Genomic DNA, 53034 nt, shown 5'->3' with positions numbered 1-53034 from the left:
TGACCGCCCGCTGCGTTGCGCTCCGCTTACGGTACATCGCACCGCTGCGCGAAGCGCGCCTGACGGGCGGGCAAGCAAACCCGGTCAAATGAGTCATTATCAGCGCCCCTTGGTATCAGAGCTTCACTGCGTATTTCCGTTCCAGCGCGATCGTCCAGCGGGCGATCGGGTAGCAATAGGCGAAGAAGACGATGAGCGCGAAGCCGTAGAAGGGCACCAGCAACTCGGGATGGTTGTCCTCGGCTTCGATCGCCTGGCGCGAGAGGTTGATCATCTCCTCGACGCCCAGCAGCGAGCAGAGCGGCGTGGCCATGGTCAGGATGGCGTACCAGTTCATCCAGGGCGGGATCATGCGCTTGTAGCATTGCGGCAGGATGATCTCGAAGAGGGTCTGGCGCCGGGTGAAGGCCAGGGATTCCGCGGCTTCCCACTGCCCGGAGGGCACCGACTGCACCGCCCCGCGCAGGACCTCGGCCAGGTTGGCCATGATCGGCAGCGACAGTCCGATGACCGCCTTGATCCAGGCGGGAAAGCTGAAGATCCCCCCGAAGATCTCGATCTCGAAGGGAAAGGCCAGCAGGACGATGAACAGCAGGACGAGCCAGGGCGAATTGCGGAACAGCTGGGTGAAGAAGAAGGACGGCCAGCGAATCCAGCCGATCGGCGAGATCTGCATCATGCCCAGGATGACGCCGAAGACCGTGCCGATCGCCATGGAGAAGAAGCTGATCAGGATGTTGAACAGAAAGCCTTCGGTGACGACGAAGGGGATCCACTTCACCAAGGCGGCGAAGGCGTCGGCCTGGCTGTAGCGGCCCTGCGCGTAGGCCAGGGCCGGCCAGAGTCCCAGGATCAGGGCGAGGCCCAGAAAATGGCGCCAGTCCAGGCCGGCGAGGAACCGCGAGACCAGAAGCGGGTCATGGCGCGTCCGGCCGGCCGGATCGAAGGGCTTCATGACCGCCAGGTCGCCGGTGGCGGCGGCGCCGAGGCCCGGGATCGGGCGGCCGATCATGCGCCGGCCCCGTAGCCCGGGATCTTCATCGCCGACTCCCAGCGGTGCATGCCGTAGACGAGGATGCCCACGAGGCCGATGTAGACGACGAAGAGCAGCAGCATGGTCGGGTACTGCGCGCTCGGATAGTCGTTCCAGATCGATACGCACTGGTACAGCAGCTCAGGCACGGCGATGGCGAAGGCCTGGGTCGTGGTCTTCACCAGGTTGACCAGGTTGTTGTTGAGCGCCGGCAGGGAGACCCGGAAGGCCAGGGGCAGCACGACCTCGGCGTAGGTCTGCAGGCGCGTGAAGCCCAGGGAGGTGGCCGCTTCCTGGGTCGACTCCGGCACCGCCTCGATCCCGGCGCGGAAGATCTCGACGTTGAAGGCCCCGGCGAAGAAGGACAGGGAGATCACGGCCCAGCCGACGTTCGAGATGATCGGGTATTCCAGCCAGCCGTCAGGCGAGTAGGTCGGCGTGAACTGGCCGAGCGCGAAGTAGAAGAACAGCAGCTGCACGAAGGGCGGGGTGTTGCGGAAGAACTGGATGTAGCCCTGGACCAGGGTCCGCAGCCAGCGGAGCGGCGAGCCCTGGGCCCAGGCGCCCACGATCCCGATGACCACCGAGAAGACGATGCAGGCGAGCGACAGGATCAGGGTGTAGTAGAGCCCCTCGAGGATGCGGCTCCACTGGCGCGCATCGTAGAAGAAGATGAAGTTCCAGCGCGGATGGTCCTCCGCAAGCTGGACGAAGAATTCGCGGAAGAGATCGAGCATGGGTCCCCCGAGAGGCCGCCCTCCGCCGCTGCCTCAGCGTGAGGGCAGGCCGCTGCCCTGAAAGGGGCGCCCCGCGCAGGGCGCCCCTCGTCGCGCGGTCGTGCTATTCCGCAAGCCAGTCGGCGAGGCGCTCTTTCTGTGCCTCCAGGAAGGCGGTCCCCTGGATTCCCCACTTCTTCTCGAGCTCGATCAGCCGGCCGGACTGGAGCCAGTTGTACTGCATGCCGGACATGAAGCGGCCGAAGACGCAGTCCTTCTCCGCGAGCGGAACGGCCAGGCCCCAGGGGTTGTCGTCCTCGGAGGCCAGCGGCATCTCGAACTCGTCCCAGTTGCCGGAGGCGAGATCGGACATGATGGAGGAGTCGTCGTAGACCCAGGCGATGCACTTCTTGTCGCGCAGCGCCTGCTTGGCCTCGGCGTTGCCGACGAAGGCCACGACCTCGGCGTCGTAGCGCTCCTCCACGATCTGGTTGTAGAAGGCGCCCTGCTTGCCGCAGACCGGCTTGCCGCGGAGGTCTTCCCACGTCTTCAGGCCCAGCGCCTTGGGCGACATGACGTTGGTGCCCGAGGTGTAGTAGTTGGGCTGCACGATGCCGACGATCTCGCGCCGGTCCTTGCGGTCGGACATGGTGGCGATCATCAGGTCGATCTTGCCCTGCTCCAGGAATTGCATGCGGTTCGACGACTGCACCGGGACCAGCTCCAGCTCGACGCCCATGGCATCGGCGACGTCCTGGGCCATGTCCGCTTCCATGCCCACCAGGTTGCCGTTCTCGTCCCGGAAGCCCCAGGGCTTGTAGTCGGCCTTGACGCCGACCACGATCTTCCCGCGCTCCATCACCTTCTTCCAGGTGTCGTTGCTGCATTGCGCAGCCTGCACCGCGGTCGTGGCGACCGCGGTCAGGGCCCCGGCGACAAGGCCTGCTTTGATTGCCTTCTTCATCTCGCGACTCCTCCCACATTCGATGCGGCAGGTTGATCCTGCCGGTTCTTGCCGACTCCTGGCCCTCTTGCTCCGGAGCGCCATCAAGTCGGCGGATTGTTGCGCCCCGCATCGCGCGGCCTCGTCGGCCCCGCGAGTCGATTGCGACCGGCGCTGCCCTATACCAAAGACCTTACTTTGGACCGTCACTCGAAACCAGAACCTCTGTGCCCGCAGGCGGCGCAGGCCGGGCGCCGGCGGACGTGTCTCAATCCCGATTCCCGACAGCGCTCTCCGGCTAGGCGCGGCCGCGGCGGCGGTCTAGAGTGCGGCCCATGGAAGCGAGTTCCTTGGAGCTGCCGGAGATCGAGCCGGGCTGGGTCTGGCTGGCCGGGGCCGGGCCGGGCGATCCCGGGCTGCTGACCCTGCAGGCGTTGCAGGGCCTGCGCAGCGCCGAGGTCGTGGTCTACGACGCCCTGGTCGGCGAGGAGATCCTGCGCCTGGCCGGGCCGGCAGCGGAGCTGGAGTACGCCGGCAAGCGCGGCGGCAAGCCCTCGCCCAAGCAGGCGGACATCTCGCGCCGCCTGATCCAGCTGGCCCGCGAGGGCCGCCGGGTGCTGCGCCTCAAGGGCGGCGATCCCTTCGTCTTCGGCCGCGGCGCCGAGGAGGCCCTGGCCCTGGTCGCGGCCGGGGTGCCCTTCCGGATCGTGCCGGGCATCTCCAGCGGCCTCGGCGGCCTGGCCAGTGCCGGCATCCCGCTGACACACCGGGACACCAACTCGGCGGTGACCTTCCTGACCGGCCACAACGTCGGCGGCGAGGTCCCCGACGACTTGGACTGGGACGCCATCGCCCGGGGCTCGCCGGCGATCGTGATCTACATGGCCCTCAAGCACCTCGAGGCCATCGCCGGGCGCCTGCTCGCCGGCGGCCGAGATCCGCAGGAGCCAGTCGCCATCGTCAGCCGGGCGACCCTGCCCGGTCAGGCGGTGCTGGAGACGACCCTGGGCGCCTGCTACGCTGAGGCCCTGGCCGCCGGCCTGACCCCGCCCTGCCTGGTCGTGGTCGGCGAGGTGGTCCGCCTGCGTGCCGGGCTCGACTGGCTCGGCGCCCTGGCCGGCCGGGTCCTCGACGCCGATCCCCTGGGCCGCGCCCGGCGCGACGCCGGCTAGTCGGCTTGAGCGAGTCCAGTGTCCTTGCCGAAGGTCATGCTTCGACAGGCTCAGCATGAGGAGACGCACGTGCAGTTGCTGACCCTCACCCGCGCATACGCGCCGCGCTTCGCGCCCTGTCGAAGGGCAAGGGTGGCGGCTCGCAGGGTCCCATAAACTTGCTAAACCGCTTTCCTGCAAGTCCATGCCCCGCGGCCTGCTGATCGCGGCGCCGGCCTCCGGCAGCGGCAAGACCCTGGTCACCCTGGCGCTGCTGCGGCACTTCCGCGAGGCCGGACTGGCGGTCGGCTCGGTCAAGGTCGGCCCCGACTACATCGACCCGGCCTTCCACCGGGCGGCCTCCGGGCGGCCCTGCTTCAACCTGGATGCCTGGGCGATGCGGCCGGCGACCCTGGCCGCGACCCTGGCGCGGGCCTCGGCGGAGGTCGAGCTGATTCTGGGCGAGGGGGTCATGGGCCTCTTCGACGGGGCCGGGCCGCAGGGCCTGGGCTCGACCGCCGCCCTGGCGGCCGCGACCGGCTGGCCGGTGGTCCTGGTGGTCGAGGCCCGCGGCATGGGCGCTTCGGCCGCCGCCCTGGTCGAGGGCTTCCTCGCCCACCGCCCGGCCTCCGGGACTACCGCCGCCATCGCCGGCCTGGTCTTCAACCGGGTCGGCGGGGCCGGCCACGCCGAGCTGCTGCGCGCCGCCTGCGCCGGCCTGCCGGTCCCGGTCCTGGGCTGCCTGCGCCGCCGCGACGGCTTGGTCCTGCCCGAGCGCCACCTCGGTCTGGTCCAGGCCGCCGAGCATCCCGACCTGGAGGCCTTCCTGAAGGCGGCCGCGGCGGCGGTCGCCGAGGACCTCGACCTCGAGGCCCTGGCCGCTCTCGCTCGGCCGGCCGGCATCGACTCCGCCGGCGCGGCCGGGCCGCCCCTGCCGCCCCTCGGCCAGCGCATCGCGGTTGCCCGGGACCCGGCCTTCGCCTTCGCCTATCCGGCGCTGCTGGAGGCCTGGCGCGCGGCCGGCGCCGAGCTGAGCTTCTTCTCGCCGCTGGCCGACGAGGCGCCGGACCCGGCCGCCGAGGCCGTCTACCTCCCCGGCGGCTATCCGGAGCTGCAAGCCGGGCGCCTCGCCGGCAACGCCCGCTTCCTCGCGGGATTGCGGGCCGCGGCGGCGCGGGGCTGCGCGGTCTACGGCGAGTGCGGCGGCTACATGGTGCTGGGCCGAAGGCTGGTCGACGCCCAAGGGGAAGGCCATGCCATGGCCGGGCTGCTGCCGGTCGAGACCAGCTTCGCCGCGCCGCGCCTCTCCCTGGGCTACCGCGCGGCCAGCCTGGCCGCGGCCACGCCCCTCGGCCGGGCCGGCGCCGCCTTCCGCGGCCACGAATTCCACTACGCGACCCGGAGCGGCGGCGAAGGAGAGGCGCCGCCGCTGTTCCATTGCCGGGACGCCCTGGGCCGCGACCTCGGCCCGCTGGGCGCCCGCGCGGGCCGGGTCTTCGGGTCTTTCCTCCACCTGATCGACCGGGCCTGATCCGCCCCAAACGAAGTCCCGGCCGGGGTTAGGGATGGCTTGTCACGGTCTTGATACGACCCTTGCGAGTATATCTCGGTTAAACCTTCCTTAACCAAAACCAAAAATACTTCGTTAACCACGACCGCGCCGCGCGGTCGCCGTCGCCTGGCGCGACCGGACACGAGGAGGAGCAGACATGGGTAGGGGATACAGCGGGCAGGCGCGCGTGCTCGCCATCGCCAACCAGAAGGGTGGCGTCGGCAAGACCACGACCGCGATCAACCTGGGCACGGCGCTGACCGCCTGCGGCCACCGCGTCCTCATCATCGACCTGGACCCCCAGGCCAACGCGACCACCGGCCTGGGCATCGAGCGCGGCAAGCGCCAGACCGTCTACGAAGTCCTGATCGGGCGCACCCCGGTCGAGCAGGTCGTGGTCGAGACCGTGGTCCCCGGCTTGGCCCTGGTGCCCTCCTCGATCGCACTCTCGGCCGCCGAGGTCGAGCTCTCGGCGATGTCGCGCAGCCAGTACTGCCTGCGCGACAACCTGCGCGGCCTGCTCGGCAGCTACGACGACATCATCATCGACTGCCCGCCGGCCCTCGGCTTCCTCACCGTGAACGCCCTGGTCGCGGCCGACTCGGTCCTGGTGCCCCTGCAGAGCGAGTTCTACGCCCTGGAGGGCCTGAGCCACCTGATCCGCACCATCGACCTGATCCGCGCCAAGCTCAACGCCAGCCTGGAGCTGCAGGGCATCGTGCTGACCATGTACGACGCCCGCAACAAGCTCTCCAGCCTGGTCGAGGCCGATGCCCGCCAGCACCTGGGCGACGTGGTCTACGAGACCATCATCCCGCGCAACGTCCGCCTTTCCGAGGCGCCCTCCCACGGCAAGCCGGTGCTGCTCTACGACGACGCCTGCGTCGGCTCGCGCGCCTACCTGCACCTGGCCCAGGAGATGCTGACCCGCGACCGCCGCGTGGTCCCGGTCGCGAGCTGAGCCGCCGATCGGCCGCCGGGCCGGTCGCCCGAAGCGAAACGGAAAAAGAGGACGGCGCGGTCCGGGTCTGGACCGCGCCGTTCTGCTTTTCGGAGAAGGTGGGCCGGAGTCAATCCTCCGTGCGGCGCAGGAAGGAGGGGATGTTCATGATCTCACGCAGGGCCTCGTCGGACTCCTCCTCGGGTTTCGGCTTGGCCCGATCCTCGCCGCCGTGCGAGTCCGATAGCGCCTCCAGGGCGGCGCGCGCCCGTTCGCGGGCCCGCCGGTCGAGCTCGGCCTGAAAGGCGTCCTCCGAATCCTCCGTGATCGCCGCCGCCGGGCCGTCCTCGGCCGGGCCGCCGAGAGCCGGGCCCGGGGCGCGGTCGGTCGTCTCCGATCCGAAGAGCGCTTCCAGGTCCTTGCCCTCGGCAGCGGGCTCCGGGGTCGGCTCGTCCAGCACGAAGGGGTCGTCGCTGGCCAGACTGAAGGCCAGGTCCTCCAGCAGGGCATCGGTCGAGGTGTCGCCCGGATTCGGGGCCGTCGGTTCGGCCACCGGCGGAATCTTGAGCGTCGGCTCCGACGGACCCGGGTCGGCGGTCTTGCGGTTGCGGATCAGGACCTCGTCGATCAGGGCGTCGAGGTCGACCTCGTCGTCCACTGCGGCCTGCGCGGGGGCCGGCTCGCGCTCCTGGGCCGATGGCGTCATCTCGACGTCGGGTGCTGCCACCGCTTCGGGCTCAGGTGCGGTCGCGGGCTTGAGCGCCGATTGGGGCTCGAGCGCCGATTGGGGCACGGACAGGGCTTCGGGCTCGGACTTGGGTAGGGGCGCGGACTTGGGTTGAGGCTCAGACTGGCCCCCGGACGGGGGCGCCGGCGCCCCGGCGGCGTTCTCCGCCTCGGTCGCCTTCTTGCTCTCCATGGCCTGTTCGGCGCGCCGAAGGATGTCCTCCAAGGTCAGGCGACCCTCGTTCGCCGCGGTCTTGGTCGCTGGCTGGGCGTCCGGAACCTCTGGGGTCTCGAGGGCGGGGGGCTCGACCCGGGCGGCCGCCTCGGGACTCCCCGCACCCGCGGTTTCCGGTTCGGGGCCCGCCGTCGCGGTGGCGACCGTGGCCTCCGCCTTCACCTCGACCGGGTCCCCGGCCGCCGCGGCTGCCGGCTGCATCCCGGCCTCGGCCGGCTCGGGCGCTTCGCGCGGCCGCGCCTCGGCCTGCAGCTCTACGGCCTCCGACTTCGGGCTGGGGGCCTCGGCGGCCGGTTGCGGCGGATCCGATGCCTGTGGCGGGGCCGTCACCTTGGGGGCCGGCGTCGTTTCCCCGGCGGGCGTGGCGGCCACCCGGGGCGGGTCGGCGTCGGCGGTCGCCGGCTCTGCCTTCGGCGCCGGGGGCGCGGCCGTGTCGGCCTTGGGGGCTGCCGGCGCCGCCGGCGCGGCGGCCCGCTTCGCCTCGGCGGCCTGGGTCGCGTCCTTCGGCCCGGGCGCCGGCTCGGGCGCCTTCTGCTGGGCCGGGGCCGCTGCGGCGGGCGCCGCGGAGACCGCTTTTGCACCGGCTCCGGCTTCGGCCTGAGGCGCCTTGGGCAGGATGCCGGTCGCCAGGACCGAAACCCGGATCTTGCCCTCCAGGCCTTCGTCGAAGGCCGAGCCGACGATGATGTTGGCCTTGGCATGGGCCACGGCGCGGACGGTCTCCACCGCCTCGTCGAGCTCGAAGAGGGTCAGGTCGCGGCCGCCGGTGACATTGATCAGCACGCCTCGGGCGCCGTCGACGGAGCTGTCCTCCAGCAGCGGATTGGCCATGGCCGCTTCCGCGGCGTCGATCGCGCGCCGCGGCCCGTCGGCCTCGCCGGCGCCCATGATCGCCTTGCCGGTCTGGGTCATGACGCTGCGGAAGTCCGCGAAGTCGAGGTTGATCAGCCCCGGCTTGACCATCAGGTCGGTGACCCCCCGGACCCCGGCGAAGAGGACGTTGTCCGCCCTGTGGAAGGCGTCGGCGACCGAGGTCTTCTCGGTGGCGATCTTGAAGAGGTTCTGGTTCGGGATCACGATCAGGGTGTCGACGTGCCGCTCCAGGGCCTCGATCCCTTGCTCGGCCACCTCCATGCGCAGCTCGCCCTCGAAGCGGAAGGGCTTGGTCACCACCGCGACGGTCAGGACGCCCTTTTTGCGGATCGCCTCGGCGACCACCGGCGCGGCGCCGGTGCCGGTGCCGCCGCCCATGCCGGCGGCGATGAACACCAGGCTGGCCCCCGAGGTCACCGACAGGACCTCCTCGAGGGACTCCTCGGCGGCGGCGCGGCCGACCTCGGGGCGTCCGCCGGCGCCCAGGCCTCCGGTCAGTTCGCGGCCGAGCTGGAGGCGATGGCTGCAGATCGAGCCCTCCAGCGCCTGGGCGTCGGTGTTGGCGACGTAGAGCTCGACGCCTTCCAGCTGGCCCTCGATCATGTTGTGAACGGCGTTGCCGCCGGCCCCGCCGAGGCCGAGGACGATGATCCTGGGGCGGAGCGCGCGGAGCTCGCTGCCGGGCTCAGAGGCCTGGGCGGCGGCCTGCGGGTCGGCGGTCCCCTGCGCGGTCTCGCCGGCGCCCACCACCTTGAAACCGCCGCGTGGATCCGCGCCGGTGTCGTTTCCCATCTGGTCAACCCTCCGCGTTGCGGCCGCCTTCAAGCACGGCCGTGATCTTAGCGATTCTTGAAGGAATTGGTTGCGACATAGTTAACAGCGTCTTGCCGCGCAACCCTATGGTTTGTACCGGGGTTTACTTGATTCTAACAGAAATTAATTTCACAGAGCCTTTATAGGGTTAACCCGGCCTTAAGTCAGCTTAAGTATAACCGCTTGGTAGGGTTAACGAGAGCCGAGGTTTACTCGCTATGCACCGCCCGCCAACGCTATCCTGGGCCCGGGAGACCGGGGAGTCGCAGTCCGGGGACCGGGAGCCGGACTGCCTTCGTTCGCTTCGGCGGCAGATGGCACGGATCAGGCGCTTCCAGAGGCTTCGCGGCGTCGCGTTGATCTGCCTGGTAGGCCTGGCGAGCGGCTACCTGGGCGCGCGCTTCGACTCGATCCGGGCGCTCGCCGACAGCGGCGCGCAGATCGAAGACGGCGCCATCACCGCGCCCGGCTACGTCATGGTACTCGAGGAAGGCCGGGAAGCCGCGGCTGCGCCGCCGGCCCGAAGCGGCGCGGAGGCGGCCGAGGTCTCGCTCGGCTGCGAGCGGGACGGCCCCCAAGGGATGCCCGGCTGCGGCGGCGCGGCGCCGGCTTGGCGCGGCAGCCTGGCCGCGGCCGAGGCGGCCCCGGCCGCGCCTTCCGAGCCCCTGGCCCTCTCGATGATCGCCGCTCCCGAGATCGTGGCCCCTCAGATCGCGGCCCCTGCCGAGGGCGCGGCGGGCGCGGCCCTGCCCGTGATTCGGGCGCCGCTGGGGCCGATCAAGGAGCCGGTCGGCCAGGCCCGGGCCGCGGCGCGGGTCCACAACGCGGACGCGGTCTCGAACCAGCTCGCGGCCGGGACCTGCGACGCCGGGCCGGAGACCGTCGCCGTCAAGGCCTTCCAGTCCGGGTCCATGACCGCCAACTTCATCGTCATCGGCAGCTACACCGACCCGATGAACGCGCTCAAGGCCTATGCCCGGGTCGAGGACCGCTGGCAGGCGCAGATCGTGCACACCGAGGTCGCCGGCCGGCTCTACCGACGCGTGCTCCTGGGCCCCTTCGGCCGCGAGGCCCTGGCCGAGGTGCGCCAGGAGCTCGCCGACCGCGGCGTCGAGGACACCTGGGCCTTCTCGACCAGCTGCACGGCGGCCGGCTAAAGCAACCTTCGATACCGCGGATTCACCCCTCACCCAGCTCCGGCTAAGGCCCGGCCATAGGCCGTGCCAAGCCTCCACATCCCTCTCCCGAGGGAGAGGGAGGGGCCCGGCGCGATAGCGACGGGAGGGTGAGGGGGAGACGCTTCGGCCGGCTTGCGCGGTTGTCGGACCACCGACCCGCTCACCCCCCGACGATGTTGTGCGCCGGGCCGTAGGGGAAGCCGGTGATGTTCTCGGCGCCGTCCTCGGTCACCACCAGGATGTCGTGCTCGCGGTAGCCGCCGGCGCCCGGCGCGCCCTCCGGCAGCATGATCATCGGCTCCATGGAGACCACCATCCCTGGCGCCAGCACCGTCTCCACGTCCTCGCGCAGCTCGAGCGCCGCCTCGCGGCCGTAGTAGTGGCAGAGCACGCCGAAGGAATGGCCGTAGCCGAAGGTCCGGTACTCGAGGAGCTCGTGCTCGGCGTAGATCTCGTTCAGGCGGCGCGCGATGGCGCCGCAGCTGACGCCCGGCCGGATCAGCCGGCAGCCCTCCTCGTGGACCCGGCAGTTGACCTCCCAGAGCCGCAGAGAGGCGTCGTCGCAGCTCCCGGCGAAGAGCGTGCGCTCCAGGGCCGTGTAGTAGCCGGCGATCATCGGAAAGCAGTTCAGCGAGAGGATGTCGCCGCCGGCGATGCGGCGGCTGGTCACCGGGTTGTGGGCGCCGTCGGTGTTGATTCCAGACTGGAACCAGGTCCAGGTGTCGCGCAGCTCGGCGTCGGGAAAGCGCCGGGCGATCTCGCGGACCATGGCGCCGGTCGCCGCCAAGGCGACCTCGTGCTCCGGCACCCCGGGCGCGATCGCCTCGACGCAGGCCGCGCCGCCGATGTCGGCGATCGCGGCGCCCTGGCGGATCAGGGCGATTTCCTCGGCCGACTTGACCATGCGCAGGCGCATGCAGTCCTCGCCCAGGTCGGCGAAGCGGCTGCCGGGCAGGGCGGCCGCCAGCTTGTCGCGCATCTGCAGGCTCAGGTGGTCGAACTCCAGGCCGACGGCCGCGCCGTCGGGGATCAGGCGCTGGACCGCGCGGTAGAAGTTGTCCCGCTGCCAGTCGCTGTAGGTCAGGTTGGCGCCATGGCTGCGGCGCCAGGGCTGGCCGGCGTCGATGTTGGCGGCGATCAGGGTCGACTCGGCCGCGTCGACCACCAGGCCGTAAGGCCGCCCGAAGGCGCAGTAGAGGAAGTCGCTGTAGTAGTTGACATTGTGGTAGGACGTGAAGAGGGCGTGGCCGATCCCCCTCTCGGCCATGAGTCCGCGCAGCCCGGCGAGCCGGGCATCCATCTCCGCTGCGGAAAAGGTGCCGGGCGACCTCTCGCCGTTCCTGATCTCGATGACCTGCGGGCGTTCCATGGCGGCCTCCCCTGTCTGCGTCCTCCGTCTCGAGACTTCCCTAGAGCACGATGATAAGAGGTCGACTCGACCTCATATCTGAATCGTGCTCTCAACCGCTCAAGGAAAGCTGGATTCAGATTTGAAGCCGGTTCTGCTTCAAATCATCCCGATTTAGCACGGCCGCGCGGCCCGGCATGCGCGTGCCTGCGACCCGGGCGCTTCCGCCGACGCCACCCGGCCGGCCTTTTCTTGCCCGCCGCTTTCCTGCAAGGATAGGCGATCGTATCGGGGGGCTTTTCGGATGGCAGGACGCCTGCAGGACAAGGTGGCGATCGTGACCGGCGCCGGGTCTTCGGGGCCGGGCTGGGGCAACGGCAAGGCGACCGCGGTGCTCATGGCCCGCGAGGGCGCCAAGGTCTTCTGCACCGACATCGATACCCCGGCCCTGGCCGAGACCCTGAACCTGATCCTGGGCGAAGGCGGCGAGGCCGCGGCGCAGGTCGCCGACGTCTCGATCGCGGCGCACGTCGCGGCCATCGTCCAGTCCTGCCTTGACCGCTTCGGCCGGGTCGACATCCTGCACAACAACGTCGGCATCGTCGAAGTCGGCGGTCCGGTCGAGATCTCCGAGGCCGACTGGGACCGGGTCGTCGAGGTGAACCTCAAGTCGATGTTCCTGACCTGCAAGCAGGTGCTGCCGATCATGGTCAAGCAGGGCGGCGGCGCGATCGTCAACATCTCCTCGATCGCCGGGATCCGCTGGACCGGCGTGCCCTACGTCTCCTATTCGGCGACCAAGGCGGCGGTCCTGGGCTTCACCCGCTCGGTCGCGCTGGAGTACGCGAAGCGGGGCATCCGCGCGAACACGATCCTGCCCGGCCTGTTGAACACGCCGATGATCGTCGAGCCCCTGAAGGGCGCCTACGGCCAGGGCGACGTCCAGAAGATGGTCGAGGTGCGCGACGCCCAGTGCCCCATGGGCCACATGGGCGACGCCTGGGACGTCGCCTACGCCGCGCTCTTCCTGGCCAGCGACGAGGCCAAGTACATCACCGGCGCCGAGCTGGTGGTCGACGGCGGCATCACCGCCAAGATGGCCTGAGGCCCCGGCCGAGCCGGGGTCTGTTGCGGGAAAAAGGGGCCTGAAAAGATACGGTCCCCGCTGTTTTGCCCTGACCGCACGGGGGGCGGACGATCTTGAGCGGGCAGCACAGCAGGGACCGTGGCTGGCGGCAGTAACCTCTAAATCCGCGCTCACCCTCTCCAGGCTAGGAAAAACTTCCGCTTTGAGCTCCGGTCGACTAAACCCACACCGTCGCGGCGAACCGCGTCCTCGGGAGAAGCGCCTTCGTCTTCGGGCTTTGGCGGCTAACCCCAGACAAAGGCGACGTTGTGGGTCGCTCTCCCGGATCTCGACTGCATCAGCACTTCCGACGCGAACCGAGGTCCGAGGACAATATGCTCAGAAAGCCGGCGGCATAGGTGTGTCAAAAAAGGGTCTGTTCCGTGCTGGATTCCGCCCTTTTTGTCACGGGTCTACCCGGCATGGTTGCGCCTGCGCAGCAGCCGGAAGGCGGCCGGCGCCAGGACCACGATGGTAAAGATTCGGAAGATGTGATGGGTCGCGACGAAGGCAGCGTCCGAGCCCAAAGCCAGGGCGATGAGGCTCATCTCCGCCAGGCCGCCCGGCGAATAGGCCAGGACCAGGGCCCCGAAGTCGAGGCCGGTGAGCGCCGCCAGGGCGCCGGCGAAGGCCAGGGTCGTGACCAGGTGGATCGCCGTGCCGCCCAGGGCGGCGGCGACCGCGCGCTGGACGAAGGCACGGCCGATCCCGGCGAAGCGGCAGCCGATCGCGCTGCCGACGATGACCTGGGCAGCGGCGATCAGCTCGCTCGGCGGCCCCGCCGCGGTGACGCCGGCGAGGTGGACGATGGCCGAGAGCACCATCGGGCCGACCACCGGGGCGGCCGGGATCCCGAGGGCGCGGGCGCCGAGGTAGCCCAGCGCCCCGCAGGCGACCAGGATCACCAGGTCGGCCCCGCCGATCGCGGTGAGCGAATCGCCGGCCGCCGGCTTGAGGGCCGGGTCGTAGCCGGCCAGCAGCTGGAAGGCGAAGGGCAGGCAGAGGATCACGATCAGCAGTCGGGCGGAATGGATCAGCGAGATCGCCCGCTCGTCGCCGCCCATGGCCCCGCCGACCAGGGTCATCTCGGCCAGGCCGCCGGGCATTGCCGCGAAGTAGGCGGTGACCGGATCGAAGCGGGCCAGGTGCTTGAAGGCCTGCAGGCAGAGCGCGCCGGAGACGCCGGCGTAGACCACCAAGCAGGCCAGCGAGACCGCCCACTCCAGGAGCCGATCCAGGATCTCCGGCGAGAAGGCGCTGCCCAGCATGACGCCGAGGACCGTGACCATGACCGCGCGCAGGCCGAGCCACATGGCGACCGGCAGGCCCAGGGCGGCGGCCAGGGTGGTCGCCAGCATGGCGCCGATCATCCAGGCCAGGGGCAGCTCCGCCGCCTGGGCCGCCGCGCCGCCCAGGCTGCCGATGGCGAGGGCGAGGGCGACCCGGCCGGGCGTCGCGCCGATCTTGCCCGGCGTCGGCGCGGCGCCGGCGGTCATGCCAGGTAGCGACCGAGCCTGACCGCCGTGTTGCCGGGCCGGACGCGGCGCGTCGGCATGATCAAGACGCAGTTGTCGTAGGGCGTGCGGACCGGGCGGCCGTCGTCCTCGGCGATCACCGTGCCGGCCCGGGGGATGACCTCGAGGCCCCTGTAGGCCTCGGCGAAGCGGAAGTCGTCGCTCTCGATGGTCACCGCCTCGGTGATCCGGATGACCTTCTGCGGCGCCGGCGCTTGGCGGTAGCCGTAGTCGGCCAGCAGGCCGGGCTCGACGGTCCCGGCCACGGTCAGGAAGCGCAGGGTCGTCTCCATGGCGACCTCGGCGGCGGCCGCCTCGTAGTGCTGGCCGCACTCGACCAGCAACGCGTTCTTGCGGCTCTCGGGGTCGCTGAACCTGGCGTAGTCGCGCAGCCGCCGGCCGGCCTTGTGCCCGGCGTCGCAGACCACGGTCGCCGGATAGCCGACCTCCTGGGCGAGGGCCAGGCCCTTGTCCGTCGGGCCGGCCAGCATCAGGGGCACGCAGGGGTGCTGCATCGAGTGCAGGTCGAGCAGCAGGTCGACGGAGTCGATCAGCGGGCGCAGCCGGCGCGCCCGGCGCAGCTCGGCGCTGTCGCGGTCGGAGTCCAGCGCCGCCTCGGCCCAGACCCGGTTGAAGTCCTCGTCGACGAAGCGGAAGGCGTCGGGGCGCTCCAGATCGAGCCTTTGGAAGGCCTCGACGTTGGCGAAGCCCAGGGTCAGCCAGCCGGCCTTGGGCCGCAGGCCGTCCCGCAGCAGGCGGTCGACCGCGATCGCGCCGCAGATCTCGTTGCCGTGGACCACGGCGGAGACCATGACGTGCGGGCCGGGCTGTCCCGAATCGAAGCTCTGGAAGTACTCGAAGCCGGTCTGGCTGTCGCGCCACTCGGCGATGTCCGGCGGGCTCAGCTGGACCGGATAGGGCGTGCGCCCGGCGCCGGGCTCGTCCTTGACCTTCATGCCCGGGTCGTCCGTTCGATCAGGCGCTCCATGAAGCGCTCGCAGAGGGCGACCTGCGCCAGGTCGATGAACTCGTCCGGCTTGTGGGCCTGGGCGATGTTGCCCGGGCCGCAGACCACGACCGGGATGCCGCTCTCCTGGAACAGCCCGGCCTCGGTGCCGTAGGGCACCTTGCCCGTGGTGTTGGCACCGGTCAGGGCCTTGGCCAGGGCCACGACCTCGGCGTCCTCCGGCGTCTGCAGACCGGGGAAGCTGGAGCGCGGCTCCCAGTCGAAGCCGGTCTCCGGCGCGACCGCCTTCATCGCCGGCTCGATCTCCTCGTGGGCGAAGCGCTTGACCTCGGCGAGCAGGGCCTCGGCGTCGTCCTCCGGCAGGCTGCGGAACTCGAAGACGAAGGAGCAGTCCTTGGGCACGATGTTGAGCGCCGTGCCGCCCCGGACGACGCCGGTGTGGATCGTGGTGTAGGGTACCGTATAGCCCGGATCGAAAGGCCCCTCGGCGGCCTTGGCGCGGGCCATGTCCTCGAGCTTGACGATCACCCGGGCCGCCGCCTGGACCGCGTTCACCCCTTGCGGCGCCAGGGAGGAGTGGCATTCCAGGCCGCGCACGCGGCAGACCAGCGACAGCATGCCCTTGTGCGCGGTGACGACCTTCATGTCGGTCGGCTCGCCGACGATGCAGGCCTTGGGCCGCACCGGCTTCCGGGCCAGCGCCTTCAAGAGCCGCGGCACGCCGATGCAGCCGACCTCCTCGTCGAAGGAGAAGCAGTAGTGGATCGGCGTCTTGAGCCCCGCCTCGAGGAAGCGCGGCGCGTAGGCCAGGGCGACCGCGATGAAGGACTTCATGTCCGAGGTGCCGCGGCCGTAGAGCCGGCCGTCCTTCTCGGTCACCGCGAAGGGGTCGCTCGACCAGTCCTGGCCCTCGACCGGGACCACGTCGGTATGCCCGGAAAGCGCGATGCCGCCTTTGTCGTCCGGTCCCAGGGTCGCGTAGAGGTTGGCCTTGCGCTCGTCGTCGTCGTAGGTCAGCTCGCAGTCCACGCCCAGGTCGCCCAGGTAGTCCTGCACGAAGTCGATCAGCTCCAGGTTGGACTTGTGGCTGGTCGTGTCGAAAGCGATGAGCTTCTCGATCAAGGCGCGGCTTTCCGGCCGGATTGCGGCCGTGGTCGCGGGTTCGTCAGCGGTTTCCGCGCTGGACACGAGGGCGTCTCCTTCGGGGGTCTCGTCGCAGGCCGGCAAGGATGGCAGAGCTTCCGGGAGAAGGCCAGTCCCCTGCCGACCGAGTCAGATCATGCCTGCCCTGCCGCCTCGGCAGGGCTGCCGGCGATCTGCGGCGAGGAGTCCAGGAAGGCGCGCACCTCGGCGGAGATCCAGTCGCGGAAGGCGACGACCTTCGGCAGCTCGGCCTTGTGGGGCGGGGCGACCAGGGAATAGACGAAGCGCGTCGGAAAGACCGGGCCGAAGGGGCAGACCAGGCGGCGGGCCTTGATCTCGTCGGCGACCAGGGAGCGGCGCAGCAGGGCCACCCCTTCGCCGGCGACCGCCGCGCTCAGCAGGAAGTTGCCGTGGCTGAAGCCGGGTCCGCGCGTCGGGTCGACGTCCTCGACGCCCGCCTCGCGCAGCCAGAGGCGCCAGTCCGGGTCATCGGGCGTACCCTGGACCACGTCGTGCAGCAGGGTGTGATGCGCGAGGTCCTCGGGCCGGCGCAGGGGATTCGGGCCGTCCAGGAGCTTGGGCGAGCAGACCGGAAAGATCTCGTCGCCCATCAGGACGTCGACCTGCAGCTCGGGATAGCTGCCCAGCCCGTAGCGGAGGCCCATGTCGAAGTCGTCCTGCTCGAAGTCGACCAGGGCATCGCCGGCGGTCACCAGGATATCGATCTCGGGGTGCAGGCGGCGGAAACCGGACAGCCGCGGCAGCAGCCAGGTCGAGGCGAAGGACATCAGGACCGAGATCTTCAGCGCGCTGCCCTCCTCGCGCTCGTGCAGGCGTTGGGTGGCGCCGGCAATTGCGTCGAAGGCGTCGCGCAGGGGCGGCAGGTAGGCCTGCCCGGCCTCGGTGAGCGCGAGGCGCCGGTTGAGGCGCCGGAACAGCTGGATCCCCAGGATCTCCTCCAGCCCCTTGACCTGGTGGCTGATCGCGGCCTGGGTCACGTGCAGCTCCTGGGCCGCCTTGGTGAAGGAGAGGTGCCGGGCGGCGGCCTCGAAGGCGCGCAGGGCGTTGAGCGGCGGCAAGCGTCGAGCCATGGCTCAAAGGATAAGAAAATCTAATAGAAGTGGCAAGATATCGTCGTTTGTCCCACGCGCCGAAAACATTCAAATATCTGCGTGAACAAAGCGAGAAATCCCCGTCTGCCAGCGGGCAGCTATCGGATAAGGAGTATTGATCATGTCCGGCTTCGCCTCTGACCCCCGCGGAACCTATCTGCTGCGCCAGTCCGGCCTGCCGTCGGATTTCCTGCACCGGCTGACGGGCCTCCCGATCCGGATCATGGACCGCCTCCTGACCTGGCAGGACCGGGCGGCCGAGCGGGCCCATCTCGCCAGCCTCGACGACCACCGCCTGAAGGACATCGGGATCACCCGCGCCCAGGCCAACTTCGAAGCCCGGAAGCCCTTCTGGCGCGCCTAGCGATCCCGGCTCGTCTTCCCCAAAACTCAGCCGTGCCGGCGGGCGACGCTGCCGCGCCCCCGGCACGGCCGCTTTCTGAGCGGCCATGACCCGCTTGGAGGGCCCGCCACGACGGCGAGGATAGGTGGCCGGTTCCGCCTGTCAAAGGAGCCGCGAGGCCAAGGCTCAGAATTCGCGGCGCAGCTCCAGGCCGATGGTCTGGTCGCGCAGGTCGTCTTCGGGCCGGCTGGGCTCGCCGCCCTGGCTGCGGTTCAGCAGCACCGGGTTCATCTTCCAGGAATCCGAAACCTTGTCGGAGAGATCGACGCGGCGGTTCTTGTCCTTGTCGGCCTCCGCCTCCTCGGCGTCCTGGTCCGGCAGGGAGGAGCCTTCCTTTTCGGCCATTGCCCTCGCTTCCGCTTCCTTGGCCGCGGCTTCGATCTCGCCCGCGGTCTTGGCGCTCTTCGTCGTCTCGAGGTTGTCGAGGAACTCGGGGTCGAGCTCGAGCGACAGTCCTTTGTCCTGCGCCGCGCGGAAACTGCCGGGACCGGCGCCGTCGGCCAAGGCCGGCGACACCAGCAGGACCGAAAGGCCTGCGGCCAGGACCGAAGAACTCAGCTTGCCAAGAGCTAGGGCCATTTCGCCTCCTCTCCGCCGGCCGGCGGCCCGGAATGGAGCCTGGGCGGCGGATATCGGGAAAACCCTGCCGCATCGCCGTCGCCTTGTCCAGGGAGTCACGGCCCCCGCGCCGGCCGGGCCGGTCAGTGCTGGAACTGCTCCATGAGGATGCGTTCCTCGAGGTTGTGGCCGGGGTCGAAGAGCAGGGTGAGCGAGACCGCGCGGTCCTCGCGGACCTCGACCCGGGCGACCTCGCGGACCTCTGTGTAGTCGGCGGTCGCGCTGACCGGGCGCTTCCCGGCCTCCAGGACCTCGAAGGCGACCACCGCCTTGTGCGGCAGCAGGGCGCCGGGCCAGCGCCGCGGCCGGAAGGCGCTGATCGGGGTCAGCGCCAGCAGCGGCGCACCGATCGGCACGATGGGTCCGTGGGCCGAGAGGTTGTAGGCGGTGCTGCCGGCCGGGGTCGCCAGCAGCGCGCCGTCGCAGACCAGCTCCTCAAGCCGGACCACGCCGTCGATGCTGATCCGCAGCTTGGCGGCCTGGCGCTCCTCGCGCAGCAGCGAGACCTCGTTGATCGCCAGGGCCTCGACCCGTTTCCCGGCCAGGGTGTCGGCCTGCATCCGCAGGGGATGGAGCGAGACGGCTTCGGCCCGGGCCAGGCGCTCGCGCAGGCCATCCTCGTGGTACTCGTTCATCAGGAAGCCGACCGAGCCGCAGTTCATCCCGTAGATCGGCGTGCCGCGGTCGATGAAGCCGTGCAGGGTCTCCAGCATTAGGCCGTCGCCGCCCAGCGCGACCACGACCTCGGCCTGCTCCGGCGGCACCGTCTCGTAGTGCTCGGCGAGCCGGGTCACGGCGGCCTTGGCCTCGGCGGTGTCGGCGGCGACCAGCGCGAAGGCGGGCTTTGACATGGGCAGGGGACCCCCTCGGACTCGCGGCTGCGGCCGCCTGGGAGGACGGCCGACACCGGAGTATAGCCGGGTCGGGCGCGGCGCTGCCAGCCCGCGGCGATCCGCCTTGCAATTGCTCCGGCCTTGCCCCAACTTCGGCCCGTCCTTGGAGGAGGAGGAGACGACCATGGTCTTGCGGCAGGCGGCTTTGCTGTTTTCCTTGCTGCTGGTGCTTGCGGGCTGGAGCGGCGCGCTCCGGGCCGATGATCGCCACGCAGGCTACTACTACCCCGAGCCGCAGACCCAGGAGACCTACGAGGCCCGGGCGGAGACCCTGGAGGAGACCAGCCGCGCCGTGCGGATCGGCTTCGCCACCGGGCTCGCCAACCAGCTGCGCGCCCGGCCGCACGCCCCGACCATGGCGGTCTTCGCCAAGGGTGCGGACGCCCAGAAGCTGATCCTGGTCGCCCTGCAGGACGGCCGGATCGAGACCCTCTACCGGGCCCGCGCCGTCTTCGCCGACCTCACCGCGATCGCCCGGGTCATGCCGCTCTTCGCCGAGTACGGCGTGCAGGACGTCTTCACCTTCTTCGACCTGGCCAAGATGCTCGGCTTCACCCAGATCACCATCTCCGACGGCGACGACTTCGCCCACCAGGTCTTCATCGAGTAGAGAAACCCAACCGATGTCATCACCGGGCTCGACCCGGTGATCCACTTGGCTGTTCGGATCGGGGAACTCAGCCGCCGGTGACGCTCATGTGGCGGCCGACCGCGGGCTTGCGGCGGCGGCGGTCGATGACGAAGTCGTGGCCCTTGGGCTTGCGGGCGATGGCCTCGTGGATCGCGGCCTCGACCAGGGCGTCGTCCTCGCTGGCGCGCAGCGGCGCGCGCAGGTCGGCGGCGTCCTCCTGGCCCAGGCACATATAGAGCGTCCCGGTGCAGGTCAGGCGCACCCGGTTGCAGCTCTCGCAGAAGTTATGGGTCATCGGCGTGATGAAGCCGATCCGCCCGCCGGTCTCCGCGCAGCGGCTGTAGCGCGCCGGCCCGCCGGTGCGGTAGTCGATCTCGTCCAGGGTCCACTTCTCCTGGAGGATGCCACGGACCATGGACAGCGGCAGGTACTGGTCGACCCGGGTCTCGCCGCCGATGTCGCCCATGGGCATGACCTCGATGAAGGTCAGGTCGTAGCCCTCGTCGCCGCACCAGGCGACAAGGCGGTGGAACTCGTCGTCGTTGACGCCCTTGAGGGCCACGGTGTTGATCTTGACCGCCAGGCCGGCCGCCTTGGCCGCGGCCAGGCCCTCCTGGACCTTGTCCAGCTTGCCCCAGCGGGTGATGGCCTGGAACTTGTGCGGGTCCAGGGTGTCGAGCGAGACGTTGATCCGGCGCACGCCCAGGTCGGCCAGCTCGGCGGCGTGCTTGGTCAGCTGGCTGCCGTTGGTGGTCACGGTCAGTTCGTCCAGGGCGCCCGACTCCAGGTGCCGGGACAGCCGGCGGAACAGCCACATGATGTTGCGGCGGACCAGGGGCTCGCCGCCGGTCATGCGCAGCTTGCGTACGCCCTGGCGCACGAAGGCGCTGCACAGGCGGTCGAGCTCCTCCAGCGTCAGGATCTCGGCCTTGGGCAGGAAGGTCATGTCCTCGGCCATGCAGTAGACGCAGCGGAAGTCGCAGCGGTCCGTCACCGAGACCCTGAGGTAGGTGATCGCACGCCCGAAGGGATCGATCATCTGTGACGTATCCGGCATCTGCCCGCTGGCCTCCCCGACCTGCTCCCCATGGCCGCTTTCGCGTATTCTTCTCGATCCCTTACTTAGGTGCAAGGACCCTGCGTTTCGACCCCAGGATTGCTGCGGAATTGCGGGCCGCCTGTGCCGGGCCAGCCCGGCCCGAGGGGGCCCTTGGCAGGACCGCCGGCACCGACTAGCCTCCCGCCATGACCAGGGAGCCGCCGAAACCCGCGCCGCCTTCGGCCCTGGACCGCCCTGCCGCCCGCTGGATCGCGGTCGCCGTCGCCCTGGCCGGTGCCGCGGCCCTGGCGACGATCCACCGCGACGACCTCTTTCCGACCGAGGAGGCCGCGGTCCCCGCCGCCGACGATCCCTTCCAGATTTGCCTGTCCCAGCGCCGCGCCGACATCGACAAGATGCGGGCCGACGGCGTGATCGACGAGACCCAGGCCAAGCTCTTCCTCGGCCGCGCCGAGGCCCTCTGCCGGGACCAGGCCGGCGGCAACGCCCCGCCGCCGCCCGCGCAGTAGCCAGTGCTCACTTGCACACTTTCGAGAGCCACCCCCACCCCAACCCTCCCCCATCAAGGGAGAGGGAGATTCTTCGGTCGCCGACACTTAAGCCCTCCCCCTTGATGGGGGAGGGTGGGGTGGGGGTGAGATCACGAGCTAGGAAACCAAGTTCTAGGGACTTCTTCCCGTATCCCGTGCGGCAGCGGTGACCCTCGAGGCAAAGCCGGCTAGGCTCGTCCCATGATCGCGCCGTCCACCCGCCTGGTCCTGGTCTTCGCCTGCCTGGGGCACGCCTGGTTCCACGTCCTGGTCGCGCTCTACCTGATCCTGGTCCTCCTGATCGAGCCGGTCTGGCAGCGTCCCTACGACGAGCTGATCGCGCTCTGGACCCCGGGGGCCCTGCTGCTCGGCCTGGCGGCGCCGGCGGCGGGCTGGCTCGGCGACCGCTGGGGCGAGGTCCGGGTGATGATCGTCTTCTTCATCGGCAGCGGGGCCGCCACCATCGCCTGCGGCCTCGCCCCGGGGCCGCTTCCCTTGCTGGCGGGGCTGTCCCTGCTCGGTCTCTTCGGGGCGATCTACCATCCGGTCGGCACCGCCTGGGTGGTCAAGCACGCGACCGCCCGGGGCCGGGCCATCGCGGTGCTGGGCATCTGCGGCAGCCTGGGCGCCGCGGTCTCTTCCCTGGTCGCGGGCGGCCTGGCCGATCTCTTCGACTGGCGCCTGGCCTTCGTCATCCCGGGCGCCGCCACCCTGGCGACCGGGCTGGCGCTGCTGGCGGCCTATCTGACCGGCCGCGTGGCCGACCGCGAAGGCGATGCCCTGGCCCAGCGCGAACCGGAGCGCGGCGCGGTCCGCCAGGCCTTCGCCGTGCTCGCCGTGACCATGTCGCTGACCACCGTGCTCTACTACGCCTTTACGACCATGCTGCCCAAGTGGCTGGAGCGGGAGCTCGGCCCCGCGCTGGGCGAGGGGTTGCTCGCCCTAGGCGCGCTGGTGACCCTGGTCTATCTCCTGGGCGCCACCGCCCAGTTCGTCGGCGGTCATTTCGCCGACCGCGGCAAGGCCAAGGCAGTCTACGTGGTCAGCTTCGCCCTCAAGGCGGCGGCCCTGATCCTGGCCGTCTTCGTGACCGGCTGGCCGGTCGTGGCGGCGGCGGTGGTGGTGGTCTTCGTCTTCGACATCGCGGCGCCGGTGGAGAACGTCCTGATCGCCCGCTTCACCTCCAGCCGGCGGCGCGGCCTGGCCTACGGCCTGCGCAACGGCATCGCCATCCTGGCCGGGCCGCTCGGCGTGCAGCTGGTCGCCTGGCTTTTCGACGAGGCCGTCGGTTTCGACGCCCTGCTGCTGGTCCTGGCCGCGCTCGCCCTGCTGATCCTCTTCGCCGCCCTGCTGCTGCCGGTGGAGCGCCCCGAGCCCGCCGCCCAGACCGGACCCCCGGTCTGAGCCTTTGTAGCCATCCCTTGGCCGTTTCTTCTTCGCGGAGCTGCGTGGTCAGTCGTCCGAGAAGAAGGGCACCCCGGCCTCGCGCGGCGGCAGGACCAGGATCTTGCGGTAGGGCAGCTTGCCGCGCTCCAGGATGATGCTCGAGGACTTGCTGAAGACCGTGCCGTAGCGCGGCTTGGCGATATCGAGGAACCTGGCCAGGGTGGCGTTGCCGAAGTAATGCATGGGGACGACGGTCGGCGCGCCGATCTGCTCGATCACCTGAACCATGAGCTCCTGGGCCATGGTGAAAGCGCCGTCGATCGGTGCCAGGACCACGTCGATCACCCCGAGCTGGCCCAGGTGCTCGTCGGTTAGCAGGTGGTGCAGGTGGCCGAGGTGGGCGATGCAGAGGTCGGCGATCTCGAAGACGAAGATCGAGTTGCCGTTGTAGCGCACGCCGCCGAAGTCGCGCACGTTGGTCGGCAGGTTCCAGACCTTGAGGTCGCGCAGCTGGTGCTCGTGCACCGCCATGCCGCCGCCGGGGTCCCAGCCGCGCAGCGCGAGCTTGATCTCGGGATCGATGACATCCGTGTAATGGGTGTCGTGGGCGTTGTTCATGGTGACGATGTCGGGCACCGCCGGCGGCCGGACCCAGCCGTTGTAGTCGGTGACCGCGGTGACCCCCTCGGCGCTCTCGATCAGGAAGCTGGAGTGTCCGAGGAAGGTGAGGCGCAGGCTGCCCGCCGCGGGCAGGGCGGCCGGGATGGCCCGCGGCTCGAGGCCGGCGATCGGCAGGCACTTGGCGGCGGCCGAACCGATCGCGAGCAGCAGCGCAAGCGCCGCGAAGAGGATGACGAGGCCGACCCGGGCGCCCAGGCTGGGGCGCCGCGTCGAGCGATGTCTGGCGATCTGCATCATGCGCGGCTCCGCGCTGCCGGAGTTGGAGCGGCCTGCCGTTGCCAAACCATCATGGCCCAGATCGCGCCGCGGCGGAAGCCTTCCGAGGCGGCGTCAGCGATAGAAGCGGATCTCCCGGATGAAGGCCGAGCTGCGGCCTTTGTCGCCGGCCCCCTTGGTGTCCAGCGCCAAGGCCAGTCCCGAGATCCCCGGGTTGTCGTCGCGCTCCTTGTCGAAGTAGCTGTGGTAGGCCCCGAGCAGATCGAAGCGGGTGGTTACCATCTCCCCGGCCGCCGGCTGGTCGCCGCAGACGAAGCGGCCGCCCTTCTTGAAGTACCTGCCCAGGTAGGGATGACCGATCCGGTCGTCGCCGTGGCAGATGTAGAGCCCGACGAAATAGGGGCTGTCGGGGATGAACATGGAGCCGCTGGGCTTCCGCTCGTCGCCCAGGAAGACCATGACCATGAGGGCCTCGTTGCGCACCCCCTGTTCGTAGGAGGCGCCTTCGGCGAATTTGTCGACGCCCCAGTCGATCTCGATGTAGGAGAAATCGGGCAGGTTGACCGACTCGTTCGGCAGGATCCCGAAGGCGCGGCGCTTGGCCTCGATGACCAGGCCGCGGTCGTCGACGTCGAGGTCGACGTAGTTCCGCTTCCGCGCGTCCTGCTCGAACTGAAAGCCCTTGCTTTCGAGCCAGTCCTCGATGGAGCCGTCCTCGTAGTCCGTGAAGCGCAGGACCTTGACCAGCTTTTCGTCGTTCGCGCGCAGCGGCGCGGCGAGGGAAAGCGCAAGGAAGAGGGACAGGAGGATGACGGTCGTGGTGCGCATCGTCTTGCCTGGTCTGGCTTCACTCGGGAGATCTGGGGACGCCGTCCCTCGAGCGCAATGCCCCCGGCGCGTCCGCCCGCCCTCGACGGGAAGTCGTCTGCTCCGCCTCGATCAAGATCGGCTCAGATTGGATCAATCTGTGCCGTGAATCTTAATCTACTTGAACAGGTTAGAGCATGATTCACGTGTCACGCCGTTCTGGCGTGACACGACATGCTCTAGGCCTGCGGCGCCGTCGCCCGCATCGAGGGCCGCGCCGAGGCAGCCTCGAACCAGGCGGCGAGGCGGGGCCGCCCCTGTCGCCAATCCAGATCCGGCAGGCCGTGGTCGAGGATGCCCAGCGTGGCGGCGAGGGCGATCCGGGTGAAGTCCCAGGGCCAGGCCGCGGCTTCCTCGGGACAGACTGCTTCCAGGTGGTCCAGGCAGCGCGTCGCCCGCCGGGCCTCGACCTCCAGCAGGAACGCCGACTGCGCCGCCGGCGCCCGGCGCAGCTCGCGGTTCCAGACCGCGACCCCGTCGAGGAATCCGGTCACCAGGCTCTCCAGGCCGCGGGCCTGCCAGTCGTCGGCCCGGCCCTCGGGAAAGCAGCGCGCCCTGCCCGAGACCCGGTCGAAGTAGGCGCAGATGTTGCGCGCCTCGCCCAGCACCAGCGCACCCTCGACCAGGGTCGGCACCCGGCAGACCGGGCTGTGGGCGAGCAGCGGGCTGTCGGGGCTGCGGTTGACCACCCGGACCTCTTCGATCGCCTCGGCGAGGCCGGCCTCGATGGCCGCGATCCGGGCGATGCGCGCGTAGGGCGAGTTCGGCGTGACGAAGAGCTTCATGTGTCCGGCCGCCGGCGCCGCGCCGGCGGTCATTCCGCCGGATCCCTGCCCCGGACCCGGGGCCGCCGGACGCCGGTGATGCCCTGGCCGTTGGCCTTGCGCGCGCGGGCTTCGAGCTCGGCCAGGGGCTCGAGCGCCACCGCCATGTGCAGGGCGGTGGCGTGGACCACCGTCTCGGGGTCCACGGCGATGGCGACGTGCTCGGGCAGGAAGACCAGGTCGCCGCGTTCGATGGCCGCAGCGGGCGCCAGCGGCTCGCCCAGGATCTCCTCCTGCATGTGGGTGTCGCGCAGGGCGAAGACGCCGGCGCGGGCCAGGGCGATCTGGACCAGGGCCGAGCAGTCGATGCCGACGCTGCTGCGCCCGCCCCAGAGATAGGGGGTGCCGAGAAAGGCGAGGGCGGTCTCGACGTAGTCGGCCACGGTCGCGCCCAGGGGCACGAGATGGCGGCCGAAGACCCAGCCGCCGCCGGCCAGGCGGGCGAAGCCCTCGCGCTGCTCGACCACCGCCAGCGGGCTGGCCATGGACAGCAGGTCCAGGGTCGGCGCCTTGAAATCCGGCTCGGCGAAGAGGTAGCTGCGCAGCGCCGCCAGGCTGTGGGTCGGGGCCGCGACCGCTGCGCTCAGCGCGGCCGCAGCGACGTAGCCGACGTAGCCGTCGCCCGCGCTCTGCACCCAGGCCCAACCCTTCGCCACGTCGTAGACGTTGACCGCCTCGCCGTAGAGCAGCTGGCTGTCCAGGGGGGCGTCGTCCCGGGGCGCGCGGCGCAGGTCGAGGATGCCCCGGGCGACCTGCTGGCGTTTGCCCTCGACGTAGCGTACGGCCGCGACCCGGTCCTTCAGGTAGGCGGCCGCCAGGTCGTCGCGGAAGGGATGCAGGCGCGGGTCGAGGCTGGACATGGGGCGGGCGGCGGCTCGGCACGAAATCTCGGTGTCGGCCGCACTCTAGCCCAGCCCCCTGGCTTCGGCGAGCCCTCCGGCCCCGGCTAGTGCCCGATCATCCAGGGCCGGGACGAGCGATGAACGTGCGTTCCGCTCTTGCCGCTGCAGTCGCCGTGGTGGTGATGGCCCAGGGCCTGGCCGCGCTTGACGCTCGTGCGCTCCAGCTGGGCGTGCGACATGACCTGCGGCTCGTGTGCGCTCTTTTCGTTGCGCTGATGGGCGATGCGGGTGTTGGGGTTCATGTTGGCGATGAAGGGCGCCGCCACCGAACGCATCGCGGGATCGCCGCAGGTCGGGCAGTCGGCCGCGGCCTCGGACTGGCTCATTGGCTGCCAGGCGCGGAAGTCGCCGCAGGCCTCGCAAGAATAGTCGTAGAGAGGCATGACGCCGGTCTCCTTTCCTGTCGTGTCGGCTCCGCTTCAGACTCCGCCGGCTTCGGCCAGAGGCCCGATCCAGCCGTTCAGCAGCAGGAAGCCGGGGATCCAGCCCGTGTAGACGCCCTGCAGGGAGCAGAGCGTGCCGGTGAAGCGGGTCAGGTTCTCCTTCTGCAGCGCCAGCAGCGCCCAGAACAGCAGCCAGAGCACCGCCCAGGAGCCCCAGCAGATCGCGAACCACCAGTCCCAGAGTGAGACCGCGTCGCCCAGGGCGATCAGGAAGATCGGCACCACGGTGACCCCGACGAAGAAGCAGAACCAGCCCAGCCCGCGGCCGTCGGCGCCGTTCCAGCGGTTCCAGGCCACCCAAAGGTAGGTGAAGGTGAACAGCAGGGTATAGGCCGCAGCCTGTATGGAGCCCGCGTCGGCGCCGGGCCCGAAGGCCAGGTAGAGCGCGGCGATCAGGGTGATGAAGCCGACAAAGACATTGATAACGGTGATCTCCCGGTCGCCGATTCGCCCCAGGACCCAAAGGCCGTTACAGAACAGAACGGCGCCGACGTAAAGCAGTACCATCCCCAACAACATCGTCGTTTCCTCCCACGCGTCTGCGACTGACCCGAAATACCGTCAGCGCTGTCGGCCGCGCACAGGGACTTCCACGCGACTGGCCGAAGCACCTGTGCTTTCAGGAACATCGAAAGGGATATCGCGTGCGCGATATCCCTTCCCCTCGATCAGCTTCCCGTAAACTGGTGCTCTGGGCTGGTCTTGGCGACGTGGGACTTAGGCACCTGCACCGTCGGACCGTCCGCGGTCGGTCGGATATCGAACTCGAAGATCTCCGTGGGGACTGCAACCGTGCAGCAGGCATTCGGAATGTCGACGATGCCGCTGATCCGGCCTTCGACCGGCGCGGTACCAAGTATCATGTAAGCTTGCTCGCCGTCATAGCCGAACTTCTTCATGTACTCGACCGCATTCAGACATGCCCGACGATAGGCCACATGGGCGTCGAGGTAGTACTGCTCGCCGGTGTGCTCGTCGACCGAGATCCCTTCGAAGACTAGATACTCGGAGAACTGGGGCTCGACTCGGCTCGGCATGAAGATCGGATTCGTGACAGCGTACTTCTCCACGCCGCCCTTGATCAGGTCGACCCCGATATCGATCCATCCAGCCATCTCGATGGCACCGCAGAAGGTGATTTCGCCATCGCCCTGCGACCAGTGGATGTCGCCCATCGACAGCCCGCCGCCGTTGACGTAGACCGGGAAGTAGATGCGAGAGCCGCGCGACAGGTTCTTGATGTCACAGTTGCCGCCGTGCTCGCGCGGCGGGACAGTGCGCCATGCCTCTGCGGCGGCGGAGTCCGCTTTGGCGCCTGACATTTGGCCCATCAGCGCCGTATCCGCATAGGGCGGAGCCAAAAGCGGTGGTACCCGATGTGGGTCCGTCCCCAGGAGGTCGGCTTCCCGACTGTTCGCGGTCTCGAGCAGATTGCGATCGGGAAGGCATCCGATCAGCCCCGGATGGATGATGCCGGGCCATCTGACGCCGGGAATGTGGCGGGATGAGGTATAGATACCATGGAAGTCCCAGCAGGCCTTTCTCGCTTCAGGGTAGTGCTCGGTAAGAAAGCCACCACCGTTCTCCTTGGAGAAAATTCCGGTGAAACCCCATGCCGAGTCGGGCAGATAGCCGATGTCGAGCAGATCCACGACAAGAAGGTCGCCGGGCTCGGCGCCGTCAACGGCAAAGGGGCCGCTCAGGTAGTGGACCTTGGTCAGGTCGACGTCGCGCACGTCGTTGGCGTTGTCGTCGTTCTTGATCTGCCCGCCGGTCCAGTCGTAGCACTCGACCCGAAACTCGTCGCCGGGCTTGAACGACTCGACCATTGGAATATCCGGATGCCAGCGGTTGTGGGTCTTGATCTCGTCCTCTTCGGGCCACTTGTTGAAATCCACGGTGAAAGCTGTCTTTGCCACGTCTCTTGCCTCCCTAGAGTCTGTTGTTCGCGCCGCGGCGGATCAGGCGCGATCGGCACAGATTTGCCCTGCGGCTTTCGGCCGACGCCCTCTTGGCTCTGCGGACACGTGGCCGAGGCTGGGAGTCTAGGCCCCGGGGGCCGGCCCCGGCATCGCTCCGCAGCGGGACGCCCCGGCGGTTTACCCTGCCGCCGCGGTGCGAGCCCCGGGGGCCGAGCGATCCTCCCCAAGGGTGAGGCCGATCCCCCCGCTTTTCACCGCTAGAGCGCCACGCCTTAATTGGGAATCGTTGAGGGATTTCCTTTTGGGGCGAAGTGTGATTCACCCTAGTTGGAGGTGGATCATGGGCAAGAGCTATTCCTTGGACCTGCGGGAGCGGGTTTACGGCTTGATAGCGGCCGGTCATTCGCGGCGCGCGGCGGCGCGTCATTTCGATGTGAGCCCCAGCTTTGCGGTGAAGCTGGCTGGGCGGGTCGAGGCGACGGGCTCGGCACGTCCGGCGCGGCAGGGCCGGCCGCTGGGCAGCGGCAAACTGGCGCCCTATCGGGACTTCCTGATGTCTTGCGTGGCGGCGCGGCCGGACGTCACCATGCCGGAGCTCGCGGCCGCCTTGCAGGCCGAGCATGGCGTGATCGTTCACCCGGGCTCGCTCTCGCGCTTTCTGCGCCGGCAGGGCCTGACATATAAAAAAATCGCTGCTGGCCGAGGAGAGCGAACGCACCGAGGTCAGGCGTAAACGCCGTCTCTGGAGGGCTCATCGCCAGCCTCGCATGCGGCTCGAGCCCCATCGCTTGGTCTTCCTTGACGAGACCTCGACCACCACCAAAATGACCCGCCGGCGCGGCCGCGCACGCCGTGGCCAGCGCCTGCGGGCGACGGCGCCCTTCGGCCACTGGCGCACCCAGACCTTCATTGCTGGCCTCAGATGCGATGGCCTGACAGCCCCCTGGCTGCTCGACGGCCCGATCCACAAGGCCGCCTTCGAGTGCTACATCCAGACCCAGCTCGCCCCAACCCTCAAGCCGGGCGATGTCGTCATCCTCGACAACCTCTCCAGCCACAAGAGCCCCAAGGCCAGCCAGTGCCTCAAAGACAAAGGCGCCTGGTTCCTCTTCCTGCCGCCCTACTCGCCAGATCTCAACCCCATCGAGATGGCCTTCGCAAAGCTCAAAGCTCACCTCAGAAAGGCCGAAGCCAGAACCATCGAAGCCCTCTGGCGGACCCTCGGCGATATCTGCTGCCTCTTCCCAGACCAGGAATGCTGGAACTTCTTCAACGCTGCAGGATATGCATACGATTAAAAGCGCGACGCTCTAGGGGTGAGGCGGCCTCGGCCTCAGGCCGAGCCCAGCTTGGCGAGCAGGCGGATCAGGTCGGCCTGGCGGTGGGCGCCGACCTTGGCGTAGATGTGGCGCATGTGGGTGCGCGCGGTGTTGCGGGTGACGCCAAGGGTTGCGGCCGCCTCGAAGAGCCCGCTGCCCGCGGCGAGCAGGCCGATCAGACGGGCCTCGGCCTCGGTCAGGTCGTAGGCCTTGGCGAAGGTCTCGACCGACTCCAGCTGGTCGCCCTCGGGGTCCTTGGTCAGGATCGCGACCAGCGTTTCGGGGTGCGCGCCGCGGCCGATCTGACTTTGCAGGATCGGCAGCAGCGACAGCAGGAGCGGCGGCCGGCCCGAGGGGCGGGAAACGACGAAGTGCTCGCCCGGGGTCTGGCTCGCCGTCGGACGCGCGGCCGCGACCTTGGCGATCGCGGCACGCAGCTGGGCCGAGAGCCGCCCGGAGCCGGCGGAAAGGCCGCCGGCGCGCCGCATCAGGCCGTCGCGGCGTTCGAGCAGCCGCGCCGCGGCGCCGTTAACGAAGTGCAGCGCGCCGCCCGGGTTGACCAGCATGCAGGCCACCGGGACGTGGTCCAGGACCTCGAGAAGGGCCTCGCGGTCGCTCCGCTCCCGCTGGATGTCGCGGCGCAGGTCAAAGGCCTGCTGGAAGTGCGGCAGCAGTCTCCGGAGCCGCGCCTTGTCCGCCTCGGCGAAGGCGGGCTGCTGCGGCGCGCGCAGGATGGCGAGGAAGCGGATGTCCATGCCGTTGCGCTGGATCACCCCGCAGAGACGATGCTTCAGGCCCAGGGGATGCAGGTACTCCCGATAGAACTCCGATCGGGTGAGCTCGGCCTCGGGCAGGATCTCGGTGCCCAGGATCACCGACTGCGGCCGGTAGGGCAGGTCGGAATGCAGCCAGGGGTTCCGGCTGCACATCCGCTTGCTGTAGGTCTCCAGGACCGTGTCGTCGAAGTGATCGCACTGGAAGCGGATCGCGCCGCTGCGGCTGCCGAAGTTGTGGTCGGTGAGCATGGAGCCGCGGGCCTCGAAGACCTGGCAGAGCTCCTCCAGGACCCCGGGCCAGAGCCCGCTGCCGGTGAGGGTGCCGTAGATCGACCGGACCAGGCGGTCGGAGGCCTCGCTGTAGGGGTCAACGCGCACGATGCCCTCCCCGGCGTCGTCGGCACGTCGGATCCCCGAGCTCGCTTCTCCCCTCGTCGCCGGCCTCGCCCCCCGCATCCTGCGGCAGGGGTTCTCTTCGTGACGGCGGGCTGCCTCGACCCGGGGCCACTGCGGGCCGCACCGAAACCCTCGGGTCGGCTCGGCTTCGGCCTGGAGTCGGCAGCGTCCGGTCTTGCGGGCGACCTGTCGTTCTTGCCCCGAGACTACCACAAGGCGCGCGCCGGGTCAGCCGCCCGCGGGTTCAGGCGTCGTCGTCGCCGGGGCCGCCCTTGTCCCGCTTCGCCAGCACCTCGGCCCGGGCCTCCTCGATCTCGCGCTCGCGCAGGTAGTCGTCGGTGGTCCGCGGCTGCGGCCGCTCGGCGCCCTTGAAGGGCGCGTCCGGGGCGTCGAACTGGACCACGACCCGGCAGTCCTCGCACATCATGATCCGCTCGACCTGGTCGCCCTCGAGGAACATCGAGTGCTGGCCGGCCAGACGCTCGACGATGCGCTCGATCGAGCGGGCGACGCCGAAGGGCTTGCCGCAGCGGATGCAGTTGAAGGGCTCGGCCTCGTTGAGGGTCACCGCGCCCTGGGCCGCGCCGGTGAAGTTGATCTGCGGCTTCAGCGCAATCACGCTCTCCGGACAGGTGTTGCGGCAGAGCCCGCACTGGACGCAGGCCGACTCGTTGAAGCCCAGCCAGGGCCGCTCGGGGTCGTCCAGCAGCGCGCCGGTCGGGCAGGCCCCGACGCAGGCCAGGCAAAGCGTGCAGCCCTCGGTGTCGACCTCGATCGACCCGAAGGGCGCGCCCTCGGGCAGCGGCAGGATCTCGACCGGCGTCGGCGCCTCGTCGTGGAGCTGGCGCAGGGCCAGCAGGCTGCGGCTCCGCTTGCCGCCCAGGGGCAGGAAGCTCCCCGCCGGCATCTCCGAACGGGTCTCCAGGCCGTGGAGCCGGGCCTCGACCGCCTCGGGGTCCGGCGCGTCGATCAGGTGGATCCGCCCGCCGCCGTAGCCGAGGCCGGCGAGCACCGTCTCCGCCAGGCCGACCTGCTGGGCCAGGCCGGTCAGCTCGCCCGCCTTGTCCGGGCCGACCAGGAGCACGACCTGCTCGGCGCCGTAGGCCAGGGCCGCCGCCAGGGCGTCGAAGCCGAGCTGGGTCACCTCGTTGACCGCGAAGGGCAGGACCCGGGCCGGCAGGCCGCGGCCGAAGCGCGCCATCAGCGAGATCAGCTCCTCGCCGTGGCGGCCGTCGTGGACCAGCAGCGCGGGGTTCCCGCCGCTGGCCGCCCGGTAGGCAGACAGCAGGGTCTTGAGGCGCTGGAACAGGCTCTCGACCGGCGGCAGCTGGTAGGTCGCCGCCCCGGTCGGACAGACGCTGGCGCAGGCGCCGCAGCCGGCGCAGACGAAGGGGTCGATGGCGACCGCGTCGCCGTCGGGCGCGATCGCGCCAAGGGGGCAGAGGTCGAGGCAGCGGGTGCAGCCGGTCTTGCGGCTGCGGCCGTGGGCGCAGATCGCGGCGTCGTAGTCGATGTAGCGGGGCTTCTCGAACTCGCCGACCAGCTCGGCGATCTCGAAAAGCGCCTTCTGCACCGCCGCCGGGTTGCCCGGATCCGGCCGCAGGTAGCCGTCGCGCCGCCCGTGGGACTGGAACAGCGGAGTCCCGCCGGTCAGGTCGAGGATCAGGTCGCACTCCGAGAAGGCGTTGTCGCGCGGCGCCTCGAAGGCCAGGTAGCGGCGCGAGGCGGCCTTGGCCGGGGCGTAGCCGTTGACGGTGATCCCGAACTTGCCCAGGTGACCCTTGGCCTGGGCGATGCTGCCGCGGAACACCGGCACGTCCATGATCCGCGGCGCGGCGACCTCCTCCGGCTCGCTCAGCAGGACCGTGACCTCCAGACGGCCGGCCAGCTGCTTGGCCGCCTCGATGGCCTGCTCGTCGCGGCCGTAGACCAGGCAGACTCCGCCCGACTCGAAGGACACGCCAGGCGTCGGGGCGACCTCGAGCGCGGCCTCGGCCAGGAGCGCGGCGATCTTGGGCCCCGCGGCCTCAGCCTCCTCGGACCAGCCGGCGCGCTCCCGGATGTTGGTGAAGGCGAGCTCGGCCTGGGGGTTGTCCTCGGCGGCGACCTCGGCGAAGAGCGGCGCCTCCTGGGTGCAGGCGACCAGGACCGGGTCCTCGCCCAGGATCGCCTGCTGGAAGTTGCCGAGCTGGGCCCGGCAGAGCTGGGTCTGCAGCTCCGGCGCGCCCTCGGCCCCGGCGGCCGCGCAGGCCTTGGCCAGCCCGGCGCCCTCCAGCGGCATGGTCGCCTCGCAGTCGCAGACCAGGACGGTCTTGCCCTTGATCTTCATCGGAACAGCTTTCTCCCCGCGCCGCCTTTTCTTCTTGCCCCCGGGCTTCGGGCCCGGTGGAGGGCGGCATTTTAGGGAGGGAGACCTGCGGAAACGACCCCAAATTTGCAAGGGACGGCGGTCTCGAACGCGACCGCCGCGCCGTACGCGGCGCGGTCCGAGACCGGGCTAACCGTGGTCCTCCGGCGGGAAGGCGGAGACCTGGTCCTTGTCCGCGCAGTAGCCGCGGATCTGCGGCAGGGCTTGCCCGACCCAGAGCCGCTCGGACTGGCCGCAGCGCTGCCCCTCGAGGCAGCGCGAAAGGTAGGCTTCGAAGACCTCGAGGCAGCGGCAGTCCCAAAGCCGATAGAGCGCCAAGCCGTAGTCGTAGAGCTTGGCGCTGTCCCGCGGGTCGGCGTCCCGGGCGAAGGCCAGGTCCTCCCGGGCGCGCTCCGGATCCTCCAGGTCGTAGAGGAAGAGGCGGCCGCGCGCCGAGCGCACGCTCTGGTCCAGGTCGCCGTAGACCATGGCCCGCTCGAGGTTGGCCAGGGCGTCTTCGGTCCGGCCGGCTTGGCGCAGGGCATAGGCCTGTTGCACCAGGACGCCGGGGTCCATCGGGTCGAGCGCCAGAGCCTGGTCCCAGCCTTTCAGCGCGTCCTCCAGGCGGCCCAGCTTGCGCAGGGCCTTGGCGCGGTGGTGGTGGCTGTTGGCGACCTGGGGCCGCAGCTCGAGCGCGCGATCGAAGCTGGCGAGCGCGGCGTCGTAGCGCTTCAAGCGGTAGAGACTCCGGCCCAGAAGATAGTGGAATTGCCAGAAATCCCCGGCCTCGACGGCCTCGCGATAGTGCGCGAGGGCGGCCTCGTGGTCGCCGTTCCAGGTCGCGCGGTCGCCCCGCGCGGCGTGGTAGTAGCCCAGCAGCGGACGGAGCTGCGGCCGCTCCTCGACCTGGAGTTCGAGCAGCTGGATCTCCAGCCAGATCTCGAAGAGGGCGACGGCAGCCGAGCCGCGATTCCAGCGCGGCCGCAGGCTGTAGTAGTAGGCGAAGCGTATCTCGATCGAATCGGGGTTGGCCGCGATGCCCTGGCGAAAGACCCGGTGGAGGTCGCTTTCCCGCTTCCGCGCCATGTGGATGCCGATCAGATGATCGTAGGCCGGCGCCAGGCGGGGGTTCCGGGCGATCGCGGCCGCCAGGTCGGCCTCGGCCTGCGCGAAGCGGGCGCGCATCCGCGCCAAGCTTTCGTCCCGCGTTCGGGCGGCGGTCCGCGCGCCCCGGAGATGCCAGCCGACCGAGCTGTGGAAGACGCCACGGGCGAGGCGTGCCGCGCCGGACTCAGGGTGCGCCGCGACCCAGGCGTCCAGGTGCGGCTCCAGCTCGGGTGCACTGTTCCCGAAGGCACTGAAGGCTACGTCGAGCGGCACGTCGCTGGTACTGCCGGCCTCGTAGGCCGACAGCAGCGCGCCAAGTTGGGCCTCGAGCGCCGCGAAGTCGCGCTGCCTCAGCGTCTCGATCAGGACCCGCTTGTCGGGTGTCGCCGTCGCCGGGGCGCCGAAGCCCGGCAGGATAAGCAGCAGCGCCATCAGCGGCGCGACCGAAGACGGTCTCCACCTAGGCATCCTGGGGCCCCGGACCGCCCATCAGCCAGAAAGCCTGCCAGAAAATCGGGCCATACTGCAGCTCGCCGATCTTCAGGACCCGATTGCCATCGGCGCTTCGAACCTCGACGCCGGCGGCCGTCTCTTCGAACTCGGCGGCGGCCAAGTCGTCCCAGGACAGAAAGGTGGCCGCGCCGGTCTGCGAACGCGAGGTCACGCCGTGGCGCGTCACCTCGACGGTGCTGCTGTATTTTTGCCGCGCAAGCCAATAGGCATGGAGCGCCTGGTAGGCGCCCAGGAGGAGCAGGCTGCTGTACAGGATCCGGGTTGCAAGGCTCTCGACCTCGAAGACGAAGAGCAAGGCGACCATTGCGACCAGCAGCGAGACGCCGATCAGGGTGGCGTATCCCCGGCTTCTCAGCTTGCTTTCGTCGGGCGCCAGCGCCCTGAAGATGAGCGTGGTGGAGCGGACCGCGGCCCGCAGGGCCTCGGCGAACCCGTGCCTGCCGAAAGGAACCTGCCGGCCGACCCAGGCCACGCCGGACAGGAAGGCTTCCAGCTCCTTGCCGGCGGCAATATTGGCATCGAAGGCCGTGATCTGCCGGCCCTCCCGGGTCGAAAGAACGACCTTGCCGCTCAAGCTGCGTCGGACATCGGCGATCTGGTCCCAGGAGACTCGGCTCGGGTCTTGGTTCCAACGCCTGATCTCCACGCCCCCGGGGTCCAGGGTCAGAACCCAACCCCCGCGCAGTGCGAAGGCAAAGGAAATGACGGCCATGACCAGGAAGAACGCGATCACGGCGTAGTTGAGAAGCGGTCGGCAAAGCGTGCCGCTGGCAAAGTCGACACAGTCGGGGATCAGAGATACGAGCGCGCACCCGAGCGAGAGAGTCCCGCCGATCACGAGGACCCAGCGGACCACCCGGGGATAACCGAACTGAAGCGGGGTCCGTTCCAGATCTTCGAGCAAGCCCGGCGACGTCAGGTCCATCCGGCGGTTCCGGCCCTGGGGGTCAGTCGGTCCGCGGTTCCCATTGCCCGCAGCCGTCGTCCGAGGCCGCCGGGGGCCAGCGGGTGACGTACTTCGGCTCGTTGCCGTCGGCGTCAAGCTGCACCGAATAGGGCTGCGGGGCGTAGCGGCGGCAGGAGCCCAGCTCAACCTTGCGGCCGATCATCTCGGGATCGTCGCGGTCGACCTCGATCTCCTTGTTTTCCCAGTAGTGGCAGCTGCGGCAGGTCTTCATGTCGTCGTCCCCGGTCCCGTGGCGTCGCTCCGGGAAAGGGGCTCCCCGGGCTGCGGCATCCTGCCAGGAAAGCGTTAAGCAAGCGTCAGGAGCGGCCGTCCGGGCCGCCGTCAGCCGGCCCTGGCGGACCTCGGGATGACCAGGATGACCAGGACCAGGATCGGCAGCAGGAAGCAGCCGATGCCCCAGACGATGAAGTTCCTTTTCTTGACGAAGGCAAAGGCCGCACCCGCCAGTCCAGCCACGACCCACCAGATAAAGATGCCTTGCCCCAAACCCATGAAGGTCTGGAGCAATCCGCCGTCGGCGCTTTCCATGGTTCTTGAACCCGAAGTTGAACAATCCGGGTTCAGCTTCGATCGGAGGGGGTAAAGACCGGACTAACCCCGGGCAAAGCCCGGGACTGTCGTCTTCACGGCTAGCGCACTTCCCGATCAGACGCGTTCGCGTCTGGCCGGGAGTCGTGCGCTATCACTCTGAAGATAGGGCATTACATCCGGCCAGATGGACCGCGAAGCGAGTCCATCTGATCGGATAATGCCCTAGTGTGGTGGTTCCTAATTTCGTCATATCCAGGACGGCCTTGCGGGGTTCTCGGCGAGGCGCGCGGGTCGCGGTGATGCTGGCGCATCACAAGAGCCGCGCAACGCTTTCTGCCCAGAGGACGGCAAAAGCGATCCTAGATATGACGAACTTAGGAACCACCACACTAGCGGTCGAATTTCCGGGACAGCAGCGCCTGCAGGCGGTCGCCCGCGGTCTGGTAGAACAACGGGTCGCCGGGATGGCTGATCTGGTCGTTCAGCTCCCGCCATTCCTCCTGGCTCAGGATCTCGACCGCGCTGGGGAAGAACTCCCGGTCCTCCTTGGCGATGTGCTGGCGGTACTGGGCGACGAAGGCCAGGGCGATCTCGTTGAAGGCCGGTGGCCGCGCCCCGGTCGCCAGGCCCTGCTCGACCAGGTCGGCGAACTCGCGGCTGGCGATGGCCAGCTCCTCGTGCTCGGCCTCGAGGTCGTCGATCGCCGGCGTCGCCCGCGGGTCGTGGCGGCAGATCGCCCGGTAGATCAGGTCCTCCTTGGGGTGGTGGAACTGGTCCGGATAGGTCCGGCAGTAGGCCATGACCTCGTGCAGCAAGCCGTAGTCCGGCTCATCCGGCCGTCTCACCTCGCGCTCGATCAGATCGAGCAGGTCGCGCATGCTGGCGTGTTCTTCCTTCAGCGCCTCGATCATCTCCGACATGGCAAAGTGCCTCCTGAAGGCCTTTCCTTTCCGACAGGATGGACCCTTGGGCGGGGCGGCGGCATTGACTTATCGCAAGGCGCGGGCGCTCGCAGGGCGCGGGCGGCCGGCGGTGCCCGACATCCGCTGCGGGATCGAGGTCAGCGGCTGAGAACGTCGTCCCGGGTGCTGGCGGCGATGGACATGACCTCGTCGGTCAGGTCCGGGGCCACGCCCAGCTCTTCCAGGGTCGCCTGCAGGTGCCCGGCGACCGCGTCGAAGTGGCTGTCGGTCAGGCCGCGCTCGACCAGCGGCGCGTGGGCCCGGCGCAGGTCCTGGCCGCTGTAGCGCGCGGGCCCGCCGAAGACCATGGTCAGGAAGGCCTTCTGCTTGGCCTGCTGGATCGCCATGTTGGTGCCCTCGAAGAAATGGCTGATCTGAGGGTCCGCCAAAATTTTCTGGTAGAACAGCTCTACCGCCGCCTCGACAGCGGGCGCACCGCCGAGACGGTCAAAGAGTGAGTCCGACATCGTCACTCCCTCCTGGGATGACCGGGCCATTGCGGCCCGGTTGGTCGACATGGCGACACTCTGCCACAGCCCGCACGAAGGGCCTTGTGAGAATTGCCCGTCGAATCTGTTGCGCGGGCTCGATCTAGCTGTCGATCTCCAGGACCGCCGCGCCGGTCAAGCGGCCGTCGCGCAGGCGGGCGAGGGCCTCGTTGGCCTCGGCGAGGGGGAAGCGCTGGACCGTGGTCCGGACCGGCACCTTCGGGGCCAGGGCGAGGAAGTCCTCGCCGTCCCGGCGGGTCAGGTTGGCGACCGAGACCACCTTCCGCTCGCGCCACAAGAGCTCGTAGGGGAAGCTCGGGATGTCGCTCATGTGGATGCCGGCGCAGACCACCGTGCCGCCGGGCCGGACCGCTTTCAGGGCCGCCGGCACCAGGGCGCCGACCGGGGCGTATAGGATCGCGGCGTCAAGCTCATCGGGCGCGGCCTCGCCGGAGTCGCCGGCCCAGACCGCGCCCAGCTCCCGGGCGAAGGCCTTGGCGGCCGCGTCGCCGGGCCGCACGAAGGCATAGACCTCGCGGCCCTGGTGGCGGGCGACCTGGGCGACGATGTGGGCGGCCGCGCCGAAGCCGTAGAGCCCCAGGCGCCGGGCCTCGCCGGCCATGACCAGGGAGCGGTAGCCGATCAGGCCGGCGCAGAGCAGGGGCGCCGCCTCGGCGTCGCCGTAGTCGCCGTGGATCGGGAAGCAGTAGCGCGCATCGGCCAGGAGGTAGCCGCCGTAGCCGCCGTTCAGGGTGTAGCCGGTGAAGCGGGCCTCGGGGCAGAGGTTCTCCCGGCCGCCCCGGCAGTAGTCGCAGGCCCCGCAGGTCCAGCCGAGCCAGGGGACGCCGACCCGCTGGCCGGCCTCGAAGCGCTCGACCCCGCGGCCCAGCGCCGCGATGCGGCCGACCACCTCGTGCCCCGGGACCAGCGGCAGGGCCGGCTCGGTGAGCTCGCCGTCGACCACGTGGAGGTCGGTGCGGCAGACCCCGCAAGCCGCGACCTCGACCAGCACCTCGCCCGGCCCCGGGTCCGCCAGGGTCAGCTCCCGGCGGACCAAGGGCGTCCTGGCACTTTCCAGGACCATGGCCGTCATCCGCCGGGTCATGCGCCGCTCCCTAGGTTCGGGTTCGGAACAACCCTAGCCCGGCAGCGGCCAGACCCGGGATGATGCACGTCAATCCAGGTCGTGGTCCTGGAGCCACATGATCGTGGCTGCGGCGCTGAGCAGCAGGGTGGCCGGGACCGAGACCAGGAGGAAGTCGGTCTCGACCCGCTCGAAGCCCTCGAAGATCATGTAGTGGACGCCGAAGAACAGGGCCAGCCCGCAGCCCGCGACCATCAGGCTGGGTAACACCAGCAGCCCAGCGATCGCCGAAAGCCTGAAACCGGAGACCCGGACCCGGTCGTCCGCCGGCCGTTCCCGGTGCTGCAGCTGCACCCAGTTGGCGAGGACCGCGAGGCTGGTGATGCCGATGCAAAGCCCGAAGACCGCGACCGCCGCCATCAGGCTGCCCAGGTCCCGGGCCAGGCTCTCGGCCAGATAGCTCGCGACGAAAATCTGGCTGGTCCAGAAAAAGATGTGGCCCGTCATCGAGGGCAGCGGCGCCGACGCTGCCTTTGACCCTGGAGTGGACAATCCTGCCCTGTTCTCAATCATGAATACCTTCCCTTTTTTGACCAGGGGTTCCCGACATAGTAGTGGCCTTGAGTTTTTAATACAACCGTGTGCAAGACTTCACTCGTTAACTACGAAGGCGCAAACAACAAAGTATTGCCGCTTCTGAGAATTGACGAAGCCGGCCGAGTCGTGCGCAACTCCGGGGCGCGGCGAGGCATATCTTCCGCTCCGGAGGTGGCGATGGGCGAAGCCGAGGTCTCTTCACGCCGCCGCCGCGGCGGCCGGGCCGCGCGGCGGGAGCTGCGCGCGGCCCCGATACCCGAGGCCGCCCGGCCGGTCCGGCCGGGCCTGCCCGGTGGCCGCTACCATCCCCTGACCGAGGCCGAGGTGCAGCGCATCCACGGCGCCGCCCTCGACGTGCTGGAGCAGATCGGCTTCGCCGACGCGATTCCCAGCTGCGTCGAGCTGATGACCGCGGCCGGGGCGCGGCTGACCGACGAGGGCCGTCTGGTGATCCCGCGCGCCCTGGTCGAGGACACCCTGGCCAAGGCGGCGCGCAACATCGTGCTGCACGCCGCCGACCCGGCGCTCGACATGGAGCTCAGCGGCACCCGGGTCCACTTCGGCACGGCGGGCGCGGCGGTCCACGTCGTCGATCCTGAGACCGGCGCCTATCGCGAATCGACCCTCCGGGATCTCTACGACACGGCCCGCCTGGCCGACGCGCTGGAGCACGTCCACTTCTTCCAGCGCCCGGTGGTCGCCCGCGACATGGTCGCGCCGCGCGACCTCGACCTCAACACCTGCTACGCCTGCGTCGCGGGGACGCGAAAGCACGTCGGCACCAGCTTCGTCGAGCCGGCCCACGTCGAGGAGGCCCTGGCCCTGCTGCACGCCCTCGCCGGCGGCGAGGCGGCCTGGCGCGCCCGGCCCTTCGTCTCCATGTCCTGCTGCTTCGTGGTGCCGCCCATGACCTTCGCCGAGGACGCCTGCCGCTGCCTGGAGGCGGCGGTGCGCGGCGGCATGCCGGTGCTGCTGCTGGCCGCCGGGCAGGCCGGCGCGACCTCGCCGGCGGCCCTGGCCGGGGCGGTGGTCCAGGAGGTCGCCGAGGTCCTCGGCGGCCTGGTCTACGTCAACGCCATCCGCCCGGGCGCGCCGGCGATCTTCGGGCCCTGGCCCTTCGTCTCGGACCTGCGGACCGGGGCCATGAGCGGCGGCAGCGGCGAGCAGGCCCTGCTCTCCGCGGCCTGCGCCCAGATGGGCCAGTTCTACGACCTGCCGACCGGGGTCCCCGCGGGCATGACCGATTCCAAGCTGCCGGACGCCCAGTCGGGCTACGAGAAGGGCTACACCGAGGCCCTGCTCGGGCTCTCCGGGGCCAACCTGATCTACGAGGCCGCCGGCATGCACGCCAGCCTGCTCGGCTTCTGCTTCGAGAGCCTGGTAATCGACAACGACATGATCGGCTCGATCCTGCGCACCATCCGGGGCATAGAGGTGACCGCCGACAGCCTCTCGGTCGAGACCATGCGCCAGGTCTGCACCCAGGGCCCGGGCCACTTCCTCGGCCACGAGCAGACCCTGGGACTGATGCAGGCCGAGTACGTCTACCCGGAGGTCGGCGACCGCAGCAGCCCCAAGGAGTGGGCCGAGGCGGGCTCCAGCGACGTGGTCGAGCGGGCGCGGGCCAAGACCCGGGAGATCCTGGCCCGCCACTATCCCGGGCATATCGACGCCGCGGCCGACGCCAGGCTGCGCGAGGCCTTCGACATCAAGCTGCCGCGGGAGGCCATGACGGCAAAGTGAAGGCGGCCCGACCGCCCACCGGGGCCGGGCCGCGGTGCCGGGGCGGGGGTCTTCAGGAGGAATCGGCGGTGGTGTAGTCCTCGAGGAAGGACCGGATCGCCTCGGCGGTCTCCTCGAACATCAGGACGTTGTGTTCCTCGCTGTCGAGCACCACCTTGCGGTTGGCCTGGGCGCAGTGGTAGCCGCGCATCCAGGGGTCGCGCTTGGACCAGACCGCCAGGGTGTTCGGCATGTCGCCGATCCCGAACCAGCAGGGCGCGCTCATGACGATTCGGCCGCGGAAGCCCGTGCCGCTGTAGGCGCCGGCGTAGTAGCCGCCCTCGCTGCCGCCGGCCAGGAAGACGTTGTCCTGGTCGACCCAGGGCAGCTGCGTCAGCTGCGTGCGGGCGTGGCGGATCTCGCCGAAGCGCGCGGCCGCGGTCCAGCGGTTCTGGGCGCCGCACTGCTCGGGCCGGTAGTCGCGGGCGAAGCTGTCCGGGGCGATCACGACGTAGCCCCGCTCGGCCAGCTCGCGGAAGGCGCTGGGGCCGCTGTTCCAGTAGAGGCCGTCGCAGCCGTGCAGGTAGATCAGGACCGGCCGCTCGTCCTCGGCCTCGAGCTTGCCGAGCGCCCAGCGCATGCCGCGGTTGTTCATGCGGCCCGCGACCACGCCGAGGGTCTCGTCCTTGATCAGGACCATGGCGTTGTCCCAGGTCCGCTGCAGCTCGTAATCCTCGACCGCCGAGACCCCGGTGCAGGCCGAAAGGGCGAGGAGGGTGCAGGCCGAGGCGGCCCGCGACGGCCCGCGCGCCGTCAGAAAACGTGAAAAGGAGGAGAGGCCAACCCGCTTCGATCTTCTCATTGTTTTGCAGTTCTCCGAGCGCCGAGGACGAAGGAAAACTGCCGCCATGGAGATCGATCCCCGTTCCGTCCCTGCCCCGTGCACCGAGGGATCGTCCACCGACAGACTAGACCTTGTGTTGTGATTCATTCGCAAAGAATCTCTCCCGGTTGGCGAAGTTCCGGCTGCGCCGTTGCGCCGGCGCAACAGCCGCGCGCTTCGCAACTTGCTCTGTCTGGCCTGTTCGGTCGTGAGGCCGCGGGCGCCCCCGAGTCGGGGCGTCGGTGAAGTGCCTGCGTCGGGGGCGATGCTGCGGCGGCGCTCCGCTCGAAGCCGCCCGCAACGGCGTCTGCGGGCTTGAGCCGGGGAGATCTTCCTGCCGTCCCGGCTGTCGAGGCGCCGCGGGAAGGGCCCCGCGATGGTTGTGGCTCAAGACTGCCCAGGTAACGTTAACGGGCTGTAAACGGCCGGCGGGGAGGCGGCCGGAAGCGGGGATAACTTCGCTTAAGCAATTGTTTTCGAGAAAGAAATTTTTGGCCGCGCGCAGTCGTCGGCCTTGGCCCGCCCGGCGGCCTCGCCCGACCGACAATCATATCCCGAAAGGCTTAGGCCGGGCCGTCCTGGCCTTTGCAACCTTCACGGAACCCGGCGGCGCCGCGGCGCGAAGCTGCACTATGGTTCCGCCCGGCCGTCGGGGGCTGCACTATAGTTCCTGTTCGCGGCCCGGCGCGGGTCAGCGCCGGGCTTCCTTGACGATCCAGTCGCGGAAGGCGGCCGCCGCCCGGACCTTGAAGGTCGCGGGCTTGCCGACGAGGTAGTAGGCGAAGGCCTTCGGCCAGAGCGTCTTGGCCGCGGTCGCCAGGCGGCCGGCCTCGATCTCGGGCCGGGCCAGGTCGGCCTCGACCAGGGCCAGGCCGGAGCCCTTGGCGGCCGCCGCCAGCAGGTCCCGGTTGCGGGCGAAGCTGGGGCCGCTGCCGGCCAGGCGCAGGGTCTCCGGGTTGCTGATCCCGTTGGCCCGCAGCCACATCGGCCAGTAGGGGCAGCCCTCGGCCTGGAGCAGGTGATAGGCGATGCTGTCGGCGGGCTCGTCGATCGAGGGCCCGACGCTCAGCAGGTCGGGGCTGCCGACGATCAGCATCTCCGGCGCGAAGAGCCGGACGCTCTCCAGCCCGGGGTAGTCGCCGAAGCCGTGGCGGATCGCCAGGTCGACCCGCTCGCTGTCGAAGTCGATCAGCCGGAAGTCGGCGTCGACCCGCAGCGCGACCTCGGGATGGGCCTGGGCGAAGGCCGCGAGCCGCGGCGTCAGCCAGCCCTTGGCGAAGGTGCGCAGCGCCGAGACGATCAGGCGCTGCTGGCCGGCCGCCTCGCGCTGGCGCAGCTCGGCCTTGTCCGCGGCGGTGAAGCCGGCATCCAGGTGGTCGAAAAGCAGCCGCGCCTTGGGGGTCATGGTCAGGTCCGCGCCGCGGCGCTCGAAGAGCGGGTAGCCCAGGTGCAGCTCCAGGGCCTTGAGCCGGCGGTTGACGTCGGACGCGGAGAGGCTCATGCCCTCGGCGGCCGCCGCTTCGCCGCCACGGCGCGCGACCTCGACGAAGGTCCGGAGCAGGGTCGGATCGAGCTTGCCCATGGTTCTCTGCTGTCCCGAGGAGGCCGTAATCTACCCTCGAAGGGCTAACAAAGGCTAGCAGGATCGCCTAAATTTTTATTTAAATTCAATCCATTGAAGCTCGGCCCGGGGCCGCGACGCGGGCGCAGGGCGGCCACCCCCGGGCGCCGTGGTAACGGCATCCGGATGTCGCAGGCGCCGCTTTCCGGCAGGCTCGAGCGCCCGCGCTATGGACGGCCTAGAAGTGGCCGCCGCGGCGGAAGCCCTGCTTCTCGAAGTACTGCTGGTGGTAGTCCTCGGCCAGGTGGAAGGTCTGGGCGGCGACGATCTCGGTGACGACCGGGGCGTTGAAGCGCTCCTCCGCCGCCAGCTTCGCCTTGCTCGCGCGGGCCGCGGCCTCCTGCTGGTCGTCGTGGACGAAGATCGCCGAGCGATACTGCGACCCGAAGTCGGGCCCCTGACGGTTCAGCTGGGTCGGGTCGTGGATGTTCCAGAAGACGTCCAGCAGCTGGTCGTAGCTCACCCGCGCCGGGTCGTACTCGATCTGCACGGCCTCGGCGTGGCCGGTGGTGTCGCTGCAGACCTCCTTGTAGCTGGGCGACGCGGTGTGTCCGCCCGTGTATCCGACCGCGGTCGAGGTCACGCCATCGATCCGCCGATAGGCCGCTTCCACGCCCCAGAAGCATCCTGCCGCAAAGGTCGCGACTGCCATGTTTCAAACCTCCCTTTGGCTTGGCTCTAGGATCATGTGGGTCGGCCCGGCGCCCGCGTCCAGTCGCTTGTGCCGCGCGCGTCAAGGGCGGGTCCGCGACATCGCGCGGGTCGCTCTTCGGAGAGACGGCTCCCGCCGGGGGCGCTGTGATGGCGGGAGGCGGGACAGCCGGGGAGGCGGCCATGACCGAAGGACTGCGGAATCCGAGCGCGCCGGCGGCGGAGGCCGGCGACGCGCTGGCCGACCTGGCCGCCGTCGACCGGCCGATCGAGGACGCGCGCGGCCTGCCCAACTGGCTCTACACCTCCGAGGCGGCCTGGCGCCTGGAGCGCGAGCGGCTCTTCGCCGCGACCTGGGCCTGCATCGGCTTCGGCAAGGACGTGCCGGCGCCGGGCGACGTCCGTCCGCTCGACCTCATGGGCCTGCCGCTGATCCTGCTGCGCGACCAGGCCGGCGAGATCCGGGTCTTCCACAACGTTTGCAGCCACCGCGGCCTGGAGCTGGTCGCCGAAGCTTGCCGGGTCAAGCATCACCTGCGCTGCCCCTACCACTCCTGGACCTACGGCCTCGACGGCCGCCTGGTGAAGACGCCGATGATCGGCGGGCCGGGGCGCAACGACTGCCCGGGCTTCGAGCGCGCCCGCCACGGCCTCAAGCCGGTGCGCAGCGCGGTCTGGTTCGACGTCGTCTTCGCCGACCTCTCGGGCACGGCGCCGGACTTCGCCGAACACATCGCACCCCTGGCGGCGCGCTGGTCGGCCTTCGAGGGCCTGCCGCTGCGCCACGGCGGCTTGGACTCCTCGATCTTCTTCGAGCTCGCCTGCAACTGGAAGCTGGCGGTCGAGAACTACTGCGAGGCCTATCACCTGCCCTGGGTGCACCCGGGGCTGAACAGCTATTCGCGGATCGAGGACCACTACGACATCGCCGAACCCGGCTTCGCCGGCCAGGGCAGCACCGCCTATCGGCAGCGCCTCGGCGACGGCCGCCTGGCCTTCCCGGCGGCCCCGGACCTGCCGCCGGCATGGCAGGAGGGGGCGGAGTACGTCGCGCTCTTCCCCAACGTCCTGCTGGGCCTGCACCGCGACCACTTCTACGCCGTGCGCATCGACCCGGCGGCGCCGGACCGCTGCCGCGAGCACTTCGAGATCTACTACTTCGGCGACGCGCCGGCCGGGCCTGCCTACGCCGGCCTGCGCGCCGAGAACCACCGCGGCTGGCGCGAGGTCTTCGCCGAGGACCAGGAGGTCGTCGAGCGCATGCAGCGCGGCCGCGCCTCGCCGGCCTATGCGGGCGGCGTCTTCTCCCCGGCCATGGACGGTCCCACCCACTGCTTCCACCGCTGGGTCGCCCGGCGGCTGATGGCGGCGGCGCCGTCGGCGCTCGCGGCCGAGTAGGGAAGGCGGGCCGGTAAGGTGTTTAGTGTCGGTGCCGCTGCGCTCGGACAAGGCCAGCCCGGGCGCGCAGCCGCGATGATGACTACGAGCGGTAAACCTATCTTCGCCGGCTCAATACCAGATGTCACTTGGAACCAATCCAGATACGTGCGCAGCGATAGTTGTTGCAACTATGGCGTACTACGCTAAGACTACCTGCCATGCGCATTCGGTTAGTGGAGATAGAGAACTTTCGCGGTATAGACTCTATGACCTGGCCCGTGCGGGACGGTATGAACTGCCTGGTCGGGCCAGGAGATTCCACCAAGACAACAATCCTTGATGCCATAGAGCTGGCCCTTAATCCCCGCAGTTACCTTTTTGCGGACGATTCAGATTTCTATCATCTCAATGTTGAAAATCGAATCTGCATAACTGTTACAATTGGCGACCTGCCTGCTGACTTTCTCACCGAAACCAAGTATGGCCTACATTTGCGTGGCTGGAACGCCGCCGAAAAAGCCCTTGATGATGAACCGGGCGACGGTCTTGAAAGCGTGCTGTCAATCAGGGTTGTTATCGACAAGTCCCTGGAAGCCAGATGGGGATTATACAACAAGCGAATCGCACAAAGTGCATCCGACCCGCCCGTAATCCGCTACAAGGATATGAGGCAGCTTGCCACTTCGCGGCTGGGGCCGTTTGCCGAGCGGCATCTAAGCTGGGGCCGCCAGTCCGTATTGAGCCAGATCGAGGAATCCGGCGAGAACGTGAATCTGCGGCTAGCCGAAGCCAGCCGCGCGGCCCGGCAGGCGTTCAAGTCCCCGGACCAGGACGTGTTCACCGATACCGCCGCAAAGGTTCAAGAGCTGGGAAAAGCCTTCTCCGTGCCGGTCGCGGACAAGTACCGGGCCGAGCTTGATATCCAGAGTGTCAGCATCAACACGGGCGGCATTGCCCTTCATGATGGCGAGCTGCCGTTGCGCCGCCTCGGCACAGGATCATCCCGTTTGCTGGTTTCGGCCCTTCAACACGAGGCTGCCAGCGGTTCCCACATCGCGCTCATTGACGAAGTTGAGCACGGCCTTGAGCCGCACCGTATTGCCCGTTTGCTTAAGTTCTTGAAGTCCGCACGCGAAACAGAAGGCAAAGCGCGGAAGCCACAGATTTTCACGACCACCCATTCCCCTGTCGTAGTTTGTGAGCTATCAGCGTCTGATATCCAGGTGGTGCAGGCGCGTGCGGGAAAAACCACCGTAAAATCAGTTGCCGCCGCCATTCCCGACGCCGATACTGCTCAACGGCATCTTCGCACTTCACCTGAAGCCTTTCTGGCAAGGCGGATACTGGTGGGGGAGGGTAAGACTGAAGCCGGTCTTGTGCGCGGCCTTGATGCATTCTGGACCGACAGCAAAATGCCGTCCTTTGCGTTCCAGGGTGTCGTTCCGATCAATGGCGGTGGTAAGGACAGCGGGCCGCAGATTGCTGAAAGCCTTCTTGATCTTGGCTATTGCGTGGCGCTTCTGCTCGACTCAGACGAAGAGCCGAACCCCGACATCCTGGCACGTGTGAAGGCGAAGGGTGGCGTCGTTATCCAGTGGGACGGTAACTGTTCCACTGAAGAGCGCATCTTTCGGGATGTGCCCTGGCAAACAGTGATTGACCTCATTCGATACGCCACGTCGGTCAGCGCCGAGCAAAGTGTGCTCCACACGATCAACATCATTCTTGGTAGGCAAGGGCTACAAGAACTCGACGACCTTGCTTTGCCTCAGTCGCTCGATGACGTTCAGCACCGAACCGCGTTCGGCAAAGCTGCAAAGACGAAAGACAAGAGCTGGTTCAAGCGGATTGATCACGGCGAGGAAGTCGCCGCAATCATCGCTCCGGTACTGCCTGCAATCGCGCAGACGCCGCTTGTCGCGTGTATCAGTGAAGTCCGGCAATGGGTTGATGAGTAGCGGTGATGACGACCAGATCGCCGAGACCGCCGCCACAGTCCGTCGCGGCACCATCATTGCAGCCGCAGGCTGTGGCAAGACCGAGCAGATAGCCCGTGCCACCGGCATTCCCGGTGGCCGCCGCCTTATACTGACCCATACCCATGCCGGAGTCGACGCCCTGCGGGCACGCCTTAAGAAACACGGCATTCCCGATGACAGGTTCCGCATTGATACTATCGCTTCATTGTCGCTGCGCTTTGCCGCCTCATTTCCCCGGCGCTCGGGACTTACAACCCTGCAACCGAATGACAAGGAGTGGAACACCGTCTACGAATGCGCCGCCCGGCTCATTGAAAGCGGTGCGGTATCAGATGTTTTTGGCGCGTCCTATGACCGTGTGCTGGTAGACGAATACCAGGATTGCACCAGGCCGCAGCATCAAATCATACGCTCTGTGGCAGGCCACCTGCCCACCTGCATATTCGGCGACCCGTTGCAGGCCATCTTTGATTTCAAGGGGCAGACGCCTGTCGATTGGGACAAAGACGTATTCCCGGTCTTTCCCCATGCAGGCCAGCTCACGAATCCCTGGCGGTGGAAGGCGCAGGGGAACGACGCACTTGCCGAATGGCTGCAAACAAGCCGGGTGCGGCTGGAAAACGGTCAGCCCGTGGATTTGTCAAATAGCCCCAGCTGTGTGAGCTGGAGATACCTTCCGGCAGATGAAAAAACCCAGCAGGAAAGGATACAGCGCTTTAAAGCCGGACTTAGTGCTTGCAAGTCGGTACAGGTATCTGACAACGAGAAGCTGGTTATCATTGGAGATGAGGCCAATCCCACCAGCAGGTCAAAACTGGCCCAGCAGCTTTCCAAGTTTGGTTTTTCGACCATAGAGCCGGTCGGATGCCCGGACCTTTTTGCTATCGCGAAGCGGATCGCGAAGACCCAAGGTTACAAGCGATTTGAAGCCGTCACAGAAGGTGCCGCAGATTGCATGACGGGAATAAACAAGGCCGGTCTTCGGAAGGCCGTACAGTCTCATGTGAAAGGCGGCGGCCTTGGCGCGAAGCCGTTTGCTGATCTGCTTCCCTCTTGCCTGCAAATCGTCCGGTCAGAGTCATACAAGCCGGTTCTCGCCCTGCTTGAAGCGCTACGCCGGAGGCCCGATACGCGGCTATATCGCCGGGAAATGTTTTTTGCCTTGTGCGCCGCCGTGCGGCTCATGGCAACGGATCAAAGCGATACTCTGGCAGATGCCGTGTGGCAAATTCAGAATCGCATTCGCCATTCGGGCCGCAGGCTGGGCAGGAAGAGCATCGGCAGCACATTACTTGTGAAGGGTCTTGAGTTCGATCACGCCGTCATCATTGATGCGAACCGGCTTTGCCGGAAAAACCTCTATGTTGCTCTTACCCGCCCGGTTAAATCACTGACCATCCTTTCCAGTTCGCAGCAGATCATACCCGCATCATAGCTGGCGAACCGGACCACCTTTTGCCAAATTACTTGGTCCCCAGCATCGTCGCTGCGACAAACCTCTTCGGAGTTTCCCCTCGCACATCCATCACAGATGCTGCCTATGCTCCCAGCGCAATATCATTGACGCCCAGCTCGCCAAGCCATGCGGCCCAGCCTCGCAGAAAGCGCGAGAAATCTTCCTCCATGATGCCCAGCACCATGTACGGGTTGGGGTTCCTGTCCTCCGAGATGAAGGCCAGCATCCTGGCCTGGTTGGCAGGACGGTAGTATCCCTCTTCGTCCAGGTAGATCACGCCTGCGTGCGCTAGCGCATGACGAAGCCCATCGAACACAGTACTTGTAGGAAGCGCTTCCGCCGCTTCCCCGTACCCGGCATCACGCAATCCGCGATCATTGGGCGTGATTGCAAAGGGGTGATCCGGTCTGTCGGCAAGAGGAAGATAGTACCAGGTGTCATTGGCCCGGAATGGTGCTTCTCCAAATGGTGCCTGCATAACAGGCGCTATATCGCGCCTGAGGCGGTTTACGTCGCGCATGACAAGACGATTGTTTCCAATCAGTACCTGGTGGGGGATTGTCAGCAGCGGCATCGCCATGCTCAGCAGGAACGTGGTGCGAAGGTGGCCGCCGTCCATCTCCGGGAGGCCGTGCTCCAGTTCCTCGATAAGCCTTGCGCAACGCGCAGGCAATTGCCAACTGAAATCCTGCGGTATCATTGGCCCTAATTCTCGCTATTATCTTTTTGATCTTATTGCGCCATCTTTTGGCGAATCTTCTCGACGACAAGAGTTTTATTTTGATTCGCCTTTCGTGACACGATGCCGGTCTACGAAGTGCTCCTGTTTCTTGTATTGAACGCTCTTGATGGTGAAGACCCTGATGCTCTTAACATCCAGCCGCAAACTGGGGTTGTAGTAATTTGGGTAGTCCTCCTCATTTACATTCCCGCTCCAATCAGATGCGCCTATGAACTCGAATGGATCGAAGCCCGAGCGGCGCTTCGAATTATCCAGTTTTGCAGGCGGGGTTTCCTCGATTATCACAATGCTGTCATCGTCCTCATCACCTCGGTACCCGTACCGAATCTTAGTGCCTTTCGGAAGATCATACTCGACCACTTTGCTGGCGTGGTTAAAAAGAACGATGTTACGGCCCTCTCCAGCCGTTTGAGAGGAGCGGAATATGATGCCGTCAAGTGGCGGCTCGACGCAGGACGCCAGGTATTCCGATACAGCTTGAGTCGGGAGGTACTCAAATTCTTCGTCCCGTGGCATGACAGGCTGGCTGATTTCGTGGACAAGGCTTCCTAGGAAGGCTGCACGTCCCAAGTGCAAGCCATAGGCAGGGTCGAAGTAGCTGCCCTTCACATACACGCTGGTCAGCACATCGAAGTCCAGTAGCCGAACCGGGCGAATAAATTCAAACCGGGCTATCGCCACAAGGCTTCCGACCGGGGCGCGGAGTTCGGCAATACACGTCTCTTCATCCATAGCACCGTAAAAGACAGATATACCGGACGCGTTCATTCGTCCTGCCGTGGCATTGCGTGATGGCGGGGGGCCGAGCCCCTTTACCGGGTCCTTCTGCATTTCCAGCATTTCCGGCCCCGATAGCGCTTTTCTCCCGCGGTAGATATAGCGGTCCTTATCATCCGGGCCTATCTGGCAAATGGCGGGCTTTCGATCGAAGGTCTGTAGCGTCTCCATGCCGCCGAAGATTTCATCTAAAGCATTGCGCGCATGATTGCTAAAGAATCGTGACCGGGCGCGAATCTCGCCGCGAAAGAAGTCCCATGTTTCCCGGAAATTATATTCATCCGGCTTCTTCTCTTCGTAGCGTGCGTCACTCCCGTAAGGGTCATCCAGATCGACGTCGAAGGGTTCGTAATACTTGCCCGAAAGGTATTCCTGGATATCGTTGGCTGGCTCATCATCAAGCCCGGCCATACTCGCTATGAGCTGATCCACGTCCTCGCCCTTGCGCTCCCAGCCAAACTCTTTGGCCCATGTATATTCAAGCCCTTCCGGCTCGCTTGGCGTCAGGTCGAAGTGTGCGTTCAGTGCATCATGAACTTTTTCGGCAAGCCGATGCAGCCGGACGCTCTTGCGCCTCTTCTTGCAGTATGAGCAAGTTCGTCTCTTCCCTTCCTCACGCACACGCTCTTTCAGAAAGCTGTCGTCTGTGCATTTATAGCAGATCATGGGGTCTTCTGCGTCCGCCATAGCCGTCAATTCCCTAAATTAGTACTTTGGAGAAGCGAATTGGGACTACCAGAGCTTATTTTCAACTGTCCTTAGATTTGCCTGACCTGTACTGCTGCCTCTGACCACATTCGCGTGGTCAGTCCAAGCTCAACTCCGCTAGGCGGATTTCTGATCCGCCAAGCTGCACAGGATACCGCGACCTCCACGAGCTGAATTGCCACATGGTGACCATCGTCAACCACCTTGGCGCTAATCCTATAAGGTGGCGAGCTGTCCAGAGTCGATGTCCTGGAGTGCACCTAAGCCCCAATTTGGCTAGACCTTGCCGTCTCGGTCGCGTCCGTTACATGTCCGCTTAGCCTTGAACTTCGGACCTTCTGGTTGCGATGTCCGGCTTCTTGGTCTCGAGGTCTGCTCTGCCCGCGATAGCCGCGGCGGATGGGTGAGGACCGCCAGGACCGAACTCTGACCCGAAGCGGTCCATCGGCAAGTCGGTCGGCCACCATCGAACAGCCCGCCAAGCTCTCCTTCGCCGCTGTCCCGAAGAGGAACGCGGAGGGCGAAAACGGGTTTCCCGCGCGGGCCGGCGGCGATCGGAGGGGCGTGGCGTGGGTCTCGGGGAGGGACGCGGGCGGGGCGGCTGGTGATTTTGCCGATCCTGGCGTAGCCTGTATCGGCCGGGTTGGGTGATTGTCGTTGACTCGTTTTCAATCCTGGACCGGAGGTAACGCCATGTCTTCCTCTCGTCTTCTCCAATCGCTGGTGCTGGCCGTGCTCGCGACGGCCTTCGCCGGGGTCGGTCACAGAGCCGTCGCGGCCCCGCAGATCCTCGCCCTCGTCGCCTCGAAGGGCGAGGCCACGCCGATGACCTGCGCGGACGGCAAATGTCGGGCGGAGCTCACCAGCTTCTGCCTGCAGCAGTCGCGGCCCATTCCGGCGGCCGGCGCCGTCTACCACGCGATCGACCCAAGCGATCTGACCTTGATCGTCGAGCGCGCGGACGGGACGACGCGTCATCTGCCCGCCGGCGACCTGCTGACGCTGAGGGCGGCGCGCACCGTCACCAGCGTCTACGCGACCCTGGATGCGGCCCGGGTCGCCCGGCTGGATGCCGTCAGAGTGTCGGTCCTGGTCGGCGATCGGGTGTCGCTGCTGCCCGCGCCGGAGCCGGGCGACCTTCGGCCGCAAACGGAGGCGGACGTGGCGTCGGCGACAACCACCCTGCGCCGACTGGGCGCCCGACTGGTCGACGACGGCGGCCCGCAGGTCGAGGCGGTGCGGGCGACCAACTTGCTCATCAACTCGCTCCCGGCCCCCGGCC

General features: G+C 68.3%; 49 protein-coding genes. 15 read left to right on the top strand and 34 right to left on the bottom strand.

From position 1 onward, the window contains the following. Window positions 1-115: 115 nt before the first annotated feature. The 3 genes from QNJ30_23250 to QNJ30_23240 form a co-directional block, all read right to left on the bottom strand. Window positions 116-1012 (bottom strand): amino acid ABC transporter permease, encoded by an 897-nt coding sequence (locus QNJ30_23250; protein ID MDJ0946380.1) that lies wholly within the window; start codon window positions 1010-1012, stop codon window positions 116-118. Continuing rightward, entirely contained in the window at window positions 1009-1770 is a 762-nt protein-coding gene (locus QNJ30_23245) for an amino acid ABC transporter permease (protein MDJ0946379.1), read from the bottom strand. Before QNJ30_23245 ends, QNJ30_23250 begins: the two co-directional genes overlap by 4 nt. A gap of 103 nt (window positions 1771-1873) precedes the next feature. Next, the gene (locus QNJ30_23240) at window positions 1874-2713 is read right to left on the bottom strand and encodes a transporter substrate-binding domain-containing protein (protein ID MDJ0946378.1); all 840 of its coding nucleotides are present in this window, start codon (window positions 2711-2713) and stop codon (window positions 1874-1876) included. Window positions 2714-3027: 314 nt separating this feature from the next. Between QNJ30_23240 and cobA the strand changes: the two genes are divergently transcribed. The 3 genes from cobA to QNJ30_23225 all read left to right on the top strand — a co-directional run bounded on the left by cobA (window position 3028) and on the right by QNJ30_23225 (window position 6356). Continuing rightward, window positions 3028-3864 (top strand): uroporphyrinogen-III C-methyltransferase, encoded by an 837-nt coding sequence (cobA, locus tag QNJ30_23235; protein ID MDJ0946377.1) that lies wholly within the window; start codon window positions 3028-3030, stop codon window positions 3862-3864. A gap of 184 nt (window positions 3865-4048) precedes the next feature. Beyond that, window positions 4049-5374, top strand: a complete 1326-nt coding sequence (locus QNJ30_23230; protein ID MDJ0946376.1) for a cobyrinate a,c-diamide synthase — start codon at window positions 4049-4051, stop codon at window positions 5372-5374. A gap of 178 nt (window positions 5375-5552) precedes the next feature. After that, a complete protein-coding gene (locus tag QNJ30_23225) occupies window positions 5553-6356 on the top strand; it encodes a ParA family protein (GenBank protein ID MDJ0946375.1) in 804 nt (267 codons plus the stop codon). A 109-nt stretch (window positions 6357-6465) separates the two neighbouring features. Here QNJ30_23225 and ftsZ read toward each other — a convergent pair whose 3' ends face one another. Further along, window positions 6466-8961 carry a cell division protein FtsZ gene (gene ftsZ, locus QNJ30_23220; GenBank protein ID MDJ0946374.1) on the bottom strand — a complete coding sequence of 832 codons (2496 nt, stop codon included), beginning with the start codon at window positions 8959-8961 and terminating at the stop codon, window positions 6466-6468. Between the two features lie 335 nt (window positions 8962-9296). Here ftsZ and QNJ30_23215 point away from each other — a divergent pair, with 335 nt between their 5' ends. Next, on the top strand, window positions 9297-10139 hold the full coding sequence (locus tag QNJ30_23215; protein ID MDJ0946373.1) for a hypothetical protein: 843 nt from the start codon (window positions 9297-9299) through the stop codon (window positions 10137-10139). Window positions 10140-10320: 181 nt separating this feature from the next. Here QNJ30_23215 and QNJ30_23210 read toward each other — a convergent pair whose 3' ends face one another. After that, window positions 10321-11529 (bottom strand): aminopeptidase P family protein, encoded by a 1209-nt coding sequence (locus QNJ30_23210; GenBank protein ID MDJ0946372.1) that lies wholly within the window; start codon window positions 11527-11529, stop codon window positions 10321-10323. Between the two features lie 283 nt (window positions 11530-11812). Between QNJ30_23210 and QNJ30_23205 the strand changes: the two genes are divergently transcribed. Next, window positions 11813-12613: an SDR family NAD(P)-dependent oxidoreductase gene (locus QNJ30_23205; protein MDJ0946371.1), complete on the top strand. Its 801-nt coding sequence runs from the start codon at window positions 11813-11815 to the stop codon at window positions 12611-12613. Between the two features lie 434 nt (window positions 12614-13047). Here the strand turns inward: QNJ30_23205 and QNJ30_23200 are convergent, their stop codons facing one another. The 4 genes from QNJ30_23200 to QNJ30_23185 form a co-directional block, all read right to left on the bottom strand. Further along, window positions 13048-14130: an AbrB family transcriptional regulator gene (locus QNJ30_23200; protein MDJ0946370.1), complete on the bottom strand. Its 1083-nt coding sequence runs from the start codon at window positions 14128-14130 to the stop codon at window positions 13048-13050. Continuing rightward, on the bottom strand, window positions 14127-15104 hold the full coding sequence (locus QNJ30_23195; GenBank protein ID MDJ0946369.1) for a succinylglutamate desuccinylase/aspartoacylase family protein: 978 nt from the start codon (window positions 15102-15104) through the stop codon (window positions 14127-14129). Before QNJ30_23195 ends, QNJ30_23200 begins: the two co-directional genes overlap by 4 nt. Next, entirely contained in the window at window positions 15101-16303 is a 1203-nt protein-coding gene (argE, locus tag QNJ30_23190; protein ID MDJ0946368.1) for an acetylornithine deacetylase, read from the bottom strand. The genes QNJ30_23195 and argE overlap by 4 nt, the downstream gene beginning before the upstream one ends. Window positions 16304-16392: 89 nt before the next feature. Continuing rightward, window positions 16393-17349 (bottom strand): transcriptional regulator GcvA, encoded by a 957-nt coding sequence (locus QNJ30_23185; GenBank protein MDJ0946367.1) that lies wholly within the window; start codon window positions 17347-17349, stop codon window positions 16393-16395. A gap of 142 nt (window positions 17350-17491) precedes the next feature. On the opposite strand from QNJ30_23185, the gene QNJ30_23180 reads away from it, so the two are divergent. Further along, window positions 17492-17734 carry a DUF1127 domain-containing protein gene (locus QNJ30_23180; protein ID MDJ0946366.1) on the top strand — a complete coding sequence of 81 codons (243 nt, stop codon included), beginning with the start codon at window positions 17492-17494 and terminating at the stop codon, window positions 17732-17734. 165 nt (window positions 17735-17899) lie between these two features. On the opposite strand, the gene QNJ30_23175 is transcribed toward QNJ30_23180, so the two are convergent. Beyond that, on the bottom strand, window positions 17900-18352 hold the full coding sequence (locus QNJ30_23175; GenBank protein ID MDJ0946365.1) for a hypothetical protein: 453 nt from the start codon (window positions 18350-18352) through the stop codon (window positions 17900-17902). Window positions 18353-18474: 122 nt separating this feature from the next. Continuing rightward, entirely contained in the window at window positions 18475-19242 is a 768-nt protein-coding gene (locus QNJ30_23170; protein MDJ0946364.1) for an NAD kinase, read from the bottom strand. 166 nt (window positions 19243-19408) lie between these two features. Between QNJ30_23170 and QNJ30_23165 the strand changes: the two genes are divergently transcribed. Beyond that, window positions 19409-19894: a molybdopterin-guanine dinucleotide biosynthesis protein A gene (locus QNJ30_23165; protein MDJ0946363.1), complete on the top strand. Its 486-nt coding sequence runs from the start codon at window positions 19409-19411 to the stop codon at window positions 19892-19894. A gap of 67 nt (window positions 19895-19961) precedes the next feature. Here QNJ30_23165 and moaA read toward each other — a convergent pair whose 3' ends face one another. Continuing rightward, window positions 19962-20972 (bottom strand): GTP 3',8-cyclase MoaA, encoded by a 1011-nt coding sequence (gene moaA, locus QNJ30_23160; GenBank protein MDJ0946362.1) that lies wholly within the window; start codon window positions 20970-20972, stop codon window positions 19962-19964. 188 nt (window positions 20973-21160) lie between these two features. Between moaA and QNJ30_23155 the strand changes: the two genes are divergently transcribed. Both QNJ30_23155 and QNJ30_23150 read left to right on the top strand, forming a co-directional pair. After that, window positions 21161-21484 (top strand): hypothetical protein, encoded by a 324-nt coding sequence (locus QNJ30_23155; GenBank protein ID MDJ0946361.1) that lies wholly within the window; start codon window positions 21161-21163, stop codon window positions 21482-21484. Window positions 21485-21706: 222 nt separating this feature from the next. Then, window positions 21707-22909, top strand: coding sequence for an MFS transporter (locus QNJ30_23150; protein ID MDJ0946360.1), 1203 nt, complete (start codon window positions 21707-21709; stop codon window positions 22907-22909). Window positions 22910-22957: 48 nt separating this feature from the next. Here the strand turns inward: QNJ30_23150 and QNJ30_23145 are convergent, their stop codons facing one another. From QNJ30_23145 to QNJ30_23115, 7 genes are all read right to left on the bottom strand, one after another. Further along, window positions 22958-23809, bottom strand: a complete 852-nt coding sequence (locus QNJ30_23145; GenBank protein ID MDJ0946359.1) for an MBL fold metallo-hydrolase — start codon at window positions 23807-23809, stop codon at window positions 22958-22960. A gap of 93 nt (window positions 23810-23902) precedes the next feature. Beyond that, complete coding sequence (locus tag QNJ30_23140; GenBank protein ID MDJ0946358.1) at window positions 23903-24616, bottom strand: hypothetical protein; 714 nt, start codon at window positions 24614-24616, stop codon at window positions 23903-23905. A gap of 218 nt (window positions 24617-24834) precedes the next feature. Further along, window positions 24835-25473, bottom strand: coding sequence for a glutathione S-transferase family protein (locus QNJ30_23135; protein ID MDJ0946357.1), 639 nt, complete (start codon window positions 25471-25473; stop codon window positions 24835-24837). Next, window positions 25470-26339, bottom strand: a complete 870-nt coding sequence (locus tag QNJ30_23130; protein ID MDJ0946356.1) for an NlpC/P60 family protein — start codon at window positions 26337-26339, stop codon at window positions 25470-25472. Before QNJ30_23130 ends, QNJ30_23135 begins: the two co-directional genes overlap by 4 nt. Before the next feature lie 86 nt (window positions 26340-26425). Beyond that, window positions 26426-26764, bottom strand: a complete 339-nt coding sequence (locus QNJ30_23125; protein ID MDJ0946355.1) for a zinc ribbon domain-containing protein — start codon at window positions 26762-26764, stop codon at window positions 26426-26428. A 36-nt stretch (window positions 26765-26800) separates the two neighbouring features. Further along, window positions 26801-27343 carry an AmiS/UreI family transporter gene (locus QNJ30_23120; GenBank protein ID MDJ0946354.1) on the bottom strand — a complete coding sequence of 181 codons (543 nt, stop codon included), beginning with the start codon at window positions 27341-27343 and terminating at the stop codon, window positions 26801-26803. Window positions 27344-27492: 149 nt separating this feature from the next. Then, window positions 27493-28743 (bottom strand): acetamidase/formamidase family protein, encoded by a 1251-nt coding sequence (locus QNJ30_23115; protein ID MDJ0946353.1) that lies wholly within the window; start codon window positions 28741-28743, stop codon window positions 27493-27495. 343 nt (window positions 28744-29086) lie between these two features. Here QNJ30_23115 and QNJ30_23110 point away from each other — a divergent pair. Next, a protein-coding gene (locus tag QNJ30_23110; protein MDJ0946352.1) for an IS630 family transposase occupies window positions 29087-30044 on the top strand; the annotation gives its coding sequence in 2 pieces (ribosomal slippage) (window positions 29087-29428 and window positions 29430-30044; 957 coding nt in all). 35 nt (window positions 30045-30079) lie between these two features. Here QNJ30_23110 and QNJ30_23105 read toward each other — a convergent pair. From QNJ30_23105 to QNJ30_23060, 10 genes are all read right to left on the bottom strand, one after another. Next, the gene (locus QNJ30_23105; protein MDJ0946351.1) at window positions 30080-31219 is read right to left on the bottom strand and encodes a helix-turn-helix transcriptional regulator; all 1140 of its coding nucleotides are present in this window, start codon (window positions 31217-31219) and stop codon (window positions 30080-30082) included. A 262-nt stretch (window positions 31220-31481) separates the two neighbouring features. Further along, window positions 31482-33566 (bottom strand): 4Fe-4S binding protein, encoded by a 2085-nt coding sequence (locus QNJ30_23100; protein MDJ0946350.1) that lies wholly within the window; start codon window positions 33564-33566, stop codon window positions 31482-31484. A 168-nt stretch (window positions 33567-33734) separates the two neighbouring features. Beyond that, entirely contained in the window at window positions 33735-35123 is a 1389-nt protein-coding gene (locus QNJ30_23095) for a tetratricopeptide repeat protein (protein ID MDJ0946349.1), read from the bottom strand. A 28-nt stretch (window positions 35124-35151) separates the two neighbouring features. Continuing rightward, window positions 35152-36129, bottom strand: a complete 978-nt coding sequence (locus tag QNJ30_23090) for a hypothetical protein (protein MDJ0946348.1) — start codon at window positions 36127-36129, stop codon at window positions 35152-35154. Between the two features lie 22 nt (window positions 36130-36151). After that, entirely contained in the window at window positions 36152-36382 is a 231-nt protein-coding gene (locus QNJ30_23085) for a hypothetical protein (protein MDJ0946347.1), read from the bottom strand. A gap of 110 nt (window positions 36383-36492) precedes the next feature. Then, a complete protein-coding gene (locus QNJ30_23080; protein MDJ0946346.1) occupies window positions 36493-36699 on the bottom strand; it encodes a hypothetical protein in 207 nt (68 codons plus the stop codon). A 392-nt stretch (window positions 36700-37091) separates the two neighbouring features. Then, window positions 37092-37622: a hemerythrin domain-containing protein gene (locus QNJ30_23075; protein MDJ0946345.1), complete on the bottom strand. Its 531-nt coding sequence runs from the start codon at window positions 37620-37622 to the stop codon at window positions 37092-37094. A gap of 140 nt (window positions 37623-37762) precedes the next feature. Further along, window positions 37763-38131, bottom strand: coding sequence for a group 1 truncated hemoglobin (locus QNJ30_23070; GenBank protein MDJ0946344.1), 369 nt, complete (start codon window positions 38129-38131; stop codon window positions 37763-37765). Between the two features lie 124 nt (window positions 38132-38255). Continuing rightward, a complete protein-coding gene (locus QNJ30_23065) occupies window positions 38256-39245 on the bottom strand; it encodes a zinc-dependent alcohol dehydrogenase family protein (protein ID MDJ0946343.1) in 990 nt (329 codons plus the stop codon). Between the two features lie 81 nt (window positions 39246-39326). Beyond that, window positions 39327-39743 (bottom strand): hypothetical protein, encoded by a 417-nt coding sequence (locus QNJ30_23060; protein ID MDJ0946342.1) that lies wholly within the window; start codon window positions 39741-39743, stop codon window positions 39327-39329. A 267-nt stretch (window positions 39744-40010) separates the two neighbouring features. Here QNJ30_23060 and QNJ30_23055 point away from each other — a divergent pair, with 267 nt between their 5' ends. Beyond that, the gene (locus QNJ30_23055; GenBank protein MDJ0946341.1) at window positions 40011-41576 is read left to right on the top strand and encodes a trimethylamine methyltransferase family protein; all 1566 of its coding nucleotides are present in this window, start codon (window positions 40011-40013) and stop codon (window positions 41574-41576) included. 52 nt (window positions 41577-41628) lie between these two features. Here QNJ30_23055 and QNJ30_23050 read toward each other — a convergent pair whose 3' ends face one another. From QNJ30_23050 to msrA, 3 genes are all read right to left on the bottom strand, one after another. Next, window positions 41629-42417 (bottom strand): hypothetical protein, encoded by a 789-nt coding sequence (locus QNJ30_23050; GenBank protein MDJ0946340.1) that lies wholly within the window; start codon window positions 42415-42417, stop codon window positions 41629-41631. A 712-nt stretch (window positions 42418-43129) separates the two neighbouring features. After that, window positions 43130-44020 (bottom strand): LysR substrate-binding domain-containing protein, encoded by an 891-nt coding sequence (locus QNJ30_23045; protein ID MDJ0946339.1) that lies wholly within the window; start codon window positions 44018-44020, stop codon window positions 43130-43132. A 217-nt stretch (window positions 44021-44237) separates the two neighbouring features. Then, window positions 44238-44711 (bottom strand): peptide-methionine (S)-S-oxide reductase MsrA, encoded by a 474-nt coding sequence (gene msrA, locus QNJ30_23040; protein MDJ0946338.1) that lies wholly within the window; start codon window positions 44709-44711, stop codon window positions 44238-44240. Window positions 44712-44893: 182 nt separating this feature from the next. Between msrA and QNJ30_23035 the strand changes: the two genes are divergently transcribed. The 3 genes from QNJ30_23035 to QNJ30_23025 all read left to right on the top strand — a co-directional run bounded on the left by QNJ30_23035 (window position 44894) and on the right by QNJ30_23025 (window position 49504). Next, entirely contained in the window at window positions 44894-46108 is a 1215-nt protein-coding gene (locus QNJ30_23035) for an aromatic ring-hydroxylating dioxygenase subunit alpha (GenBank protein ID MDJ0946337.1), read from the top strand. Between the two features lie 200 nt (window positions 46109-46308). Then, window positions 46309-48048 carry an ATP-binding protein gene (locus QNJ30_23030; protein ID MDJ0946336.1) on the top strand — a complete coding sequence of 580 codons (1740 nt, stop codon included), beginning with the start codon at window positions 46309-46311 and terminating at the stop codon, window positions 48046-48048. Beyond that, the gene (locus QNJ30_23025; protein MDJ0946335.1) at window positions 48041-49504 is read left to right on the top strand and encodes a UvrD-helicase domain-containing protein; all 1464 of its coding nucleotides are present in this window, start codon (window positions 48041-48043) and stop codon (window positions 49502-49504) included. The genes QNJ30_23030 and QNJ30_23025 overlap by 8 nt, the downstream gene beginning before the upstream one ends. Window positions 49505-49607: 103 nt before the next feature. Here QNJ30_23025 and QNJ30_23020 read toward each other — a convergent pair whose 3' ends face one another. Both QNJ30_23020 and QNJ30_23015 read right to left on the bottom strand, forming a co-directional pair. Beyond that, on the bottom strand, window positions 49608-50225 hold the full coding sequence (locus QNJ30_23020; GenBank protein MDJ0946334.1) for a hypothetical protein: 618 nt from the start codon (window positions 50223-50225) through the stop codon (window positions 49608-49610). Between the two features lie 75 nt (window positions 50226-50300). Next, window positions 50301-51731, bottom strand: coding sequence for an RES domain-containing protein (locus tag QNJ30_23015; protein MDJ0946333.1), 1431 nt, complete (start codon window positions 51729-51731; stop codon window positions 50301-50303). Window positions 51732-52445: 714 nt separating this feature from the next. Here QNJ30_23015 and QNJ30_23010 point away from each other — a divergent pair. Next, window positions 52446-53034 (top strand): hypothetical protein (locus QNJ30_23010; GenBank protein MDJ0946332.1); only part of this gene is annotated, 589 nt, incomplete at its 3' end.

This window comes from Kiloniellales bacterium (genome assembly GCA_030066685.1).
Taxonomy (GTDB): domain Bacteria; phylum Pseudomonadota; class Alphaproteobacteria; order Kiloniellales; family JAKSBE01; genus JAKSBE01.
The sequence above is the reverse complement of the archived record's forward strand: the minus strand, read 5'-3'. Positions and strand labels throughout refer to the sequence as shown.

Bases quoted from the DNA above. Each gene is read 5' to 3' on its own strand.
- QNJ30_23250 (MDJ0946380.1), bottom strand. From the start codon at position 1,012: ATGATCGGCCGCCCGATCCCGGGCCTCGGCGCCGCCGCCACCGGCGAC.
- QNJ30_23245 (MDJ0946379.1), bottom strand. From the start codon at position 1,770: ATGCTCGATCTCTTCCGCGAATTCTTCGTCCAGCTTGCGGAGGACCAT.
- QNJ30_23240 (MDJ0946378.1), bottom strand. From the start codon at position 2,713: ATGAAGAAGGCAATCAAAGCAGGCCTTGTCGCCGGGGCCCTGACCGCG.
- cobA (MDJ0946377.1), top strand. From the start codon at position 3,028: ATGGAAGCGAGTTCCTTGGAGCTGCCGGAGATCGAGCCGGGCTGGGTC.
- QNJ30_23230 (MDJ0946376.1), top strand. From the start codon at position 4,049: ATGCCCCGCGGCCTGCTGATCGCGGCGCCGGCCTCCGGCAGCGGCAAG.
- QNJ30_23225 (MDJ0946375.1), top strand. From the start codon at position 5,553: ATGGGTAGGGGATACAGCGGGCAGGCGCGCGTGCTCGCCATCGCCAAC.
- ftsZ (MDJ0946374.1), bottom strand. From the start codon at position 8,961: ATGGGAAACGACACCGGCGCGGATCCACGCGGCGGTTTCAAGGTGGTG.
- QNJ30_23215 (MDJ0946373.1), top strand. From the start codon at position 9,297: ATGGCACGGATCAGGCGCTTCCAGAGGCTTCGCGGCGTCGCGTTGATC.
- QNJ30_23210 (MDJ0946372.1), bottom strand. From the start codon at position 11,529: ATGGAACGCCCGCAGGTCATCGAGATCAGGAACGGCGAGAGGTCGCCC.
- QNJ30_23205 (MDJ0946371.1), top strand. From the start codon at position 11,813: ATGGCAGGACGCCTGCAGGACAAGGTGGCGATCGTGACCGGCGCCGGG.
- QNJ30_23200 (MDJ0946370.1), bottom strand. From the start codon at position 14,130: ATGACCGCCGGCGCCGCGCCGACGCCGGGCAAGATCGGCGCGACGCCC.
- QNJ30_23195 (MDJ0946369.1), bottom strand. From the start codon at position 15,104: ATGAAGGTCAAGGACGAGCCCGGCGCCGGGCGCACGCCCTATCCGGTC.
- QNJ30_23185 (MDJ0946367.1), bottom strand. From the start codon at position 17,349: ATGGCTCGACGCTTGCCGCCGCTCAACGCCCTGCGCGCCTTCGAGGCC.
- QNJ30_23180 (MDJ0946366.1), top strand. From the start codon at position 17,492: ATGTCCGGCTTCGCCTCTGACCCCCGCGGAACCTATCTGCTGCGCCAG.
- QNJ30_23175 (MDJ0946365.1), bottom strand. From the start codon at position 18,352: ATGGCCCTAGCTCTTGGCAAGCTGAGTTCTTCGGTCCTGGCCGCAGGC.
- QNJ30_23170 (MDJ0946364.1), bottom strand. From the start codon at position 19,242: ATGTCAAAGCCCGCCTTCGCGCTGGTCGCCGCCGACACCGCCGAGGCC.
- QNJ30_23165 (MDJ0946363.1), top strand. From the start codon at position 19,409: ATGGTCTTGCGGCAGGCGGCTTTGCTGTTTTCCTTGCTGCTGGTGCTT.
- moaA (MDJ0946362.1), bottom strand. From the start codon at position 20,972: ATGCCGGATACGTCACAGATGATCGATCCCTTCGGGCGTGCGATCACC.
- QNJ30_23155 (MDJ0946361.1), top strand. From the start codon at position 21,161: ATGACCAGGGAGCCGCCGAAACCCGCGCCGCCTTCGGCCCTGGACCGC.
- QNJ30_23150 (MDJ0946360.1), top strand. From the start codon at position 21,707: ATGATCGCGCCGTCCACCCGCCTGGTCCTGGTCTTCGCCTGCCTGGGG.
- QNJ30_23145 (MDJ0946359.1), bottom strand. From the start codon at position 23,809: ATGATGCAGATCGCCAGACATCGCTCGACGCGGCGCCCCAGCCTGGGC.
- QNJ30_23140 (MDJ0946358.1), bottom strand. From the start codon at position 24,616: ATGCGCACCACGACCGTCATCCTCCTGTCCCTCTTCCTTGCGCTTTCC.
- QNJ30_23135 (MDJ0946357.1), bottom strand. From the start codon at position 25,473: ATGACCGCCGGCGCGGCGCCGGCGGCCGGACACATGAAGCTCTTCGTC.
- QNJ30_23130 (MDJ0946356.1), bottom strand. From the start codon at position 26,339: ATGTCCAGCCTCGACCCGCGCCTGCATCCCTTCCGCGACGACCTGGCG.
- QNJ30_23125 (MDJ0946355.1), bottom strand. From the start codon at position 26,764: ATGCCTCTCTACGACTATTCTTGCGAGGCCTGCGGCGACTTCCGCGCC.
- QNJ30_23120 (MDJ0946354.1), bottom strand. From the start codon at position 27,343: ATGTTGTTGGGGATGGTACTGCTTTACGTCGGCGCCGTTCTGTTCTGT.
- QNJ30_23100 (MDJ0946350.1), bottom strand. From the start codon at position 33,566: ATGAAGATCAAGGGCAAGACCGTCCTGGTCTGCGACTGCGAGGCGACC.
- QNJ30_23095 (MDJ0946349.1), bottom strand. From the start codon at position 35,123: ATGGCGCTGCTGCTTATCCTGCCGGGCTTCGGCGCCCCGGCGACGGCG.
- QNJ30_23090 (MDJ0946348.1), bottom strand. From the start codon at position 36,129: ATGGACCTGACGTCGCCGGGCTTGCTCGAAGATCTGGAACGGACCCCG.
- QNJ30_23085 (MDJ0946347.1), bottom strand. From the start codon at position 36,382: ATGAAGACCTGCCGCAGCTGCCACTACTGGGAAAACAAGGAGATCGAG.
- QNJ30_23080 (MDJ0946346.1), bottom strand. From the start codon at position 36,699: ATGGAAAGCGCCGACGGCGGATTGCTCCAGACCTTCATGGGTTTGGGG.
- QNJ30_23075 (MDJ0946345.1), bottom strand. From the start codon at position 37,622: ATGTCGGAGATGATCGAGGCGCTGAAGGAAGAACACGCCAGCATGCGC.
- QNJ30_23070 (MDJ0946344.1), bottom strand. From the start codon at position 38,131: ATGTCGGACTCACTCTTTGACCGTCTCGGCGGTGCGCCCGCTGTCGAG.
- QNJ30_23065 (MDJ0946343.1), bottom strand. From the start codon at position 39,245: ATGACGGCCATGGTCCTGGAAAGTGCCAGGACGCCCTTGGTCCGCCGG.
- QNJ30_23060 (MDJ0946342.1), bottom strand. From the start codon at position 39,743: ATGACGGGCCACATCTTTTTCTGGACCAGCCAGATTTTCGTCGCGAGC.
- QNJ30_23055 (MDJ0946341.1), top strand. From the start codon at position 40,011: ATGGGCGAAGCCGAGGTCTCTTCACGCCGCCGCCGCGGCGGCCGGGCC.
- QNJ30_23050 (MDJ0946340.1), bottom strand. From the start codon at position 42,417: ATGAGAAGATCGAAGCGGGTTGGCCTCTCCTCCTTTTCACGTTTTCTG.
- QNJ30_23045 (MDJ0946339.1), bottom strand. From the start codon at position 44,020: ATGGGCAAGCTCGATCCGACCCTGCTCCGGACCTTCGTCGAGGTCGCG.
- msrA (MDJ0946338.1), bottom strand. From the start codon at position 44,711: ATGGCAGTCGCGACCTTTGCGGCAGGATGCTTCTGGGGCGTGGAAGCG.
- QNJ30_23035 (MDJ0946337.1), top strand. From the start codon at position 44,894: ATGACCGAAGGACTGCGGAATCCGAGCGCGCCGGCGGCGGAGGCCGGC.
- QNJ30_23030 (MDJ0946336.1), top strand. From the start codon at position 46,309: ATGCGCATTCGGTTAGTGGAGATAGAGAACTTTCGCGGTATAGACTCT.
- QNJ30_23025 (MDJ0946335.1), top strand. From the start codon at position 48,041: ATGAGTAGCGGTGATGACGACCAGATCGCCGAGACCGCCGCCACAGTC.
- QNJ30_23020 (MDJ0946334.1), bottom strand. From the start codon at position 50,225: ATGATACCGCAGGATTTCAGTTGGCAATTGCCTGCGCGTTGCGCAAGG.
- QNJ30_23015 (MDJ0946333.1), bottom strand. From the start codon at position 51,731: ATGGCGGACGCAGAAGACCCCATGATCTGCTATAAATGCACAGACGAC.